The following is a 57,671-nucleotide window of genomic DNA, read 5'->3' as shown; positions in this document are numbered from 1 at the left end:
TCGGCAGCGACCTCTGCGTGAACCCAGACGCCTTGAAAATGTGCCCGATGCGTCCGGATTTTTGGCGGTGATCTTCATCAAATGCGATGAGCTGCAATTTCTGGCGACGGCCACGCTAAGGGCGGGCCTCCAGCACCATGTTGAACGGTGTCTCCGCGGCGCGACGCAATCGCTTGAAGCCGCCGCCGGTCACAACCTTGCGCAGCCTCGCCTCACCGGCCTGGGCTCCAAGCGCGAGCCCGACTTCCTGCGACACGGATGCGGGCGTGCACACGAAAGTGGAAGCGGCATAGTAAACGCGGCCGACGGGATTGAGGTTCGCCGCCAGATGATCATGCGCGAACGGCTCGACGATCATCCACGTGCCGTCCGGCTTGAGCGATCCGTGGACATGGGTGGCGGCGCCCGTCGGGTCGCCCATGTCGTGAAGGCAATCGAAGAATGTGACGAGGTCATAGGTTCCGGGATAGCTCTTGGCGGCCGCCACGTCGAACCGCGTGTTAACGCCGACGCCGGCTACCTCGGCCGCCTTGCGGGCGCGCTCAATCGAAGGGGCATGATAGTCGAAGCCGACGAAGCGCGAATTGGGGAAGGCCTGTGCCATGAGCACGGTCGATGCACCATGACCGCATCCAACATCCGCGACGTCCACGCCGCGTTCGAGCTTCTCGACGACGCCCTCCAAGGCCGGCAGCCAGGAGTCGATCAGATTGGCATTGTAGCCTGGACGGAAGAACCGTTCCGTACCGCGAAACAGACACGCGCTATGATCGTGCCACCCGACGCCCTTGCCGGACTGGAATGCCTGCCTCACCTTTTCTTCATCGAGCCACAGCGCGGACAGGAACTCGAATGCGCCTGCCATGAAGGCCGGGCTGTCTTCATCAGCGAACACCAGCTCTTGCTCGGCGTTGAGATAGAATTTGTCGCTCGCTTCATCGTAGTCGACGTAACCCGCCGCCGCCTGCCCGGAAAGCCATTCCCTTACGAGGCGTTCCTGGGTGCCGGTGCGTGTCGAAAGTTCGGCGGCCGTCATCTTGCCGCCTTCGCGCAATGCCTTGAACAGGCCGAGTCTGTCCCCCAGCAGGACTCCCGCGCCCGTTGCGATCGCACCGAGATCGCCGACCATTTTCCCCAAGAATGCGTCCAACTTTTCCTGATTCGCTTCAGACATCTGAATCTCCCTTTGGGTTCAATCTCTCCAGGCGACGGAGCCGTGCTCGTCATGAGGCGCCTTGAGCATCAGATGCTCGAAGACATGCAGATATCCCCGGCGGCTCATTCCGCGCTGCCGATCCTGCACCAGACCATATGGGTGACGACCGGCGCGGTGGTCGGGAATGACAGCCACCTCCATGCCGTTGAAAAGCAGGAAATCCGTCACTTTGCCCTCGTCGGTAACCGGCGGAGCCGGAGTGGTCGTCACCAGGGCAAGCCCTGTTGCAGCAGGTATCCTTGGGCAGCCTGTCAGAACATCGATGACTCCGGTTGTGGTGCCGGGGTGGGCGATCAGGGGCCAAGTGATTGTTCCGCGGCGGCTGTATGTTGTGGTAAGGTGATCATGCGAACTCTTGTTGGTCGGTCACGTGTTTTGCGGATGACCCGCATGTACTGTGCCAAATGAGAAAACCATTCAAACGCAATCCAGTAGATCTGACTGTATCCGACATTGTCGGAATTTGGACATCGCCGAACGCGAAGCGCTCGGGGCTTGTGACGATACTTGAGCGTGCTGCTTCGGAGGAGGGATGAGCCTCGAACCGGCCGCGAGGCCTTTTTCTGGCAACGGATATTCCGGCCGGGTTAGGCCGCGAGGAAAGCGACGGTGAATAAGAGGTAGAGGACCAACCGTTTTGAGCGGGTAGTTGCCGTGTTGCGCCCCCAGGCAAAGGCCAGCACCACGGAGCAGTATTTCTGGTGGCGATACTACAACGCCTTTTAGTGCCGGTTACCCGTTTTTACCCAGTTGGCCTGGTGCATTCAGAGCGAGCTCGTTGGAAACCGCTTATTGTGGCTATGAGCGAACTCGGGATGGAGGAGTGGACCCAAAAATTGGCAAAATGCCCCAGGGAGGATTACATGGGTCGCTCATTCCCCGTACTCGTTACAGGTGCGCGTCGCTTCGCAAACAGCTTGCTTTTGACTTGGCGTTTTTTGCCGTCTCGGCATCGCTCACTAATTCGGCCGCTGCCGACACCGTGAACTGGCGTCAATTCGAAGGGACCAGCATAACTTGGGCCTACGACATCCACCCCTATGCGGATGCTCTCGCTGCGCAATTTCCGGAGTTCGAGAAGCTGACCCGGCATCAAGGTCACGCCGGAACTCTACCCAGACGATTCTTACTGGAACAAGATGACGATCCAACTGACGACGAAGTCGCCAGCATGGGATGTGTTCGGCACTGGCATTCAGCCCGCGTAGGACCTCGCTCCGAGTGGCGCCCTGGAGCCGCTGGACAAATACCTGAGCGATTGGAAGCTTACCGATGCTGGATACGACTACATTACGTGGACATGATCAAGAAGTGCGCGGCTCCTTCCTTCGCGTCCGGCCGCAGCGCGATGACGATCGACTCAAATATGTTCGGCTTCTGGAACGATGTTGCGGGGAAGCCGGCATCCGGCAAGATCGCCTTCGCTCCGCCGCTGCACGCACCGAGCGCCACGAGCTTGGAGTCTGACATCTGGATCTGGGCTCTCGCCATGAACGCGGCTTCCGAAAAGAAGGGCACGGCCTGGCTGTTCATCCCGTGGGCCACCTCCAAGCAGGTGGCGCTCAAGGGTGCCCTTGCTGGCCAGCTCGTCAATCCGCCGCGCACGTCGACCTGGCAGACGACACCTGGACTAAGTACGCTTCGCAGCCCGAGTTCAACAACTTCGTTGACAGCTTCAAAAAGATACAGGACCAAGCCGCGCTGGCTTTCACACCGCGTGTCGGCTTCGGCGAAGCCATGAACGCATGGGCCGTGGCGATGCAGAAGATGGTAAACGGCGATGACGTCGAGACGACGTTGAGGGCGCTTGCCGAAGAAATCCGCACTGGCCTCTGATCAAAAGGAACAGGGCAGTACTATTGCACTGCCCTGTTCCCGCCAACGGCGGAGATCACGCCGTGTCACCCCAAGCACTTAAACCCAGCGTGCCGATGGCAGCCGAAGGACCTGGCGCGCGCGCCTCGTCCGGTTCGGCTTCGCTGGAGGGGCGTTCCATCGACTGTTTCAGCCTTGCAATCATCCAGGCGCTGGCCAAAAGCCAGATGGAGCGCCGGCTCAGGAACCGGCGCAAAAACTCGAGCCTGCCGGCGCTGATCGAGCTGGTGCTGGCGCGGCCGCTGGTGTCGGCAGGTCTGGTCGCGGCCGAGCTGAAAATTAGCCAGCGCGCTGCGCTCGGGCTGGTGCCGAACTCGGCATCCGTGAGGTGACCGGCAGGGGGCGCTACCGGGCGTGGGACCCCGTTTAGCTGCGGCGGGCTTTGGCGAAAGCGACAGCACTGATGATTTTTGCTGTACGCTCATTCTCCCTCATCTGCGCGTTGACAGAAAACCAGCAGGCGAGGGTCACAGCACGCTGTGCTCCCCGCGATTTCCGGAAAACCAATGAAAAACGACTTTGATCGATCGCGCGGGACGTATCATTCAACCATGTCGAGAACGGGCGTGACGGCACGTACACTATGGACCGAGAGAACTTTGTCTGGCGACTTTGCGCACGCTTGCAAAACTCTTCGGAAAACTTCCTTCTGTTGATCCAATGATCGTAATGAGCTGGAGTGGCATCGCCGCTCTCCTCGGTTCTTGCTCTCTCAGTTGAACTTGATGCTAGCCTGCACGAAAACGCCGTAGCGCTTTGCCTTCCAATCGTCGGCCTGCGGGGAACCACGACCGCCCATTGCCTCTTCGAAATGAGCGGTGCCGTTATTCGCCACGGCCGCAACACCGCCTCGAGCTGGACGCCATGCCCATCGCCGTCTTCGGGAATTAGCTTGATCTTGGGCGCATGTGGTGCTGCTCTTTGCCGTCGAGCCGCGTGAAGAGGAACGCCACGTCACCAGAAAGGCTGAGTCGCTCGGTGAGTTGCGTCTGCCCGGCCAAGCCGAGTCGCAGCGAATGCCAATCGTTGTCCTGGCTGAGAGGTTGACGTAGGTGGGACGGTTGGCACACAGGTTCCCCAGTTGGTCGCCTGCTGCGTGCAACCGAAAGCATCGTAGCTCTCGTGCCAGAAATTGTTGCCAACAAAAGCACCGATGCGGTAGCGCGGTGAGTTCAAGAAATTATATCCAAGATCGGCGGTGAAATAGCTGACGCCGCCCCCGCGCTGATCACTGAATGTGTTTGAGTAGCCCCCCATTTCCGTAAGAAGTCCTCGTCATGAGAAAATCCTCCCTGATGCCGCCCGCACCGAGGAGGCCTTTACGAAAATGCCAGTCGGATTGTGGACTCGAATGCGCGTCTAGATCGTCATAGGTGAGCCGCGAGACCAGTGACGTACCTTTATGATTGTAAAGTTCCTTCGATGCGTTGCCGGTACTGGCCAGTAACGTAGTCCACCCTCGAAGGAAAAGACTGAGGCCGCCGACCCGGCTACCGACGCCGACTCGCAATCACCGGCACTCGACGGCGGTTCGGAACTTCTCGGTGCCGCAGCGCCGGCCAAGCCGGACGGGCCCGGTGAAAAATTCGTCGTCGAGGGCAAGGCGCCCGCTGCTGCGCCCGGCCGCGCCGACGATTTTTCTTGGCCGCCAAGGCGGCAGCCTGCGGCCGGGGCCACAACCGAAACGACCACGGCGATCAGTCCGTAAGCTGCCCGGGGCAGCGGAAGGGCGGAAAGCGCCTTCAGGTGGCCGCACAAGTAGGGTCTCGAGACGGACTCAGCGCGGCAGCACGCTCGATCCCATCAGCGCCTCATCGATGGCGCGCGCCGCCTGGCGGCCCTCGCGGATCGCCCAGACGACCAGCGACTGGCCGCGCCGCACGTCGCCCGCCGCATAGAGCTTTTCGACGCTGGTCCTGTAGTCCCGGTCATTGGCCTCGACATTCTTCGAGCGGCGGCTGTCAATGGCGATCTTCATCTGGCCGGCCAGTTCCGACACCGGCCCGCGAGCGGCTGGCCCGGCAAAGCCGATGGCGATGAACGCGAGATCGGCGCGGATGACGAATTCGGTGCCGGCGATCGGCTTGCGCTTTTCGTCGACTTCGCAGCATTTGACCCCGGTCAGCTGGCCGTTTTCGCCGATGAATTCAAGCGTCGCCACCTGGAATTCGCGCTCGGCGCCTTCGGCCTGCGAGGATGACGTGCGCATCTTGGTCGCCCAGTATGGCCAGACCGACAGCTTGTCTTCCTTTTCCGGCGGCTGCGGCCGGATGTCGAGCTGGGTGACGCGCACCGCGCCCTGGCGGAAGGCGGTGCCGACGCAGTCGGAGGCAGTGTCGCCGCCGCCGACGACGACGACATGCTGGCCGCCGGCGAGGATCGGATGCGACGGCCACGCCACCGACTGGATCGGTTCGCCGCCGACACGCCTGTTCTGCTGCACCAGATAGGGCATCGCGTCATGCACGCCGCCGAGATCGTCGCCGGGAATGCCGGCCGCGCGCGGCGTTTCGGAACCGCCGCAATAAAGCACGGCGTCATGTTCGGCGAGCAGCTCGGCAACCGGCTTGTCGACGCCGACATTGACGCCGCAATGGAAGGTGACGCCCTCGCCCTGCATCTGCTCGATGCGCCGGTCGATATAGTGCTTCTCGATCTTGAAGTCGGGAATGCCGTAACGCATCAACCCGCCGGGCCGGCTCTCGCGCTCATAGACATGGACGTCGTGGCCGGCGCGGCCGAGCTGCTGGGCAGCCGACATGCCGGCCGGGCCGGAGCCGATGACGGCGACGCGCTTGCCGGTCTTCTTCTCCGGCGGATAGGGCCTGATATGGCCGGTCTCGTAAGCCTTGTCGGCGATCGCCTGCTCGACCGTCTTGATGGCGACGGGGATGTCCTCGAGGTTCAGCGTGCAGGCTTCCTCGCAAGGTGCGGGGCAGATGCGGCCGGTGAACTCCGGGAAATTGTTGGTCGAATGCAGGTTGCGGATCGCATTGTCCCAGTCGCCATTGTAGACGAGGTCGTTCCAGTCCGGGATCTGGTTGTGGATCGGGCAGCCCGTCGGCCCATGGCAGAACGGAATGCCGCAATCCATGCAGCGCGCGGCCTGTTTCTCGACCTCTTTGTCGGACATCGGCAGCGTGAATTCGCGGAAATGCCGGATGCGGTCGGAGGCCGGCTGGTACTTGTGCACCTGCCGGTCGATTTCGAGAAAGCCTGTTACCTTGCCCATAGTCCAGTTCCTGCTGTCCAGATGGTGCGCCTGGCGACGCCCTGCAGCTGGATCAGATGGGGCATCCCGTCCACACATGGGCCGCACCAAGTTGCCCAAAATTCGACTATGTACACTTGCCGGGCTCAAAGCTCGTGAGGGGCTCGCCATGCAGCCAGTTCTCGACTCTAATCGAAGGAGCCGGGGACTCCATCTGCAATACCACGTTGCGGTCCAAAGCTATTTCCAAAGGTTTCTGCACGAGCTGGTTTCCTCTCAGAGACGGCACACGGGTTCAGGGAGGAGCGCATCGCTCGTCTTGCCCCATTGAGTGCAGTCACAGTCACTCAGTCTCAAAAGCCATGCCAACGCGCTCAGCGCGCAGTTAGCGCCCATTGCTTCGAAAAACCTCGTCAGTGCCCAGATGTTGGTTGTAATGAACCTGACATTTGTCTGACGCTGTCAGCTTTTGGACACGCGATCACGCGCTTCGTGCCGCCAGATGGCCAGGCCGAGCCCTGTGTTGCCAGCGGTCGCTTCGATGATTGTACCGCCCCGCGCGTGCCACGCTGTTCGGCATTAACGATCATCGACAACGCAATGCGATCCTTGATCGATCCGCCGGGATTCTGGCTTTCGATCTTGACGAAGCGACGACACCTGCCGGTATCGAATCTCTTCAGTTCGACGACCGGCGTCTCCCCAATCAGATCGAGCACTGACAAATGGCGGACGCAGGCGAGAGGACGCCTTTGTCGACGGTCGGCGGAACATCTCGAGGCTCATGCGGCTGCGGTCTCCAGAATGTCGGCATAGTGCCGTTGCGCAATATCGGGATGCGAGCGCAGTCGGCTCTTCAGCAGTTGCGGAACAGGGGATTGTCGGGGTCGCTGGCGGGGCACCCGCTTCGGCAGCCAGTTCAGGCGGCAGGTCAAGAAACCGTATGTCGGCATCAAGCCGCGCGCCGAAGAAGAAGGGAATAGAAACAGTGCCCTTCGAAAGACCCAGGGCGACGGAAATCATTGCATCGGGCGAGTTCATGCGCCTGAAGCAGCGCTGGCTGCAACTGCTTCATAGCGACAGGCGGGCGGAGACTCTAGCGGGGCTTTCGCCGCTTGGTTGATTGAGGCTCTCGACGAAGCCACTAAGATTCGGCGGCCGATAATAGCTTGCTGCTCATTGGGACGCCGACCAACGCCGGGATTGAGAAAGGCAACCCTGCCCCACAAGGCGGGTGTCACACGTGCGGTGCGTCCGCTCGTCGCGCCGGATGGTCTTTGAGACCTGGGTTCACGGCTATTCAGATGCACCCCTGTCGGCTTTTCGGTGCAGGCCGCCAGGCGGCGTGTTGCAGCAGCGGTAATTAGTTTGAGAGCGTGCGAGCACGGGCTGCATAGTGAGATCATTTGCCGGCGTGGGGACCAAGGTGTGGCGCAGCCTTAGAGAACTCAACACCGAGACCGGAGCAACGGAGACGGCTCTTTCGTCGAGACAGTTTAATTGGAAGGCCGAGAAGCACCGGCTGGGTAGCGTCACGCCGCATCATTCTTTGCGGAGCTGGAGCGCGCGGGATCGCTGGAGCGGCTGGTGAAAGCGGTTGCCGGGGCGCACGCCAACAACAACACGTGAGCTGGCGCCTCGTGTGGCAAAAGGAGGGGGCGAGAGCCCATGGCCTGCAATGAAGCGATCAAGCATTGCGATCGTGGAACCAAGCTGCCTAGTCGACCATCCGGACCGCGGCCTTCAAGCCAGCTCGCCTTGGAATCGGCCTTCCAGGAATCACCGTCAAGGCCGACTCACGACCTTTTCGCCATGAGCCGCGAAGAGGGCATTCCGCCGGAAGCCGATGGCTGCCTTCTCTCGTTCATCGACGGCTATGTGGTGAGCGGCCATGTGCCGGTCGGCACGGTCAACAAGCTCTTGACCGAGCGGCCCGACATCAAAGGGCATGACGCTGCCCGGCATGCCGATGGGCTCCCCCGGCATGAGTGGCACGAAGGAAGCGCCCTTCGAGATTCTCGAAATCCGAAAGTCTGACGCGACCGGCGGCATCTACGCCACGGAATAGGAGGCTTCGATGATGGAATGCATGAGCGGCATGATGATGTTCGGCACGGGCCTGGTGTGGCTGCTTGTCGTCGTCGTGCTCGTCCTCGGGACGGCCGCGCTGATCAAATACCTGTTCTCCAGCGGCGGCAAAGGAGAAGGGCGTCGGTCCTCTTATCGATGCGTGGCCGCGGCAGGCCTCGGATTGGTCTGGACATTGCCTTGGCTCGCCAACCGGATGGCCGCGCCCCGGCCGCGGCGATAGCGCTAGGCAAGACGGTTTTAGCCAGGCGAAGGTCAGCGCGATTGGAAAGCCCGCTGCCTTCGGGACGCATGCCGGCGCCGGGACCGGCCGCGGTCGTCGGCGGCGGCTACCAGAGCGACATGCCGGGCTTCGGGAATGTCCTCACCGACGAGGAGATCCGGGCCGTTCTGGCCTTCATCAAAAGCACATGGCCCGAGCGGGAACGCGCCTATCAGGCAGATGAGCCGCCGGGAGCGGGAGCAGACACAGTGAGACCAATCCTAGCCGCGGAGCCCTCGAACGCCCCCAACCGGAATGCATTGTCCATGAAAGCGAAACCGTCGCTTGCGATTCAATTTCTGGCGCTGATCCTCGGGACCTCCGCGCTGGCCCACCATCCGGGCGCCGATCTCGACAAGATGAGGGACAGCGCGGAGAGGTTCTTCCAGGCGATCGACGAGCAGGCCGCGCCGCCTTTCGAACTGGCCGACGCGGACGGAAGGGCCGTCCGCCTTCCGATCTCTCCGACAAGATCGTGGTGCTCTACTTCATGACGAGGTAACCTTGGAAGAAGAAGGCGACGGCCACTGGCGGCAGGATGGCAAGCACGCTGGCCGCAAAAAGCGGCCCATACTCATAGAAGCGGGCCGGTTCTGTCGCAAATCGTGCTTTTGGCCACAACTGGACGCTTTCGCGCGCTTATGGACCAGCTCACATGACAGGGCTCGACGTGCCCCGGGGTGGCGCCCTACTTCCACGCTCGCACTGTCACACTCCCGCCGAAAGGCGGGTTTAGTGAGTTATGGCAGTGACTGTGCCACCAGTCCAAACGTCGAGTTTCGCGGCAACTTCGACGCTTTCCTTAGCTGACTTGCCCAAAACCAGCGCGGCCAAAGCATACTGCTTGCCGCTCCCGATGGCATAATATTCACCTTTCACGGGATCACTTGGCAGCCAATTGCCGTCCAACAATACGGCTTCCCCATTTTTGCGCACTATCAGCGCCTCAAATTCAAAATTGTCGTCGTTGCGCGGCACAGGAATATCAGAAACATCCATGCCCTTCTCAACCCAGTCTCGAACGGCCTTTGGAATACCCAAGGACGAAGAGGAAACGCCGATGAGTGTGCCGTCGCATAAGCGAAACACCTTCGTTTTCTCACCGACGGATACTGAGTCAAAACCCAAGGCTCGGCCGTCGCCAGCCATGGTTCCGTTCCTGTAAGCTATTGTTGTCATTGGCACCCTTCTATCGCTGCATCAAACTTCAGGACCTTGCGCATGTCCCCTGTGTCAAGGTCACTGACCGACGGCCTATTTGCCTGATACACGATACAGGCTGCGCTCCTTGAGTTCGCGCACGGGTGGCCGTCATCTTGCCGCCTTCGCGCAATGCCTTGAACAGGCCGAGTCTGTCCCCCAGCGGGAATGACAACCACCTCCATGTCGTTGAAACGCAGGAAATCCGTCACTTTGCCTCGTCGGTAACGGGCGGAGCCGGAGCGGTCGTCACCGGGCAAGCGCGGTCGCAGTAGGTATCCTGGGCAGCCCGTCAGACATGGATGGCTTCGGTTGTGTCATGCGACTTCTTGTTGGTCGGTCACGTGTTTCCGGATAACCAGCATGCGCTGTGCCAAATGAGAAAACCATTTAAAGTCAATCCAGCAGATCTGACTGTATTCCGACATTGTCGGAAATTGGACATCGCCGAACGCGGGCGCTCGGGGCTTGTGATGATACTTGGGCGTGCTGCTTCGGAGGAGGGATGCGCCTCGTACCGGCCGCGAAGCCTTCCTGCATTTAAGGCGCCAGATCAATTGAACGCGATGCCGGGCAGCGTCGCAGCGGCTAAGCCAGCCACTCGCATTGCTCCCTGACAGGATGGTGCCGATCCTGCTGAGATCGCATGCTGGCGCGACGTTGCTTTGCGGCCACCGTCGCGCCTGCCCGTGAACTGTTCGCGCCTGTGCTCATGCTCGCCTTGACACCCTCGATGGGTCCATCCGGGATGGTCAACCATCCGGAACATAGCGGGCAGGCGGGCATCTTCACCAGCAGTCTCTGTGTCGCTCTCGTGGCGGCAAACAAGATCGAGGCTGGCGGGGTGATGATCAACGGTCCTCGAACCATCGATTTTGATCGCGGTGGCCGTTCAGTGCGTTCAAGCACGAGGCGCCGTTAGACGGCACCGCAGCATCATAGCGAAGTGCCATGCAGGACGACTCCCTGCAGCATCGTCTCGCGCAGCCAAACACTTGCCGGATCACTGTTGTGAACGGCCGGGCGTTTGACGGCCTGTGACGCGAAAAGGCAACGGAAGATCTAGCATTTATGGGGGAAATGTTTTTTCGGAGTGCTTGACCCGCAGGAAGGGCAGGGCATGACTGCCTATCGCCCGACCCGGCAAGGCCGCACTCATGACCGGCTGGGCTCGGTTAATCCTGCATGCCGCGCCCATGAGGTTACTTGTCCGGAGTGCGTCGAGCACAACGAGGAGATGTAGTTCACGATCTTTGAAAAGCGTGGTCAACCATCCAAAGTGTGGATGCCTTTCATCGAAACAAACGATTTCATCAATGTTCTGGAATCCTGCATGGGCAGAAGCACCTGATGGACACCGATGCCCCCACTGCCTCATGGCGTGGCGAGCGTCTTAAGAAACCGCCCGAAAGGAGATTTTTCATGCGCTCTACCGGGCAGTGGAGTGCTGGGAAAGGGAGTTGCAACTGACCGGCCATGTCAAACTGTCCGACTTCTTCCGAGCCTATGGACAGACCGGGAGACGCGCACGTGTAGCGGCTCACATCGTCATACTGCACCTACGCCACACACCGGCCGGACCTGATCCGGCTTTATGAGCATTGGGTTTTGTCAGTTGCCCAAGCGTGATGGCTTTCGCGACGCGGCGCGCCTCAGGAACTGAGCCGCGTCCAGGTCGAAACGCGGGAAAGAAAGACAGGAAACAGAATGGCCGATCAATTCGCAACGGACGTCATTGCCCTGATCAAGAAACGCGCCGAGTCGGAGAGCGGTGAGGGAATGCCTGCGTCATTCGTCGGCGAGATAACAATCGCCACGGAACTGGACGCGCTCGGGTTCGATTCGCTGGGTTTGGCGGACGTCCTCTGGGATGTGGAGCAGGCCTACGGCATCAAGATCGACATGAACACGGCCGATGCCTGGTCCAATCTCAAGAATGTCGGCGACGTCGTGGAAGCCGTCCGCGGCTTGCTTGCGAAGGAGGCTTGAATGGACAGGCGCGTCGTTATCACCGGAGTGGGCGGCCTGTGCGGACTGGGCACCGAGGCCGCCTCTATGTGGAAAGAGATGCGCGAAGGCCGCTCCGCCATCGGCCCGATCGCCAATTCCGAGCTTCATGACCTGGAGGGCATGACCGGCGCTGAGATCAAGGCGCTGCCCCAGCACGACATCAACCGGGGGCATCTCATCTCCATGGACCGCTTCAGCTTGCTCGCCGTGCTTGCAGCGCGCGAAGCCATGCGGCAGGCCGGACTTTCCTGCGACGAGGGGAATGCCCATCGCTTCGGCGCGACAGTGGGCGTCGGATTTACCGGTTCGTACGCAACAGAACAAACTTACCGCTCACTGCTTTTGGGTAGCGCAATCCGTGCTGAACTCTTCACTGGAGTAAAGGTGATGCCCAGCGCCGCTTCCGTCCATCTTAGCTTGAGCCTCGGCTTGCGCGGGCCGGTCTTCGGGGTGACCTCCGCATGTGCCTCGGCCAACCATGCGATCGCCTCGGCGGTGGACCAGATCAAGCTGGGCCGGGCCGACGTAATGGTTTCCGGGGGCAGCGACGCACCCTTCGCATGGGGCGTGCTGAAAGCATGGGAAGCAATGCGCGTGCTTTCACCCGATACCTGCCGGCCCTTCTCCGCCGATAGGAAGGGCCTGGTGCTGGGCGAGGGTGCGGGCATGGCCGTGCTGGAAAGCTACGAGCATGCCACGAGGCGTGGTGCCACAATTCTTGCCGAGATCGCCGGCGTCGGCCTTTCCGCCGATGCCTTCCACATTGCCGCGCCATCTGTCGAGGGGCCAGCGTCGGCGATGCGCGCCTGCCTTGCCGATGCCGGGCTGAATGCCGAGGACGTCGACTACCTCAACGCGCACGGCACCGGTACCAAGAGCAATGATCAGACTGAAACGGCGGCGATCAAGCGTGTGTTTGGAAACCACGCTTATTCGATGTCCATCTCTTCCACCAAGTCCACGCACGCGCATTGCCTCGGCGCAGCGAGCGCGCTTGAAATGATCGCCTGCGTGATGGCAATCCAAGAGGACGTCGTGCCGCCGACCGCCAACTATCGCGAGCCAGATCCCGCTTGCGACCTCGACATCACACCCAATGTGCCGCGGGAGCGCAAGGTGCGCGTCGCCATGAGCAACGCCTTCGCCATGGGCGGTACGAACGCAGTTCTGGCATTCAGGCAGGTGTAGAAGCCATGCAAGACGCCTCATTTGAGGTCACCTGTCGTATCTAGCTGCTTGCCGGACCACTATGTAAAGCGAGCGCTATTGGCTGCCTCTGCGATGCGGGAATTGGCAGCGGACGTCTCTCGATCAAACAGGCATCTTGCTTGTAGAATTCTTTTAATCGTGAAGCGGCGCGAGTGCGCTATCCGTTGAGGTGAGCAAGGCCGGCGCCCTGGGTGAGCGCTGGTGTCGGGTGGTGGAAAGTACAGGGGGAGCTGTGTGGCCCCTCTTTCTCGGCCTCGACGATGTGCGAAGGAGCCTGCGCGGCGAACGGGCCAACGCCCCAGGCTCAGAACCTGGGCGAACCTAACTCCCGCCAAAGGACAGCCCAGAGCTGGATACACGAAAGAGATACTGAACCCGCGAATCAGATTCTGATCAATCGTCGTGTCTGAGCTCCACTCGGCTCTTACGGAGATAATCGCGCGGCCCGGCAACGGCCGCGCGTGCCGCGGGCGTGAGCTTTGCGCTTCGTCAGAAGTGCCTCGAGCGTGACGACGATAATTGACCAGCCATATGGAACGCATTCGCCCAGTTATCCAAAGCGTGGATACCTTTCATCTAAACAAAGGATTTTACCGTTTTTGCTGCAGGTCCCATAGAAGCGCTTCAAGTTGGAAAGATAGGTAGTTCCGATGGTTGCGTTGGATCTGAGGAGCATCATCTGGTGTGCGGGGCGTACAAAGTCAGTCGCATCTGCATTGCGGCTTGGTCTTTCGGCGGTCCCCACAAGTTACGCCCCGTTGGCGCGACGCCAATTATTTAATCAATGCTTGGACATTTATCTCAACCAGACAGCTACAAGGTGAGGTCTTCCATGCGTCCGAATGTCGAGTGGAAGTTGTGCTGGGAAAATGAGCTGCAACTGGCCGACCATGTCGAACTCTCCGACTTTTTTCGAAAGACCTATGGACGGACTGGCGCCTTCAACGCGGAGCCATTCGAAGGCGGCCGCAGTTGGGCCGGCGCGAGGCCGGAATTCCGCGCAATCGGCTACGACGCGCATGGGGTAGCGGCTCACATCGGCATGCTGCGGCGCTTCATCAAAGTTGGCGAGGTCGACTTGATCGTCGCTGAATTGGGCCTGTACGCGGTTCGTCCGGATCTTGAAGGGCTCGGAATCGGTTTTTCGATGCGCGTGGCGTACCCAGTGCTCCATCAGTTGGGTGTTCCATTCGCTTTCGGCACGGTTCGGCACGCGCTGCGAAACCATGTCGAAAGATTCTGCAGAGCCGGCCTCGCGAACATTGTGTCGGGCGTTCGCGTACGGTCGACCCGTCCAGATGTGCATCCCGACCTGCCGCCCACGCGCCTGGAAGACGTACTCGTGTTGGTTTCGCCGATCGGACGCTCGATGGACGAGTGGCCGTCTGGTACCCTGATCGACCGGAACGGTCCGGAACTATGAAGCCTCTGGACTACATATGCGAAGGGCAGAGTGACAATGCCGATCGCATTGCAGAGCGCAGCGTCTATCTGACGTTTGACGACGGTCCCAATTCATTTTTCACACCGCAGATACTCAATGTGCTGGCGCAACATCAGGTGCCGGCGACCTTCTTCGTTGTTGGGGCCTACGCGGCCGACGAGCCGGAACTCGTTCGCCGAATTATTACAGACGGCCACGGTATAGCCAACCACACGATGACTCATCCGGACCTAGCTAAATGCGGGTCCGTCGAAGTCGACTGCCAGATAGTTGAGGCAAACAGAGTCATAGGGATGGCTTGCCCGCAGGCCATGGTTCGGTACTTTCGTGCACCCTATGGCATCTGGACCGAAGAAGTAATCGCTGCATTAGCGGGTGAGGCATTGGCGCCCGTCCATTGGTCCATTGATCCACGCGACTGGTCTCGCCCCGGCGTTGACGCCATCGTCGACAGAGTGCTCGCCGATATCCGGCCGGGCGCAATCGTGCTGTTGCACGACGGGTGCGCTCCCGACGAATTGCAACCAGGCAATCAAGCCAGTCTGCGCGACCAGACGGTGACAGCGTTGTCACGCCTAATTCCAGAATTGCACGGCCGCGGATTTGTAATCCGATCACTTCCTCAACATCCCTGAACAAACAGAGATCCTATGGACCTTCTCACCACAGCCAGTACTGTTGCCGTTTCGTCTTATGCGGTGCTCTCGACTGTTTACAGAGGCATGCAAGCGGTCTACTCCCAACCGGAAAATGTTACGCCGCCGTCGGAAAGCTTGTTCGGATCCGACCGTTGGCCGAGCGTGGATGTCATTATCCCCTGCTACAATGAGGACCCGCGCACACTCGCGGCGTGTTTAGCTTCCATTGCAAATCAAGATTACTCCGGAACATTTCAGGTCTATCTGGTTGACGACGGTTCTGGAAATCGTAATGCCGTCATCCCGGTACATCACGCCTACGAGGGCGACCCGAGATTCAATTTCATTCTGCTCCGCGAAAATGTTGGCAAACGCAAGGCGCAGATCGCCGCCATCCGCCGCTCATCTGGAGATTTCGTGCTCAGCGTCGACTCTGACACGACACTTGCGTCCGACGTCATCACGAAGCTTGCAGTAAAAATGCGGGATTCCATGGTCGGAGCGGCCATGGGCCAGCTGACGGCATACAACCGCAGCGACACTTGGTTGACCCGATTGATCGATATGGAATACTGGCTGGCTTGCAATGAGGAGCGCGCGGCGCAAGGTCGCTTTGGTGCGGTCATGTGCTGCTGCGGCCCATGTGCAATGTACCGCCGGTCTTGTCTCCTTTCTCTGCTGGATCAATACGAGACGCAGCTGTTCAGGGGGAAACCAAGCGACTTCGGTGAAGACCGTCATCTTACGATCCTCATGCTGAAAGCAGGCTTTCGAACCGAGTACGTTCCAGGTGCCGTCGCGGCGACAGTCGTTCCGGACAAGATGGGACCTTATTTGCGCCAACAACTCCGCTGGGCACGAAGCACTTTCCGGGACACGATGCTTGCGCGAGGTCTACTGCGTGGCCTGGATCGCTATCTAACTTTGGATGTGATGGGAGAGAATCTCGGCCCATTGTTGCTCGGCATCGCGGTAGTAACGGCGCTCGGTGAGTTACTATTTTCACATACAGTAAATTGGTGGACGGTGCTGGCTATTGTCACGATGACCATAATCAGATCTACGGTGTTATCTTTCCGCACTCGGCAGCTTCGATTCATCGGCTATTCAATGCACGCGTTAATCAGGATATTCCTGTTGATCCCCTTGAAGGCTTACGCCCTGTGTACATTGAGCAATAGCGATTGGCTGTCGCGTAAAAGTGTTCCCCTGCCCAACAGCAGCACAAAGGAAATCACAAGCGCGATGCCGCTTGGCGGAGCAAATGCTGCGGGCAATTCTGGAATTGCGGAGTCACTTCATACTGCAGATCTTTCGCTCACAGCTAGTGAAGTCTGACGGCCTTGCAGCGCCGAGTGACCGAGTAAGTTGTGTCAGTCGACACGGGGTGAAGCTTGTCGAGTTACCTATGGTCAGAACGGGGACTATGTGGAAGCGACACGTGGCATCTTGACGTTATTCTTTGGCGGAAGCGATACACACGTCGCTCCGGCCGCGACTTTCCAAAGGTGTCATCTCAAGGCGGTGGCCTGCTCTGAACCAGAATTCGCAAGTAAGCTGCCGGTGGCCAATCGGACTCATTCCGCTTGAGATAGACGCATGTCCAATGTAGCAATCGACCTTACCGGCGTAACCAAATTATTCGGAAACAAGCTCGTTGTGGACGGGCTGTCCTTCACCGTTGCATCGGGAGAGTGCTTCGGTCTGCTGGGGCCTAACGGCGCAGGCAAGAGCACGATTGCGCGTATGCTCCTCGGTATGACCCGGCCTGACGCGGGTGATATAACAGTCCTCGGTCTACCAGTGCCGGCACGCAGCCGCTTGGCCCGCAAGGGCATAGGCGTGGTCCCGCAGTTCGACAATCTCGACCTGGAATTTACGGTACGTGAGAACCTGTTGGTGTTCGGGCGCTACTTCGGCATGAGTACAAGAGAGATCAACGCCGTCATCCCACGGCTGCTCGAGTTCGCTCGCCTTGAGAGCAAGGCGGATTCACGTGTCGGCCTGCTATCCGGCGGGATGAAGCGGCGCCTGACGCTGGCACGTGCTCTGATCAACGACCCCCAGTTGCTTGTGATGGATGAGCCCACGACCGGCCTCGACCCGCATGCCCGCCATCTGATCTGGGAGCGACTTCGTTTCCTGCTGGCGAGCGGAAAAACGATCATTTTGACCACCCATTTCATGGAAGAGGCTGAGCGGCTTTGTGATCGGCTGTGTGTTCTCGAGCGGGGACGCAAGATCGCCGAGGGCAGTCCTCATGCGCTGATCGACGAGTACATTGGGTGCAACGTGATCGAGATCTTCGGCGGTAATCCACAGGAGCTGATTTCGCTGATCAGACCGTACGTTCAGCGTGTCGAGGTAAGCGGCGAGACGCTCTTTTGCTATGCGCCTGAGCCGGAGGATGTGCGCATCCAGCTTCGCGGTCGAGCGGGTCTGCGTATTCTAGAGCGTCCACCCAGTCTGGAGGACGTTTTCTTGCGGTTAACCGGACGTGAGATGGAGAAGTGAGCAATGGGTGAACGTTTTGCGGCCGCTCTACCCGCCAACGCCTGGAACTGGATGGCGGTGTGGCGCCGCAATCATCTGGCATGGAAGAAGGTGGCATTTGCTTCAATGCTCGGCACCCTTGCTGATCCGATGATTTACCTTTTCGGGCTCGGCACTGGCCTTGGACTGTTGGTAGGCCGCATCGAAGGTGCATCCTACATCGCCTTTCTGGCAGCCGGCATGGTTGCGACGAGCGCGATGACAGCATCAACCTTCGAAACAATTTACGCGGTTTTCGGTCGAATGCGCGATCAGGGCACTTGGGAAGCAATCCTGCACACACAACTTACCCTCGGCGACATCGTTCTCGGTGAATTGACCTGGGCAGCCACAAAGGCTTTTCTGGCCGGTACGACAATTGCGATTGTTGCGGCCGCGCTAGGTTATGCCGCGTGGACGTCGGTTCTCTACGTGCTACCGGTCGTCGCTCTCACCGGATTCGCCTTTGCGAGCCTGGCCATGCTCGTCATCGCGCTCGCGCCCAGTTATCACTATTTTATTTTCTATCAGACGCTTGTCATCACACCCATGCTGTTCCTTTCGGGCGCGGTTTTTCCAGTCGGCCAATTGCCAGGAGTGTTTCAGCAGATTGCGGCCTTCTCGCCCCTGGCGAATTCTATCGAGCTAATCCGTCCGGTGATGCTCGGCCGCCTGGGCGACAATGTAGGGCTGCATATAGGCGCACTTTGCATGTTCGCTGTATTGCCTTTTTTTCTGTCGGCTGGACTGTTTCATCGACGACTAATGCGTTGACGCTTGCTTACACCCATTAACCAGAAGGAGGTCCGCAATGCCGGATGCAAACTGCCCACAGCGGCCCGGAGGCATGCGTATGCTAGGAATCGCGAGTGGTACAACGCCGAAGCCGGGCGCCACCCAGCCGCTGCAGGCACCCGCCCAGCTTCGCGACCACACCTCGAAGAACAGGCTGGATGGTGAGGCGCGGACCCACCCGGAGCGTTCAATCGATAGCAGCCAAGCTTCTTGTGCGCGTCCACAGACCGTCGCGGCCATTATTTAGTTGGATACACATGCAATGACCCACAACGAAGCAACTCTTGAGCCTTTTGTGATCCTTGCTATGCCAAGGACCGGAACACACTATTTAGAAGAATTGCTAAACGAGCATCCGACCGTTTTGAGTAACGGTGAGTTGCTAAACGAATATGATCCCAATTGGCCCAGCACTGATCGCCTGCTAGGCACGGATCGCGAGCTTCTTGAGCTTGCCTATGTGCGCTGCCCTATGCGCGACTACAAGAATGTGACGCATCTTGGATGCAAGATCAATGAACCTCAGTTTCGCGAGCGTCCCGCATTCTTTGCGGAACTGGCTCGTTGGCCAGCACTCAAGGTCATCCTTGTTGTTCGCCGAAACGTATTGGAATCGCTCCGATCCTTTGTGCAGGCCAGGGAAAGCGGTCACTGGCTGAAGTTCAGCTGGGACAACGATACCGCTCGGCCACCGAGCGTCAGGTTGTCAATCGCCGACTGTGAGGCTTATTTCAAAGCCGCCGACGATTTTCACGCTCGCGTTATGGACTCCTTCACGTCGACCAACCTGCTTGTAATGGAATACGAGAGCCTACTTCACGAACCTGCCCAATGCCTGGGAGCGGTTTGGGATTTCCTGGGCGTTCCAGCGCTTGAGCCATCAGATAACGCCATCCTGCAGCGCCAGGAAACGCGACCGCTGGATCAAACGGTGGAGAACTTTGACGAGTTGCGGATTCACTTCGCACGGGGACCTTATTCAAGATTTTTTGACCTCGGAGATTCAATGCGCTCCTACGCTTAATCGCTTGTACCGCGTGCTCTGATGGGCGTGTAGGATATCCTGCAGTTTGCGCGCATTCCGTCGCAAAACTGACAAACCAAAGTCACCAAGACGACAGAGATATCGGCCGGCAGTCGATCTGCGGCAGACATCAAAGACACGGCCGCAAGGCGACCTGGTCAATTCCCTCTCTGGCGAAGCACTTCTTCAGACGCGATCTTTGGCGAGCCTTGAGTGCAAATTCCGGCAAAGGTGGAGGGTTCCAGTGCGCAACCCGCACCAATCTCGCTGGACGGGACAGGCCTCCAGTTGGCACGGCGCTTGCTCCGAGATGACAGCAGCGCTCGACCGGAGCGCAGCATGGGAGAAGGAGGAGCCCCCACCCCGATCCGGTCAGGGAGAGAGAAACGGTGTTGGTTCCAAGAGTCCCCCGCGCGATCGCAGCGCCCCGCAAGCCCCATTTTGCCCGGACCTACGTGCAGGTGCTTGCCGCCATAGTCCTGGGAGCCGCAATTGGCTACCTCTATCCGGAAACCGGCCAGAGCCTGAAGCCGCTCGGCGATGCCTTCATCAAAGTCGTCAAGATGATTATCGCACCTGTCATCTTCCTGACAATTGCGACCGGCATTGCCGGCATGAGCGATCTGCAGAAGGTCGGCCGAGTTGCCGCCAAGGCGATGGTTTATTTCCTCACCTTCTCGACACTTGCACTCGTTGTCGGACTGATTGTCGCGAATATCGTTCAACCTGGCGCCGGCCTCAACATCGATCCGGCCTCGCTCGATGTCCAAGCCGTTAAGGGCTATGTGGCCACGGCTCACGAGCAGTCCGTGACCAGCTTCCTGATGAACATCATCCCGTCAACGATTGCCAGTGCCTTCGCGGAAGGCGACATCCTGCAAGTCCTGTTCTTCTCGGTCCTGTTCGGCATTGCTTTGGCGATGACCGGAGAGACGAGCAGGCCGGTCGTTACCTTTCTCCAGGCGCTTACCGCCCCCATTTTTAAGCTCGTCGGCATTCTGATGAAGGCTGCACCCATCGGCGCCTTCGGCGCAATGGCCTTTACGATCGGCAAATACGGAATCGGTTCGGTGGCCAACCTCGCGATACTGGTCGCGACGTTCTATCTTACCGCCTTCCTCTTCGTGTTCGGGGTTCTCGGCGCGGTCTGCCGCTACAACGGCTTCTCGATCTTTTCTCTCGTCCGCTACATCAAGGACGAGCTGCTGCTTGTCCTGGCAACGTCCTCCTCGGAGGCCGCGCTGCCCTCGCTAATGGAGAAGATGGAGAAGGCCGGCGCCGCCCGTTCGGTCGTAAGTCTCGTCATCCCTACTGGATACTCATTCAATCTGGACGGTACCAATATCTACATGACGATCGCCGCCCTCTTCATCGCCCAGGCGACGAACACAGATTTGTCAATTGCCGATCAGATCCTCCTGCTGCTAATTGCGATGCTTTCCTCGAAGGGTGCGGCAGGCGTCACCGGCGCCGGCTTCATCACATTGGCCGCTACTCTCTCTGTCGTGCCGAGTGTTCCCGTTGCCGGAATGGCTCTAATTCTTGGCGTGGACCGCTTCATGTCGGAATGCCGCGCGCTGACGAATTTAGTCGGTAATGCGGTGGCATCGCTCGTTGTCGCTCGCTGGGAAGGCGAATTGGACCAGTCACGGATGGAAACCGCTTTCCGCGGTTAGGGTTACATCAAACTGGCTCCCCGCAAGCAAGATCGCAACAGCGCGACGTGTAAGTAGCGGCCTTGACACAACAGTCGAATTGCCAGCCTCCAAAGAGCGCTGGAAATAGAGTACTAACGCAGTGAGTAATACAACACCATGAAGCCCCTAAGCAAACGAACGGTTCACGGAGACTCATCTGGGTGCGCATGGAGCGCTGTTCGTCGAATGCGCTATCCGCGGGGTGGGGGAACTATTTCAGCTTGCCGCCCCAAGCCGTCGCGGGAGCGCACCGGATGATGGAGGACCGGCCGATCAGAATCGCTAGGGGAAAGCGCGTCACAATAGCCGATCTCGCCCGCGAAGCCGGAGTCAGCGTAGCAACAGTCGATCGGGTTCTGAACGTCCGCCTTCCGGTGCGAGAGGAGACCGCCCAGCGGGTCCATGCGGCCGCGCACGCGATCGGCTATCATGCTGCCGGTCTCATCAAACAGCGCTTGCAGCAGCACCTGCCGCACTACAAGCTGGGCTTCATCTTGAGAAAACCTACCCACGATTTCTACCAAGATTTCGCTCGCAAGATCGAAGAGTCGGTCAGTATGGCTAAATCCTTCCACGGCCTTCCGATCATCGAGTTCGCGCAGTCACATTTGCCGCGTGACCTGCTCCCGCTTCTTAAGGACCTTGGGAGCCGCTGCCAGGCGATCGCCATGGTGGCGGCCGATCACCCGAAAATCACAGCATCAGTCGAGGAGCTCAAGGCGAAAGGTATCCCGGTATTTTCGCTGCTATCCGACTTCGCCGATGGCGTGCGCGAGGGCTACATCGGCCTCAACAACAGCAAGGTCGGACGGACTGCCGCTTGGGTGTTTTCCAAGGCCGCAAAACGGCCCGGCAAGGTGGCGGTGTTTGTCGGAAGCCATCGCTTCCAGGCGCATGCGACGCGGGAAACGGCCTTTCGTGCGTATTTTCGTGAGAACGCGCCAAAATTCGAGGTGCTTGATGCGCTCGTGAACCTTGATGAACGGCAGCTCACTTACGAAAAATTGCTGGATCTTATGCAGCGGGAACCAGAGCTCGTCGGCTTCTATATGGCCGGCGGGGGGATAGAGGGGGCAATTTCCGCGCTCCGAGAAGAGGGGAGCGGTCAGGATCTCGTCGCGATCGTGAGTGAAATGACGCCGCAGTCACGTGGGGCGCTTGCGGATGACATCTTGACGATGGCGGTCGGCACGCCAATGCGCCGACTTTGCCAGGAGCTGATAATGGCAATGGAGCGGGCCATCAAAGCCGGCGTCGCGGAGAGCCCGGGGCAGACATTTCTGCCGTTCGACATTTATCTTCCGGAAAATATTTGACCTTGATGGATTTCTATCATGAGCGCCCATTTTCCTTTCACCGATGAAAGGAAAGCTCGATTGACTCGGCCGTCTCTGTCCGATCTGTGAACCGGCGTGGTTCCGTCTTGAAAGAAGCCGGATGCCGAAATGGCAGCCGCGCTTCATGGAAGGAAAGTCAAGCAATGCGCCAGGTATCGCCCCGCTTTGCACTCGATCACATGGCGGCGCCCCGCCTTGACGTCAGTGCGCTTTTCGCGCTTGCCCGTGACCAAGGCCTGACCGACGTCCAAATCCGTTACCCTCATTTCAGCAATCCTGTCGCACGCGGCATTCCGGCTGCGGACGTTCGGTTGGCCGCTACCGAAGCGGGCGTCACGATCATCTCTGTCAACGCCTTGCAGCGGTTCAACGACTGGACTCCAACGCGTCAGGCCGAGGCAAGCAACCTCGCCGATTATGCGACGGCGTGCGGGGCGGAGACGCTCGTGTTGGTGCCGGCCAACCGCAGCTCGTGGCCCACCAATAGCGAGCGCCAGGACAATCTTCGTTTCGCTCTAAACGAGATCAAGCCAATCCTCCAGTCGCGGGGTCTGATCGGTCTCATCGAGCCGCTGGGTTTCCGAACCTGCTCGCTTCGATCAAAGAAGGAAGCGGCCGAGGCCGTTGCCGCGGTTGATGGCCAGTCCGTCTTTCGCCTCGTGCACGACACGTTCCACCACACCCTGGCCGGGGAGACATGCCTGTTCTGCGAGCTTACCGGCCTGGTGCACATTTCAAGCGTAAACGACCCGACCTTCTGGATTTACCCCGATCGCTTTCTTGCAGGTTCCGACAATGGCAGCCAGATTCAGGCGCTGCTGGATGGCGGCTACGCGGGACCTTTCTCATTCGAGCTGGTCGAGGAAGTCCATTCTCTGGACGATCTCGCAGGCGCACTTGCCGCCAGCATCGACTTTATCCGGCGAGGGCTATTGTCGTCAAAGTAGATGGTGACAGGAGTAGTGACTATAGGTGCGCCTGAATTTTCCGTGGGTTCACAGCGGGGCAGCCATCCGAGATGCCTCCTGTATCATTATCTCCCGCATCCAGATGCTTGCCGGATCGCTATTGTGGAGGGCCGGCCATTGGAGGGTCTCGGTGAATGTGGGAAATGGCAGCGGAAGTTCGATAACCCGCAGGGGGAACGTTTTTTCGAAATGCCTGACCAGCCGTAAGGGCATGGTCGCTATACGAGCTGTGCCGGACACCATAGGTGGAATCATGCTGAAGCCCTGCACGGCGACCTCGACACGTCTCTTAAGGCCATGCTCAAGCAAAAACCATTCCTCGATAGACGGCTTCATCGTACGCCCGAACCTGACCGCGACGTGCCTCATCGACATGTATCTCTCGAATGTAAGCTGCTGTGGCAGCTGCTTGTTTGTGGGACAGCCTACGCACACGAGCTTCTCGTCAAACAGCGCAACGCTTGAATGCACACTCGACGTGAACATATCCGGTAGAATTAGAAAATCGACGTCACCGCGCCGGAGAAGCTCATCGGGGCTATCGTCGACAGGCAGCAGTTCGAAGCTGACGGCGGGGGCTTCCCGTGAAATACGCTCCACAAGCTTTTCGAAAAACACGAGCGTGACGAAATCGGAAAGAATGATCCTGAAGAGGCGATCGGCTCGAGCTGGGTCAAACGGATCCGAAGAAATAATCGAGCACTGGATGTGCTGGAGAGCGTCGCGAACTGCGGGGGCAAATGCTGCCGCACGCGGGGTTAGAAATCTTTCGCGACCTCTTATCGTAAACAGTTCATCGCGGAAATAATCGCGCAGTCGGGCGACGGCCGCACTCATGGCGGGCTGACTCAGGTTAATCCTGCGTGCCGCCGCCGAGAGATTACGCTCCGTCAGGAGTGCGTCGAGCACAACGAGGAGATTTAGATCAAGTCCTTTGAAACGCATGTCATCAGCCATCCATGGGATGGATGCCTTTAACCGAAACAAACGACTTTAACAATTTAGCATTCTTGCAATCTTTTGTCGCAAAAAGTTTATGATGGATGACGTTAAGGTCCGACATATGAGCCGCGTGATCTGCCGAAGCGAGCAATCGTTCGTACTGTGCAGGTCAGAGATTGGCAGTTTGAAACGCCGGGCCGATGGCGCCGGTCTATCAACCAGCGTCTTCGGCGGCCCCGACCTAGCTAGGCGTGGAACCTAATAGGGTGCACCTTTCCAGTCCGAGGCGACTGATGGGCGGTTTGATCCTAAGCTGCCGTGAGGCCTGTGCCAATTGTATCGGCGAGCCAATGCAGCAGTCCGGCAGCGTTTTTGAGAGCTGTTGTAGGCTCGGCCTAAGCCCATTGGCGCAAGCCTATCTGAACGAAGCGCTTGGCCTTGCCGCTATCCGGTATGTGATCTGTGGTGCCTTCTCGTCCTGCTGTTCTTGTTTTGGAACGCCCTTATGGTGAGCCCATCCGGGACGTGGGGCACCGGGAGCACAAAGGTGCAGGCAGGCCGTCAATAGACCGTGGGCTGAGAGCCCGAGCTCGTTACATGGCCGCCCCTCGCGACTTTCCCGGATGCGCTGCGAGCGCGGATCAGTAGATGTCGTGTTGCCCGCCAGCTCCCGTCTTTGACCGAGCCAAGAAGGAGGAACGGGCATGCTTATCATCGGACTGGATATTCACCGCGCCTTCGCCGAAGCAGTGGCATGGGAGGAGGGCAGGCTCAGGCGACTCGGCCGCGTCGACATGCGGCGCGATCTGCTGGCGGCGTTCGCCGCGAAGCTGTCGCCGAACGATGTCGGGGTGATCGAGGCCACCGGCAACGCGACGTCCGCTGCAGCTGTGGTTGCGCCGCATGTGAAGAAGGTGGGGATCGCCAAGCCGAAACAGGTGTTTATCGTTGCCTATGCCAAGATCAAAACGACGATCGACGCCGACGTTCTTGCGCAGCTCTATGCCAGCGGCTTCTTGCCAGAAGTCTGGATTGCGGACGAGCCGACGCAGGCTCTGCGTCGACAGGTGACACGGCGCAATCAGATTGTCCGACAGAGATCTCGATTGAAGAGCGTCATCCAGTCGATCCTTCATAGCCACCTGATCCGTCCTGCCCGCATGCTGACCTGTGCGGCGCCAAGGGTCGGACCTGGTTAATCGAGCAGGTCGTACCGCAGGACGAGCGCCTCGCGATCGATGGGCATCTGCGCGAGTTCGACCGATTGGGCGAAGACCTCCAGGTCATCGAACGCGATCTTGTCCGCTCGGCTCTCGAGGATGAAGGCGTGAAGCGGCTGATGACCATTCCCGGCGTCGACATCACCGTCGCGCTGGCGATGAAGGGCGGCGATCGGCGACGTGTCGCGCTTCGACGATCCGCAGAAGCTCGTGACCTATCTCGGGTTGAACCCAAGCGTCCAGCAGTCCGGCCAGGTCCGGCCTACCATGGGCGGATCACCAAGCAGGGCCGTGGTCATGCGCGCGGCATGCTCGTCGAGGCGGCCTGGGCGGCCGCTCGTGCTCCCGGACCGTTGCGAGCCTTCTCCCTGCGGCGTGCGAGCCCGGCGCGGACAGCATGTCGCGGCCGTGGCAACCGCACGCAAACTCTCTGTCGTGATCTGTCATCTGTTGAGAAGGGCGAGAGTTACGCGTGGGCTCGACCCTCCCTGCATGCCAAGAAGCTTGCGCGATGTGGAACTCAAGGCCGGGAGCAAGGCTGTGCGCGGCCAAAAGGGAGCGCACGCCTACAACATAAAGAGCCACCGGGAAGAAGAGCGCCGCTGGGTGGAGCAGGCCGAGGGCGCCTATGCACGCCTCGTCGCCGGTTGGAACCCACGAGGTCCGAAGAGGGTAGGCACGGATGCCGCAAACGAGGCGCGACGATAGAAGCTGCGCGGCAGGGCTCTCATCTCGGACCCTGCTCTTCGCCACGCGGTCGTCCGTGCGCGACAGGAGAATAGCGCAGATTTATCAAAAAGGCTCTTGTCGATCACATCAGTGGTCTTGGGCGCTGTACGGCCGGGTGAAGACTTTGCAGGTGGCCCGGAAAGCGTTTGACCTGCAGCGAAGCAATTGTCGTCATTACGCGCTCGACCCGGGCGCCCAGCTTGGCATAAGGGCTACGTGGCCTCAGGAAGCGTCGTCGCCAATGCAGACCATGGACGAATTCCCAGCCGATGCCGAGATGCCGGTCGACCGTGCCTGTCGCCGTCCGGTGATGCGATGCCCCCGAGCGGATGAGTTCGCCCCGGATGCTCCCGGTCACGACGCACGGGTTCGGGTTCCAAGGCGCTCAGTTTTGTTCGCGCCCAATCGGTGTAGGACGCGGCAGAAATACGAGCGTGACGAAATCGGAAAGAATGATCCTGAAGCGGCGATTCGGTAGAGCCGGGTCAAACTATCCGACGAAATAAACGATCACTGGATGGGCGGGGGAGCGTCGCAAACTGGAGGGCAAGAGCTCCCGGACGCAGCGTTAAGTTTGAATACCTCCGCGGACATGGTCGCGAGCTTATCGCGCAAATAAATCGAGCAGCCGAGCGCCGGCCGCACTCATGACCGGCTGGGCTCGGTTAATCCTGCATGCCGCGCCCATGAGGTTACTTGTCCGGAGTGCGTCGAGCACAACGAGGAGATGTAGTTCACGATCTTTGAAAAGCGTGGTCAACCATCCAAAGTGTGGATGCCTTTCATCGAAACAAACGATTTCATCAATGTTCTGGAATCCTGCATGGGCAGAAGCACCTGATGGACACCGATGCCCCCACTGCCTCATGGCGTGGCGAGCGTCTTAAGAAACCGCCCGAAAGGAGATTTTTCATGCGCTCTACCGGGCAGTGGAGTGCTGGGAAAGGGAGTTGCAACTGACCGGCCATGTCAAACTGTCCGACTTCTTCCGAGCCTATGGACAGACCGGGAGACGCGCACGTGTAGCGGCTCACATCGTCATACTGCACCTACGCCACACACCGGCCGGACCTGATCCGGCTTTATGAGCATTGGGCTTTGTCAGTTGCCCAAGCGTGATGGCTTTCGCGACGCGGCGCGCCTCAGGAACTGAGCCGCGTCCAGGTCGAAACGCGGGAAAGAAAGACAGGAAACAGAATGGCCGATCAATTCGCAACGGACGTCATTGCCCTGATCAAGAAACGCGCCGAGTCGGAGAGCGGTGAGGGAATGCCTGCGTCATTCGTCGGCGAGATAACAATCGCCACGGAACTGGACGCGCTCGGGTTCGATTCGCTGGGTTTGGCGGACGTCCTCTGGGATGTGGAGCAGGCCTACGGCATCAAGATCGACATGAACACGGCCGATGCCTGGTCCAATCTCAAGAATGTCGGCGACGTCGTGGAAGCCGTCCGCGGCTTGCTTGCGAAGGAGGCTTGAATGGACAGGCGCGTCGTTATCACCGGAGTGGGCGGCCTGTGCGGACTGGGCACCGACGCCGCCTCTATGTGGAAAGAGATGCGCGAAGGCCGCTCCGCCATCGGCCCGATCGCCAATTCCGAGCTTCATGACCTGGAGGGCATGACCGGCGCTGAGATCAAGGCGCTGCCCCAGCACGACATCGATCGCAAGCAGCTCGTCTCCATGGCCCGCTTCAGCTTGCTCGCCGTGCTTGCAGCGCGCGAAGCCATGCGGCAGGCCGGACTTTCCTGCGACGAGGGGAATGCCCATCGCTTCGGCGCGACAGTGGGCGTCGGCGGCTTGGGCTGGGATGTGATGGAGGAAACTTACCGGGCCCTCCTTTTGGACGGCGCGAGGCGAGTTGGCATCCTCGCTGTACCCAAAACGATGCCAAGCGCCGCCGCCGGCCAGGTGAGCTTGAGCCTCGGCTTGCGCGGGCCGGTCTTCGGGGTGACCTCCGCATGTGCCTCGGCCAACCATGCGATCGCCTCGGCGGTGGACCAGATCAAGCTGGGCCGGGCCGACGTAATGGTTTCCGGAGGCAGCGACGCACCCTTCGCATGGGGCGTGCTGAAAGCATGGGAAGCAATGCGCGTGCTTTCACCCGATACCTGCCGGCCCTTCTCCGCCGATAGGAAGGGCCTGGTGCTGGGCGAGGGTGCGGGCATGGCCGTGCTGGAAAGCTACGAGCATGCCACGAGGCGTGGTGCCACAATTCTTGCCGAGATCGCCGGCGTCGGCCTTTCCGCCGATGCCTTCCACATTGCCGCGCCATCTGTCGAGGGGCCAGCGTCGGCGATGCGCGCCTGCCTTGCCGATGCCGGGCTGAATGCCGAGGACGTCGACTATCTCAACGCGCACGGCACCGGTACCAAGAGCAATGATCAGACTGAAACGGCGGCGATCAAGCGTGTGTTTGGAAACCACGCTTATTCGATGTCCATCTCTTCCACCAAGTCCACGCACGCGCATTGCCTCGGCGCAGCGAGCGCGCTTGAAATGATCGCCTGCGTGATGGCAATCCAAGAGGACGTCGTGCCGCCGACCGCCAACTATCGCGAGCCAGATCCCGCTTGCGACCTCGACATCACACCCAATGTGCCGCGCGAGCGCAAGGTGCGCGTCGCCATGAGCAACGCCTTCGCCATGGGCGGTACGAACGCAGTTCTGGCATTCAGGCAGGTGTAGAAGCCATGCAAGACGCCTCATTCGAGGTCACCTGTCGTATCTAGCTGCTTGAGGGGCGGGGCATTGTGATACAGGGAGGGCTGTGGGGTCCCTCCTTCTCGGCCTCGACGATGTGGGAGGAGCCTGTGCGGCGAAACGGGCTAGACGCCCCCAGGCCCAGAACTTGGGCGAAACCAACTCCCACCAAAGCACAGCCGCTTTAGTAGCCGAACAATGAAGCCTCGCTCGACGAGCCGCCGCCTCTACTGTCAGCGGCATCACGCGGTTGAAGCGAACAGCGCAGCGGCTACTGTTTCCCGCACAACTCGGACGGCAATTGGGACAAGTCCGCACATGTCGTCACGTAAGCTGAACGCCGCAGGTACAGCCAAATTGGGGGCGGGGCGTTTCTGCCGTTTTGATAGAATTCTATCAAACTGACAATTTTCCTTGCACGAATGCAAGGAGAGCTCGATTGACTCCCCTCCTTTCTTGTCAAGGATGGGTTTGCAGGCTGCGGTGCGGCAGAAGCCGGACAGAACGGCGACCGGTCGAGTAAAGGCCTGCGCAAACAAGCGCGCATATTGCGGGCGCCCGCACGGAGGAGAAGACGCTCGTCCTGGTGAAAGACAACGATGCTCAGGCGCCATTGCCATTTGCCGAGGGGGTCCGCGCGCCGGAAATTTCGAAGCAACAAAGGTGAGATCGAGAATGATGATGGCGAAATACAACACAGCTCACCGTCCAGTGCAGTTCTACCGGCGGGTGGCGGAGTGGGATGGGCTGCCAAATGGAACGTAAAAAGATCAGCAAGGAGATGCTTGGCGATAGTCAGGCGCTGCGCAAGCTGCGTGAGCACCTTGTCAAGGTGGCCAAGGCGAAGACTACGGTCCTGTTGCGAGGTGAATCCGGAACCGGCAAGGAGCTGGTTGCCAAAGCCATTCACGAGCTCTCGCCTCGCGCCAAGCAGCCCTTCATCAAGGTCAATTGCGCGGCGCTCACCGAGACGCTTCTGGAATCTGACTTGTTCGGTCATGAGAAGGGTGCCTTCACCGACGCGAGCAGTTTGCGCAAGGGGCGCTTTGAGGCTGCCGACAAAGGCACATTGTTTCTGGACGAGATTGGCGAAATATCAGGTTCGTTCCAGGCTAAGCTGCTGCGTGTCCTGCAGGAGCAGGAGTTTGAGCGCGTCGGCAGCAACCACACCATTAAAGTTGATGTTCGCGTGATTGCCGCAACGAACAGGGACTTGGAAACGGCAGTTCAACGCAAGGAGTTCCGGCAAGACCTCTATTATCGCATCAACGTCGTCACTTTACGCGTGCCGGCATTGCGCGAAAGGCGAGGTGATATTCCGCTCTTGGCCGCTCAGTTTCTCAAGAATTTCAATACTGAGAATGATCACACGCTGACCTTCGCTCCCGAAGCGATTGAGGTGCTAATGAACTGCGAATTTCCAGGTAACATCCGAGAGCTCGAAAACTGCGTTCAACGGACGGCAGTTCTGGCGACGGGTCCATCAATCCTCAGAACTGACTTTGCCTGTTACGCGGATCAGTGCTTGGCCGCGGCGCTGTGGAAGAACGGACAGCCGACGTCAGAGAAGTCGACTACGATCGAGCCTTCCGCCGCCTGTGCCGCCCCGCCCGTCGGCGACGGGCAAGCGCCGATAGGCCCTGCCACGACTCGTGGTAGGGTGCCCGATGCCGATACGGTCATTGCTGCCATGGAAAAGTGTGGCTGGGTGCAGGCAAAGGCGGCGCGCCTGCTCGGTTTGACCCCGCGCCAGATCGGCTACGTGCTGAGAAAACGCGGTATCGAGATCAAGCGTCTCTGAAACAACCCGCCGAGCAAGAGCTGGAGCAGGTCAAGCATTGGTGCTCTGGCGCCGAGCCCATCGGCCAGGCTTACGAAGTGGGTGTGAACAGCGCTGCCAAGATTCCGGCCGTGTGCTTTCTACCACCAGTCGTACTGGGGCTCTGCGACTGACAAACTAAAAAGGAGTAATCCTCTGGCGGGACCTGGTCGATACATTAGCTGATGGCTTACCGCTCGATATCACGCAATCTGAGATGGGCATGAAAGTGAGTTCGACCGCTGGACAGTTGCCGACTTCGTCAGGTATTGGCCCCTGCGACCGGTTGATCTCCGATATCCAAATTCTTGGAAGTTGGTCGAGACGAAACTGTCGCCCCGGCTCGTGACCGACCGCGCGCCCGGCAAGATCGAGTTACAAAGTTGCCGAGGCAGTTTGATGTGCGTTCCTGCATCACTGTACGGGACACGACCTGACGGGAGACTATGATGCGTAGCCAAAAAGAAAAGATGCTCGCAGGCGAGTTTTACAATGCGGCGGATCCGGAGATCCAAGCTGACCTGTTGGCAACCGGGGCTTGGCTCAAGCGGTACAATGATACGCTGGGGCAGACCACGGGGCATTGGCATGAGCTTTTGTCCGAGCGGCTGGGAGAGGTTGGGCGCGGAACGGTCATCCGTCCGCCCTTTTTTTGCGACTACGGATTCAATATCCGCATTGGAGCCAATGCCTACATCAACTTCAACTGCGTTATTCTTGACGTGGTAGAGGTCAAAATCGGGCAAGGAACGGCAATTGGGCCTGCTGTGCAGATTTATACCGCCGATCATCCACATGATGCCGAGCAGCGGCAGGCCGGCCTGCAGGTCGGGCGTCCTGTTCACATTGGCAGCCGTGTCTGGATCGGCGGTGGAGCAATCATTCTGCCTGGCGTCACGATTGGTGATAATGCAGTGGTAGGCGCTGGCTGCGTGGTCACACGAGATGTTCCCGCCGGGGCAAAGGTAGTGGGAATTCCTGCTCGCGTGGCCGACCCACATAAACAGGCATAATCAACCTCGTTGACCCTGGAGGTGCATGCGAACTGTCGAAACTGTGCCGAATTTTTGTCGAAGCCATTGAGCGCTGCATATGTTGTCGCGACTCGGGCGCTTCAGTTCTTTTGCCACGGGGGTCACAAGATCATGTGCGTAATGCCGCCGCAACGTGCTCACGTCCCGCAGCAGCGGACCCTTTCACATGGCCCAACGAATTCAGAGCCTACGTTGTGCTGCCACTAGCATTACTGCTCACGAATGTATTCCCAACTGAGTTTTCGCCCTTGGAGGCAAGCAGCGACTCACCAGCAATCGCCGGCCATTAATCCTGGCTAGCATCGACCCCGACGAGGCGAGCCGCGGCGTTGCGGATCGGCATGTCGATGACCGTGATTGCGCCTTCGGCAAGGAAACGACGTTCGTTTCTGGTCAGCGTAGCCGAATCGATCACCGCAAAATGTGGGCCAGTGGAGCGCTTCATCAGCTGTCTGGCATATGTGCGCAGCATCTGATCGTTGAAGCGGCAGCCCACGAAGAAAAAACCCCGGTTGACGCGCCGTTGCTTCACCGCGTCCGGGATCGGCGTCTGGATATCAATTTCGGTTAGGACTTCGACGTAATCGGAATCAGCCACGAGGAAGTTTGCCGCCGGCCTGACGCTGCCGTGCGGCGCATAGAGCACCGTCCTAGCCACTTGTTCGGCCTCGAGTTCTGTTCCTGACAAATCGTAAGTTCTCGTCCAGATGTTACCGATTCCGGTCGCGCGCGTCGTTCCTTGTATCTCGACAACGTCTGTTTGGCCGGCCTCTGCAAGGGCTGCTCGCATGGCGCCATCGTACCAGCTGTCGATGATGACAGACAGTTGAAGGGTTGCGAGCCAGGCGTGAAGAACGGTCGGCTCGGCGGGGGCTGCGAATATCTCCGCCATCCACGCTTGGAGAGTCCGACGATGTCGGCGCTGCTCGATAAACTGCGCGACCGACCACATATTGGTGCGAATCCTGGAAGGGGCAGGCGCCCGCTTGTTGAGGGCCGCGGCGACATCTTCAGGGGTGCAAGGTACAGGGGATTCCGGTGGGTTAAGCTGCAGAAGACCAGGACCGAGATAGGGGATCACTCGATCGGCCTTGAGAGCGCCGTTCAGCAGGTCAATCAGTTTTTTGGCAAAACTGCCCCGGACGACGACGAGATGGTCCCAGCTCAGCATCGTGTTCATACGCGTTTCCTCTCCGCCACTGAACCCACCGGCATCAGGCCCCGTCGGAAATCTTCATCGCCTCGACGGTGATCGGCAAACGCGTGTCGCGCGGAAGGTCGGGCAGCATGAGCCGCCAACCGTTCCTGAGCGTCACGGTCCCGCCCCATAAGTCAGCGTTCTCAATCTCGGTGATCGGCTCTTCGAGATCCTTCTTGGGGACATAAGCCGACAAGCCAGTAGCGGTCCTGCGAATCATTACTTTCATCCGGCTGTTCCCCCGTTGGAAATGCCTTCAGCTCCGCAGGGAACCTCGACTTTGTCGAGGCTAATGAGTTCGCGCGCTCGCATGCCGACGACCGTGCCACGATCGATCCATTCGACCGCATAGATGAAGAATTGCTGGAGAAAGGTTCCAATGTCGCGCACGTAGCCTTCGTCGCCCTTCCGCACGAGGTTTTCGCCGATCTCCTTGCCGGGATAGGTGCCGTCGTTTTTTATGTGGCGTATCGCACGGACCCGCTCACCCTGCATGAACCGTGGCGGTCTGCCGATTTCGACCTCCTGTTCGCGTCTGGACCACATGCTGTCCATTCCTTTCTCGAGGCTTTTGTTGTGGTCGCGGGTTGCAGGCGTCGTCGTGCGGCGAACCCGACCGTTTCGGTAGGAATCAAGCGGGAACGCAGGTTTTCGGTACCGGACAGACCGACACGCATTGCTGCGTATCGAAGGCCTCCTTGCATTCGGTGCACTTGTTTGGATCGATCACATAGGCGTCGCCCTTGAACTTGATCGCTTCCGAAGGACATTCGAACTCGCAGGCCCCGCATTGGGTACATTGGGATGCGATGATCTTTAAAGCCATTCTAACTCCTGGTTATCGGACGAGACGGCTCAGGCCGTCGCCGCTAGTGGTCTGATCCCAAACTCTGCCGCGTAAAGTGCGCTGACTGCGGTCTCGATGTAGTCATGGCCATAGGCGTCGGTTACGCGCAGTCCAACTCGCGAGAGTTGTTCCTTCGGGCGATTTCCGATCTTGGCGCATAGCACTATGTGTATGCCTTCGAGCGCTGCGATGACGCCCTCGAGGATGGCGTCTTCGCCCCCGCCTCCGAGGCAATACCGCTCGACCTTCCGATGCCCGACCAAGCTGATCCCTCTAGGCGAGACTTCATAAACCTGGAATTCCTTCGCGTGGCCGAAGTGTTCGTTGACCCGTCCACCTCCCTTAGTGGCCACCGCAACCAGAAGCGACTTTTCGGAGTCTGTTGCCTTGACCATACCGATGGCCTCGCTCCTCGCCGCCTCATGATCACGGCGCTCGTGTGCGACCACCTGCCGATAGGCCTGACGCTTGCCAGCATCGTAGGCGACATCGTCGGGAATACCGTCCAGCGTGAATTCCTGGCCACGATCTTCACCGAGCAGGCCGACAGCATCTGCCCGGCACTGCCGGCAGTGGCGCATCAACTTGGCGCCACCTTCAAGTCGATCCTGAAGAGCCATCATCTCCGTTGCCGTTGGGCCGCGCTGCCCGATGAGTCCGTAGTGGGTACCGTGCGCCGGGTCCGAAATCAGAGGCATCACGTTGTGCAGAAACGCGCCCCGCTCCCTGACCATTTTGTTCACCTCAAACAGGTGCTGGTCGTTCACTCCAGGAATCATCACCGAGTTGATTTTGGTGAGGATGCCGCGCGCGCTCAGCATCTCCAGGCCCAGCATCTGCCGCGCGTGCAAGATTCGAGCGGCTTCGATGCCGAAGTAGCGGCGATTTTCATAAAAGATCCATGGATAGATCTTCGCGCCGACTTCCGGGTCGACCATGTTGATGGTGATCGTCACGTGATCAACATTCATTTCGGCAAGCTCGGCGACATGGTCCGGCAGCACGAGCCCATTAGTGGAGACGCACAGCTTTATGTCGGGGATTTCCCTGATGACGCGGTCGAACGTTGCCTTCGTTTTCTCCCAATCGTAACAGGCATCCCCCGGCCCAGCGATGCCAAGAACCGAAAGCTGCGGAACTTTGTTGGCAACGGCGATGACCTTGCGTAGCGCTTGGTCGGGCGTCAACTTCTCAGACACAACACCAGGCCGGCTCTCGTTGGCGCAATCGTATTTGCGATTGCAATAGTTGCACTGGACATTGCAAGCCGGCGCGACCGCCACATGCATACGCGCGAAATAATGATGCGCTTCCTCCGAAAAGCAGGGGTGATCCTTGATCCTTTCCCAAATAGCCGGATCCTCTTCGCCCGGGCTGGTCGGCGACGAGCCGTAGGAAGACGATGCGCAGCCACCGGATTTCGCGGCTGCCAGAAGACCCTCGGATGTCGTGCTAGTCGGCCCCTCAATCGAAACTGTCGGTGAGGACATCAAACGGCTCCGTTGCTGGTAACGTCGCGGTTCAAGGTGCAAGAGCCATACCAACTGAAAAAAGCGGCTTCAGTTCACTATTCGGGTCGATATCGCATTGTGTCAGGCCGGCGCGACACAATTTTGTCCTGCTTGCGACAGTGCAAGTCCAAATCCGTTCAGAAGCACGAAGCACTCCTTGTCGCGCACAGGGCGCGCAAGACCACTGGCCTGACGATTGGCTCATCAGGCTCTTAGAAGTTCCTTCACCTCGATACTATGCCGGCGTATCGCCTAGCCGACTTGTCGCAGCTTGAGGCCGAGAATTCGAGCCGCATTAGCCTGAACCCAGCCGGCCTTCTCCATTGTGTCGATCAGCCGTCACGCTTCGTCCGCCGCGGTCCCAGCCCCCGTCCGGCCGTATCGTTAGAATCGCAAGTGGCCATCTCGTGTTCAGGCGGGCGCCGATGCGCCGAACCGGCATCGTGCTGGCCCGTGAGAGCTCGTCGATGACATTGCCACGTTCCGAAAGATTGGTTCCTTCCAGAGGAGAACGCCAAGCACGCAGTTCTCCGGCTCGCGGACGTTGCCGGGGAAATAGCATTGCGAGATCAGCTCAACTGCCGACGGCGCAAAGCCATGGTTCTCCATATTTCAAGGGTAAGCGCTGTGTCCTTCCAGGAGGACCCGCGATCTGTGGGCCTGCCGATTCTGAGGTGGATCGGAGATCGGCTTGTGTCTGAACTTGAACTTACGATTGACCCTGAGCGGCAGCCTCGGCGTTTTCGAGGGTGATCAACGGCGCTGTTGGTCGGCGGCATTGGTCGATGGACGACAAGGCACGGAGTCATCTCCGAGACCCTGGAGCCGACGCGGTGATCTCGGAGGTTGCCCGGCGCTACGGGCTGCGGCCGCGGCGGAACGCTCGCAAGCTTGCGACGTCGGCAGGACAGGCCACTCCCGCCTAGTGGTTTCGGTGGCGCCACCGGAACGACCCGTTGGGCCTACATCCTTGCACCAGAGCTCAAGGCCACGGCCTGAGAATCGGCCGCCGCTCCCCCTACTTGGTTCCTCAGCCGACAGCGCTAAGAAGGAGAGCAACTTCCGTCGGCGCGAGGATCATTGCGTCGTGGCCAGTGGCGAGTTCCTGCCACGCCCAGCCATCCTGCTTCGCGACCCATTCTCGCGCTCCCGCCATCGGCGGGTGGAGTGGATTAGTGCAGACGACATAGGTTCGGGGTCTGCCGTTGCCGAGCGGGTGCTCGAGCTTAAGTCCGCTTTCGTAGGTGCCTGCCGGATGCGGTGTTATCCGGCGCCGCACCCAGTCCGTGAGCGAGTGTCCCTCGGGAGTGCCGAATGCTGTTGGCGGCGGAGTCGGCATGAAGATACCCCGTCCTTCCTCCGCAACCAATTTTCGACGGGCGGCGACGATGTCGGGGGGCATGGTGCTGAATACACTTTGACCGCTCTCGACGATGGCGCCGTCGAGATAAACGAGATGGCTGATATGGTCGGGTATCCGGTCGGCGGCGCCGGTGATGCTGATGCCGCCTAGACTGTGACCGACAAGGATCACATCGCTCAGCTCTTCCGTTACAATGTGGTTGACGATGTCGGTCACGAATGTGTCGGGCGTGATGTCCTTGCACAGCAAACGTGCGCGTTCGCCGACACCTGTCTGGGTAGGCGTGGTCACGTGGCATCCCATCTTGCGAAGATTGGCGGCGACGTCCCGCCAACACCATCCGCCATGCCAGGCACCATGCACTAGCACATACGTCTTTATCATGGATTGTGCCGTTCCATTTGCTCACCGGCCGTTGTGGCTGCCATCCGGCACGATGGCCGGACATTGTCCAAAGGGGCTCGACCACGTTACCGGTGGTAAGTCCGGCACAGGCGCCCCGTGGCCTGAGGATACCCCTACCAAGTCGAGGAAACTTGAATTGCGAAACCCAATATTCACTAGCTCTTTGCAAGTGGATGGAGAGGCTCATGGTGTGCCGCAGTTGCTCGCTGCCGGCATGCTCTTGGCACCGGCTGATCATCCGAACTTGAACAGGACACCAAAGCCGCCGCGCGGATAGTTCCACTCGATGTCGCCGCCTTTCTCGCACAATATCCGGCAGGTGCCGCATTCCATGCAGCCGTCGGCGGTGATCTCGACTTGACCCTTGTCATTCAACTCATAGCATTTCGCCGGACAGACGTAGGTCAACGCAAGCAAGTTCGCGCTTGGCTTGTCGTGCGGTCGCACTATGATATGGGGGCGGCCGGAATCGACCAGATAGCGGTTCTGGTAAAGTTTGTCCTCGACACGAACCTTCGTCACTGCGATCGTCATCTTGTACCCTCTTCAGCGCCATGCCAATGCCAGGCGGACCGCGTCGCTGACCAACCCCCAGCGCGAGCGCGCGTTGATGAAGGCGGCCGTGGTGTTCTTTTCCTTCTCGATCTTCGGCGTGCCGTCGACACGCATGAAGGTCTGAGCGGCATGCGACATCAACCGCGGATAGCTGTCAAAAAAGTTGCTGGAATTGGTGTGGAGTAAGGCTGGCATGTCCTTGTATTTCTTAAGATCCTTGATCACAAAGGAGTCATCCAGCATCGTCTTGTAGAGCGCAAGGTTCGCTTTGGTCATAGGACCGTTGCGGCTTTTGACTTTGATGATCGCCTCAGCCGCGACACGACCCGAGGTCATGGCAAGGTTCGAACCCTCACGGTGAATGGCATTGTTCAGTTGCGCTGCGTCGCCGACGATGACCCAACCGTCGCCGAATAGCTGCGGAATGGCCCTGTAACCACCTTCGGGGATAAGATGGGCGGCATATTCTTTCACCTCCGAGCCAGCGATCAGCGGCCGGATCGAAGGATGGTTTTTCATCGCATCCAGGAGGGCGGACGGGCTCTCCATCGTCGCGGCGAAATCCGAGACCAGGCAGCCGATGCCGAGTGAAATCGACTCCTTATTGGTGTAAAGGAAGCCGAGCCCGGCCATGCTGCGAGAGATCGTGCCCACGGCCTCGATTACGCAGCCTTCATCGCCCTTCACCCCGAACCGCTGGCCAATGACCTCTTCGGGCAAGAAATGCATTTCCTTGACGGCAATCGCCACGGTCTCCGGCTTCGGCATCTCGCGCAGGCCTGCGCGAGTGCCAAGCAATCCCGACACCCCTTCTGCGAGAACGACCACATTCGCGAAGACCACTCCGCCAGCCCGGTCTGTGCGGACGCCGATCACCTTGCCATTGCCATCACGGACGAGTTCCGTCGCGGTCGTCTCACACAGGACCGTCGCGCCAGCCTCGCGCACCTTGCGGGAAAACCATTTGTCGAACTGGGCGCGGATGATCGTGTAGCGGTTGGGTTTCGCCTCATTGAAGTCGTCCGACCGGTAATGAATTCCGGTGTGAGACGTGTCGTCCATCACCCAAAGTCGCTGTTCGACCAGGTGCCGCTCGAGGGGCGCATCATCCCGGAAGTCCGGGATGATCTTCTCCAGCATGTTCGCGTACATTATGGCACCCTGGACGTTCTTAGAGCCCGGATATTCCCCGCGCTCCAACTGCAGGACCTTCAGCCCCTGGCTTGCCAAAGTGTAAGCAGCTGCGTTTCCAGACATGCCGGCTCCGACCACAATGGCATCGAATTGTTCAATCATGTCCTCTCCCTCAACTCGCAAGCTTGTCTCGACTGTGCGGCGACAGCCGCCGGGTGAAGGCTTCCGTCAGTGCGGGCAGGAAGCGGATTGCATCCGTGACGATCCCGAGGTGGGCGAACTCGAAAATCGGCGCGTTCGGATCGGTGTTGATCGCGACGATGAGATCGGCCCCCTCGACCCCAACTCGGTGCTGGATGGCGCCGGAAATTCCGGCCGCGATGTAAAGCTTCGGTCGAATGGTCTTGCCAGTTTGTCCAATCTGTCGATCAGCCGGCATCCAGCCCTTCTGGACCAAGGGGCGCGAACAGCCATGCTCGGCGCCGATCGCTCGGGCAAGATTCTTCACAAGCTGAAGGTTCTCCGCCGCTCCGAGACCGAGGCCTCCCGCAACCACGACATCCGCATAGGCAAGATTTGCCATTGCCGACTGGTTATCCGGTAGGAAGCCGAGGACTTTGGTGACGATATCGTCCTCAACGAGCGACAGCTTGTGCCGCATGACACGCCCGACCGGCTTATCCACCCGTTGCGGCATAGGCATGACCCTTGGTCGCACCGTCGCCATTTGCGGCCGGTAATTTAGTGTATAGATCGTACACAACAATGAGCCACCAAAAGTCGGACGGGTCGCGGCGAGTGAACCGTCGGAATCTACATCAAGTTCGGTGCAGTCGGCCGTGAGCCCCGTCTGCAGGGTCGTCGCTACCGAGCCTGCAAGATCCCTGCCCAGTGTGGTCGCGCCGAGAAGGAGGATTTCGGGTTTATGGGTATTGACCAGATCCGTGAGCGCCTTGGCGAACGGCTCGTTCCGGTAGTCGGCGAGCGGCGGCGCATCGACGATGTAGACAAGATCCGCCCCGTAAGCGAAGGCCTCGGCAACAGCGTCCTCGACCATCTCGCCCGGCGGTCCCAGCACGACGCCCGCGAGCTGGACTTCAAGCTTGTCGGCTAATTTGCGGCCTTCGCCCAGCAGTTCGAATGATACAGGATGCACATTGCCGCGTTCGAGCTCGAGGAAGACCCACACGTGCCGGTAGTCTTTGAAACGGTCGGGAAGTTCTTTCTTTACACCGGCACGGCCGGGGGCAATGCGAGGGGTAGTTTGGCTTGCGGTCGACATTTTCTGCTCCTGGCCGTCACGTGCCGCTGTTGAAGGCCAGCTCATGTTCCAGCGCCGGCCGGCGGGTTAAGATATCGGCGATGAGTTCATCGGCTATGTCCTGCAAGCCCCTTTCCGCGGTGTCGATCTGCGCCGCCCTTTCTGCCCGTGCGGTGGGGGCGAAAACACGCTTGACGACTGTAGGCGAGCCACGCAGACCGCACCGGGTGAGATCGTCAATGCCGGCGTCGGCTGCAGTCCACTTCACGACTTGGCTGCGCGCCGCGCACAGAGCCTGCTGGAGCGAGCCCCGGCGGATTTCGTTGGTGTCTTCCAGCATGGTAATGAGGCAAGGGAGTCTGCTCTTCAGCAACTGGGTGCCGCCTTCGGCGCGACGAGCGACTTCGATCTCTCGCGTATCGAGATCGATGGAGGCAATCTTCGCGACATAGGTAAGTTGCGATAAATCTAGGCGCTTGGCTATGCCCGGTCCGACCTGGGCGGTATCGCCGTCAATCGTCTGCTTGCCGGTGAAGACGATGTCCGGCCTGCCGAAAGTCTCCCCAATTTTTGCGATTGCTTGCGAAAGAGCAAAGGAAGTCGCCAGCGTATCGGATCCGGCAAAATAGCGGTCCGTCAAGAGAACTGCTCGGTCAGCACCGTAACCGAGCGCCTTTCGCAGCGAGTCCTCCGCCATGGGCGGACCCATTGTGAGCACAGTAACCTCGCCACCATGAACGTCGCGCAGTTTGAGCGCTTCTTCGAGGGCGAACAGGTCGTAAGGATTGATGATGGTCGGAACACCCTGACGCATGATCGTGTTCGTCACCGGGTGCACGCGGATCTGTGCCGAATCCGGCACCTGCTTGATGCAGACTACGATATGCATTGGCGGTTTCTCTAAGCTCCCAGTCCGGATTCGTGCTTGGCGGTTCACCTCATTGCCTGCATCGTTCATGCCAAGTCGTCTTCCTGCCTCTATTCCAGAAGGTGGCTTCGTTTGCTTCCGAGGAGGCGTCATGAGGACTGGATTTGTCGACTTCTCGACATTGTCGCGTCGCAGCCGTGTCGGGCTCATTACTTTCCGAACCGCTTCAGTGCAGAGTCGAGCGGGACGAAGGCGCGGCCAGGTGCGGGACATATGTTTGGATCGTGGTCCCTTAGCACCTTGAACACACGTTGCGTGAGCGGCGAGGAAGTCGCGAAATCTTCGTAGGCGCGTTCCAGCTTGGCGCGCACCCGCGCGGCGATTACCTGGTTAGGCAGACCGGAGAAATCTTCTTCGGCAAGGTATTGGCCCACGCGCTTCATGATATGGAGCCGCGAGACATTCATCACTTTCGGGTCGTAGGAGACGTCAAGGCAGGCGAAGAAGTCCTCCGCGGCCGACAGGCCCTTCAGTCGCGCTAGGATATCGGTGCGATCGATCGGGCGGCTATCAGCGGAGCAGTTCATTGTATTCTCCCGGCGCGAAATTGTGGTGTCGATGCATTGGTGACATTGCTGACGGCGTGCCGACCTCTGGCACGGCGGCTGGGCAAGAGACTTGGCGATCTCAAGCTTTTCTGAAGTGGTGAAGGCGACCCCGAGTTTAACTGCTCTCCTTGCGCAGGGTCGTCACGTTGAGGAAGACCTCACGGCTCGTCGGCTATTGTGCCGCTCGGACCCGGGCCGGAATGAAGCTGTTCTGCACCTCGCCCGCACAGTCCAGCACTGGGAACGGCCCGTAGCTTCTCGGTGATCGCAGGCAGGACCTCAAGCACGCGGTCTACGTCATCTTCGCCGTTGTCACGCGACAAGGAGAAGCGGACTGCCCCACATGCCGCGTTCATAGCGATCAGAACATGGCTCGGTTCCAGTGAGCCAGAGGCACAGGCGGACCCGGCGGAACAGGCGATTCCCAGCCGGCTCAGGACAATTGGAATTGCATCGCCTTCGATACCTTCGAATCCAATGTTTGCAGTGTTTGGCAATCGCTCTTGCGGATCGCCGTTGATGGATGTGTTTGGGATGCGCTGGATGATCCCGTTCTCAAGGCGGTCGCGCAACCATTTTATTCGTTTTGTCTCGTCCATGAATTTCAAGGCGAGTTCGGCCGCCATGCCCAGTCCGACTATGCCGGGTGTGTTTTCAGTGCCTGCACGCCGGTCGCGCTCTTGGTGCCCACCCTTGATCATGGAGGAGAAGCGCACGCCACGTCTTACATAAAGCGCGCCTATCCCCTTTGGACCATGCAGCTTGTGGGCGGAGAGCGACAGCATGTCGATCGCGGTCGATTTCAGCTCAATCGGAAGCCTTCCGACCGCCTGCACTGCATCAGTGTGGAAAAGCGCGCCGACTTCCCTGGCTAGATCGGCAAGCTTAACCACGGGAAAGATCGTACCGGTCTCATTGTTCGCCCACATTATCGAGACGATTGCCACTTGTGGGGTGAGGGCGGTTCTGTAGGCGTCCAGGTCGAGCCGGCCGTAGTGATCGACTGGGATAATGTGCACCTTGACGCCGCGCGTCTTCTCAAGGTGCGCGCACAACTTCAGAACGGCCGGATGTTCAACCGCGGAAGTCACTATTTCCGTTCGGTCGGGCATCACCTCCAGCGCCGAAAGGATGGCTGTACTGTCGCTTTCAGTCCCGCCCGAGGTGAAGATGATCTCGTCCTCGAATCCCGCGCCGATGAGGGCTTGCAACTGTTGCCTCGCCTTTCTCACGGCTTCAGCAACCGATGCGCCATAGGCGTGCATGGACGAATGATTGCCAAATTGCTCCGTAAAGAAAGGCAACATCGCTCCAACGACTGCAGGATCAACCCGCGTCGTTGCGTTGTTGTCGAGATAGACAGGGTTCATGGGAGTGATCCTTCAACTGCTGAAATGATTCAAGGGTAGTCGGGCCATTGAACCTCTGGCGCATATCGTATCTGGTAAGGTGGGCGGCCGGGGGAGCGATGGCTTGGCTGACCGGTCGCTGTCGACATTGCCCTTTGGTGGCGGCATCCGCCGGGAATTCAGCTGTTTCGGGCAATTTTGTTTGCTTGCCCACGGCAACGATCGATGATCGCGATTTGGTGCATCACCGAACGCAATTGTTCCGGGCCGACAGTGCGTGTCGGCCGGTTCCAGAGCGCCGGCGGTTACCGGTTCGACGCAGTATTCCTTGGCGTCGCTATAGTCGAACATAGCCTGTTCCCTCGCAATCATTTGCAGGACTTGCCGCAGCCGCACGTCTCACGCGCATTGGGGTTATCGAAAACAAAGCCGGATGTTTCGAGCCCAGTGACGAAGTCCACGGTCATGCCGGCGGCATGGGGTTGGGAGCCTCTATCCATGAACACCTTGAGCCCATCTCGCTCGATGATCGCATCGCCCTCACGTGAGACGCTCTCCAGGCCCATTGAGTATTGGAAGCCGGCGCAGCCGCCGGCATGGACCATGATGCGAAATCCTTCCGCCGGCTCGCTGGCGCGGTAAAGAGCGGCCTTGATGGCGGCAACAGCGTTGTCGGTGAGCGTAATCATGGCTCGATTTCTCCTCGGTCCGGCGTTTTCGTGGATCATCTCGCATGGACCGTGCCAAAGGGAAGACGTGTCAAAAACCGTAGGACATCCCGACGTCTCTTATGCTCGATTGCTGGGGAGACGTCCGACAACCGACACTTACTGTCGGGTTTGTCGCGTCCGCGTCACAGGAAGGGCGCCTGAGTTCGCGATGCACTCACGCGTAAAGCAATGAACAGAGCCAAAGATGTTCAGAGCTTGCCGCGGAGCAACTGGCACGATTTTTGTGAAGCCTTCGTTGCGGCGGCAAAATTGCCGGCCGATTCACCTTTGGGTTGCCCTCGCAATCGAAGAACGAAGGAAAGCAATATGATCCATCAGACCCGCCTTGGTGGGAAAGCAGCACCGCCGGTGGTACCCGAATGCTCGATCGGCCGATTGGCGCCGACCACCCAACAATCGCTCGCTACCGGCGATTGGCCGCTGACCGCCCGGAGACAGGATTCGACTGGCATGTGCCTGACGATCGATCGCGTCCGCCGTGCACATCCCTGAGGCCCGTTTTTCGATCGATCGTCAAAAGAAGAACGGGGCAGGGGTAAAAACATGGATCAGCGCAAGAAGCGGTCGCCCAACGAAATCCGGCGTGCGTGGGAAGTCTGTCCGAACATTCCCGCGCGTGATTTCGCCGCCCAATTGGCCATTTCGGAAGCGGAACTGGTCGCGGCCCATTGCGGTTTCGGCGCGGCACGCATCGACCCGCGCGTCAATCACCTTCTGACGGGCCTCGAATTCGTGGGCGAAGTGACGGCGCTGACCCGCAATCAAGGTGCCGTGCACGAAAAGATTGGCGTCTTCAACAGAGTGATAACCGGCAACAATCACGCCATGGTCCTTGGTGACGAATTCGACCTTCGCGTCTTCCCGCAGGCTTGGAGGTATGGTTTCGCTGTTGAAAGGCGCCATCGCGGCGGAATCCAGCGCAGTTTGCAATTCTTCGACGCCGCCGGCGCAGCAGTGCATAAGGTGCATCTCAGGCCGGTCTCCAACCTTCATGCCTATCGAAAGCTGGTGGCCGAGCTCGTATCCGCCAACCAGGAGCCGACCATGTCGCTTAAGGCGAGAGTAGCCGACCTGGGCGCGAGGACTGCGGACTGGGCCGGCACGGTGGACGACCTACGCGAGTACTGGAGCCGGCTGACTGACGTCAACCTTCTAAAGACGCTCAAGCTCAGCCGCTGCCAGGCTTTGCGCATGGTCGGCCAGGATTACGCTTGGCTGCTCGACAATGCCGCAGTTGGCGCCGTGCTCCAGCGTGCGGCCGAAGACGAATTGCCGATCATGTGCTTCGTCGGCAACCGAGGTTCTATCCAGACCCATTCCGGCTTAATCAAGTCGGTCAAGCAGATCGGGCCGTGCATCCATGTGCTGGACGAAACGTTCCGGCTGCATCTCAGGACCCACCAAATCCGTGAGGTTTGGGCCGTGCGCAAGCCGACCAATGACAGTCACGTCACCTCGCTCGAAGCATATGGGTCCGACGGCAAGATCATCATCCAGTTGTTCGGTGCGCGCAAGGAAGGCGAACGCGAGCGCGACGACTGGCGGGTTCTGGCGGAAAACCTGCCTCGTTTCCCCGACAGCTACATGAGAAAAGACCGATCGTCGTCGGTGGGACGCCGGCGCCCATCTGCCTCCGCAGCCAGTAGCCGGGCATTGAAGCCGAGACCGGGGACACGATGACGCAATAAGCGCGCTGTATTATCGCAACGCGATGAGCAGGAAGCAATTTGGCGCTGCCCCATCGACCGCATGGTTACGACGAAGCCGCGGCCTTTGGGCCGAGCTCAGAGGTGACAATAGCGTGAACGCCGCCGACCGTCACTCCCCACCAGGCGGTCAGGTTTTGCGGTTCGGGCCGAGCAAAAATACTGTCAAGACAGCGAGGAACGTGGCAACCGCGCTGTAGACAAAGACACTGGCAATACCCGTGTGATCCACCAATAGGCCACCGCAAGTTGTGCCGGCTGCGATGGCCACTTGGAAGGTTATGACCATCAGTACACCAGCGCTCTCGGCCTGTTTCGGAGCGGCGCGTAGCACCATCCATGTCTGCAATCCGACCGGGACCGCGCCAAAAGCAAAGCCCCATACGGCAACTGCAATTGCCGAGGTCAAGGCCGATGCTCTCATGGTCAGGAGCGAGACAGCGGCTACGGCAATGAGCAGGGGCGGCAGGGCCGCGACCGCCTTGAGACTGTGTTTGGTGAGGAATGCGCCGGCTAAATTGCCGAAGACGCCGGCCGTGCCAAAAGCAAGGAACACGAGCGGGATTGACTTCTTGTCGAGCGCAGGAACGCTCTCGAGAAAGGCGCGGATGTAGGCGAAGCTGGCAAAATGGCCGGAAGCGACCAATAGCACGACTAGCACCGCAACCTTCATCGCCGGATTCTTCGCGACATCCAGCGGACTGCGGAATCTGCGCACTTCGATCGGAGGCAGTGGCGGAATGGTTACGAGTTGCACGAGCAGCGCAACGGCACTCACGATTGCGGCGACCTTGAACGAGGCTCGCCATCCCCAAATGTCACCGACATAAGCGCCGATTGGAGCCGCGCAGACGGAGGCGACAGAAACGCCGGTGAGGATGACCGACATGGCGCGCGGCATGAGGTGACTTGGAACCAGCCGCATCGCCAACGCTGCCGAAATTGACCAAAAACCACCAAGCGATATGCCAAGGACGACGCGTGCCGCCAGCAAAACCGGCAGCGACCCCGCAACCTCCGCCAGAACGTTCGACAGGATCAGCAGGAGCGTCATCGCCCAGATGACGACCCTGCGGTCCAGACGCTTTGTCACGATGGCGATTATCGGTGCCGAGATCGCCGCGACGATTGCGGCCGCTGTTAGCGCCTGTCCAGCCGTGCCCGTGGTGATACGGAGATCATGCGCGAGCGGTGTCAGAACGCTGGCGGGCAGAAACTCTGCCGTCACAAGCCCGAAGGTGCCGAAGGAAAGCGAAATGATGGCACCCCATGCAGGGCCAGAACGTTGATAGGGACTTTCTGGGTCAAGCCGATCTCGGTCGAACAAAGCCGCGTCCACTAAATCTGTCGCCGATTCGGTCATGAATGAGTTCTCCGGCTAGGAGCTGTTGCAGCAGGGGTGGCTACATCGCCGGGGATCAAAGCCGCGAGACCTTCCGGCGGCGGCCAGTCGGCATCAGTCGAGGCCTCGGAGCCCGACGCATCCGAGGCCTCATCGGAGGGCCGACGGACCCAACCGTCGACAATGCGGGAGAGTTCTCGGCGCGGTCGCATCGATCGCATTCGTCGAAGTGCGGTCTGTTCACTGCGAACCAAGCAAGCCGAACGCGGTGTCCTCGATCGAGGCCTTGATGGGGGGATGATCGACGATCTCTATATTGCTTTGAAGCAGGAAGTTCCGTCGCCATATGTGGTTATCCTGGCAGCCAGAATTGAGCGGTTGTCGCAAGCACCAAGGCGGTCGCAATGAGTGCAACGAGGCGGAAGTCTGATCGATGGCTGCGGTTCGATGGCCGCGCGATCGACAAAATTGAGGTGATGAGTTATCCCTTTTGAAGCCGTTGCTCCCAATTCTGGGATAAGGTAATTGCAGGCGGTCCCAGCAACGTCGGGCGGCCTTTTTGGTGATCGAATTCATGGGACGACACTCTCGGTCCGTGACGCATCTGCGAATGACTCCGCAAGTTCCGTGCCATCAACGACAAATCTGGCTCTGCTGAGCGGGTGGTGGAGGCACGAGCGTGGGCTATCCCAAGAGCTTGCCGCAAGGTTGTTCGAAGTTGAGGTGCCGGATAGACCGCAAATATGTCGGGCGGCCTGGGGTTGGCCAACACGAAGATGCGCAAGTTCAAAAGGACGAGCTGAACCCTTGCCGATATCCATCCGAGGCTGATCTGGAGAAGGTCAAGAACTGCGTCTTGAAGGCTTCCGCCGCACCGGCAAATGCTAAGCCAAGGTGCTGGGCAAGATGGACAGGGCCATCCAACCCGTCGACTGGACGCTCATTAATGGCGTCGGTGTGGCTCTGTAGCTGGCGAGAAAAACGCCCTGCTGAAAGACAAAAGCTCGTGTGGCCGGCTCTGAAGGACGGCCAATGAGGCATGCGAGGAGAGGCTATAGTCCATTCGTGTAGACTGATCTTGTCCTACGGAGGCGGCTAACCACCCCGCCAGACATCATCGAGGGGAGCGCCACTAGGCTCACCCCAAGTGTTGGTCGTTTCCACCTGGTGACCTCGGCCAAGTCACCAAGCCGCTTAGCGCAAGCTTTCGAACTGGATGCTCCCCGGGCACATGATCGGCTAGCGATCCCACCAGTTGAGTTGCTCCAAGTCGCTGTCTAGCATTCTACATTCTGTGTCCGACGCTGGACAAGAATGTTGCAATCCCGACCAGCAAGTCAGCGCAGGCGCCACCTGTTGCCCAGCAAACGGCAAGGATTATCGAAAGACGAATTCGGCACGGAGCTTGCACCGACGATTGCATGCAAATGCCGACAGCATCTCATGAACGGTCTCTCGATTCTGGCGCGGTTAAATCGCGGCCGGTTCCAGATCATGTCCCGCCCGAAATGGTGAGGGACTTCAACCTGTTTACGTCGCCCGGCATGTTGCCGACGGCTAACGGGGATCCGCATGCAGCGGTTGCTTGCGTTCATGCCGGGCCTCCGATCTTTTATTCAACCAGCAACACGCGCGACGGTCGGGGTACCTGGGTCATCACTCGCGCGAGCGACCAGCGCCGGGTGCTGCAGGACACCGAAACGTTTTCCAGCCATCGCAGCATCTTCGCCTCTGTGCTCGGCGAGAGCTGGCCGATGATCCCGCTTGAGCTCGATCCGCCATTCCACGGTGTTTTTCGCTCACTGCTCAATCCGCTGCTTTCGCCAAAGCGGGTAATGGCATTGGAGCCGGCTGTCCGGGAACGAGCGATCAAGCTGATCGACAGGATCGCCGCATCAGGCACGAGCTGCGACATCATGAAGGATTTTGCAGTTCCGTTCGCGGTCAATATCTTCCTTCGCTTTATTGGGCTTTCGGACAACGGACTAGAAACATTTGTCGGCTGGGCTAGAGATCTGCTCCACGGCGATAAGGAGCAACGACCACCCGCAGCCCGGACGATCGTGGCCTTCATCGACGAACTTGCCACCGAGCGCCGCAAGGAGCCGGTCGATGATTTCATGACCTTCATCGTGAAGGCAAAGGTCGAGGGTCGTCTGCTCAGTGACGAAGAAGTCCGTGGCATCGGCGTGCTTGTGTTCGTCGCGGGACTCGACACGGTCTCAGCAGCCATATGCTTCGACTTGGCCCATCTCGCGCGCAACCCCAAAGATCAGGAATTGCTACGAAGCGAACCTGACCGGATTGCCGTCGCTGCGGAAGAATTGCTGCGCGCCTATTCGACCATTCAGATGATCCGAGTGGCAACGAAGGATGTCGACTTCAAAGGCGCGCCGATCCGCAAGGGAGATTATGTTTCCTGTGCCACGATGATTGCCAATCGTGACCCGGCGGAATTCGAATGCCCGAATGAGATCGATCTGGCGCGCGAGGACAACCGGCACGCTGCCTTTGGCTATGGTCCCCATCGTTGTCTTGGCTCACACCTTGCCCGGCGGGAGATTGTCATTGGCCTGGAGGAGTGGCTGGCGCGCATCCCAGCCTTTCGGATCAAGACAGGGACTGAACCTATCACCTTCGGCGGCCATGTGTTCGGGATCGAGAATCTGATCCTGGAATGGTCCTGAAGTTTCAGCCAACGACATTGGAGTTCGCTATGCGTGTCGTCGTACATAAAGCCAGATGCCAGGGTCATGCGCGCTGCTGGGCGCGGGCGCCGAGAGTCTTCAAGCTTGATGACGCCGGCTACATCTTGCCCGGTGATATTGATGTTGCCGATGGGGAGCAACTGCTTGCCTCAAAAGGGGTACGAGCCTGCCCCGAACAAGCTCTGGAAGTTGACGAGCCCCCCGCTAACTCAGTTGTAGAGAGAGACACACGCAAAGTGCAGACTGGCATCGGGAAGGACAAAACAATCATACAATTCGCGACAGACCCTGTCGACCACGCGAAAATTACCGAACTGCGTGACCGAGAGGCGATCCGCAACTGCCTGTATCGGTACTGCCGCGGGATAGACCGCGCCGATGAGGCGGCGCTGCGTAGCGCATACTGGCCCGAAGCGTATGACAGGCACGGTCCCTATTGCGGACCGGCAGAGGACTTCATCCAATTTGCTCTCGGTCTGCCGGGGCACCGTAACATCCATCAAATCACGAACAGCCTGATCGACTTCATCAGTTCAGCAGAGGCCGCGGTCGAGAGCTATTTCACCGCGCTGCAACGCGGACCGGATACAGACCAAGAAATACGTCAGACGCTGCTTTGCGGCCGTTACTGCGATCTGTTTCAGAAGAGGCAGGACGAGTGGCGAATTGCGGAACGGACAGTCGTCTACGATTGGGTTGAGGAGCAAATCCCGCCAGCGATTCTTGAGGCAGATAGGTTCGGCCGGCGACAGCCGATTGGAGCACCACATCCAGACGATCCCATCTACCAGTTGCTCAAGGGTCACATCCCCACCGACCAAGATGGCGTCGAGGGTCCCCAACTGGGAGCTGCATAAGTGGGTAGGAATGGAGGATGAGCGCCCTACGGGAACGACATCTGTGTGGGGCCGCGACTGGCGGTCACTGCAACGATTTGGCTCGGCCCTTCATTCCGCCCAAGGTTGATGGGCTGAGATCACAAGCGGTCATCGTGGAGAAGCTCTCGTGAAACTGGCAGCACGCACCGTAATCATCACAGGCGCTGCGGGCGGGATCGGCCGTGCCCTGGTCGATATCCTTGCCGCGGACGGAGACACTGTAGTTGCGGTGGACCTTCCGGGCAGTGGTGTGGTTGAACTGGCTCGGGATCTCGGGTCGCCGCACGTCGGTCTGGAGTGCGATGTGTCGCGAGAGAAGGACATGCTCTCACTTTTCGGCCAGGTCGAAGCACGGTTCGCGCAAATCGATGTCCTCATCAACAATGCGGCGGTTGGACCCACGATGGATAGGATCATCGACACCGCTGTCGATACCTTCCGACGCGGCGTGACAGTGAACCTTATTGGGCCATTCGTTATGGCCCGGGAAGCGGCGCGGCGCATGAAGCCGGGCGGTGCGATCGTCAATGTGGCTTCGATGGCGGGCGTGGTCGGCAATCCCAGGCGCAACGCCTACGCAGCCTCGAAAGCTGGCGTGATCTCGTTGACAAAGTCCCTTGCATGCGAGTGGGCTATGCGAGGAATCCGCGTCACGGCGGTGGCGCCGGGCTCCGTCCGCACCCCAATGGTCACAGAACTGGCACGCGCTGGCAAAATGGACCTCGCGGCGATACGCCGCCGCGTGCCGATGGGGCGCTTGGCTCGCCCCGACGAGATCGCCAGGGTCGTGCGTTTTCTGAGCAGCACGCAGGCGCGCTACATCACCGGCTCGGTGCTGGCAGTCGACGGAGGCTGGATGTCATTCAACCAGCCGGGGGATGCTCACCCGCCGGTGGATGGTGCGCTCCAAGCCGAGCTCTCCTGTCCGGCCGAATGCACAGATGCGCGAATCGTGCTCGTCACCGGTGGCGCAAAAAGCATTGGCGCGGCCGTCGCTCGCCGCTTTGCCGCGAACGGCGACACCGTCGTGATTGCTGATAAAGATGGCACTGCAGCGGCAGAGCTGGCTACATCGCTCCCCGGCAAGCATCTGGCGAAATCGCTGGACGTGGCCGTCGAGAGCGATGTGGTGTCGATGTTCGAAGAACTGAGGGGACGCTTCGGGTATATCGATGTTCTGGTCAATAGTGCTGATACCGCCGACAGGATTGTGCCTGCGATCGAGCAACTGTCGAAACAGCTCGAACACGTCCTGGATGTCAACCTTACCGGCGCCTTCACCTGCGCGCGCGAAGCGATCAAGGCTATGCGCCCGGGCGGCGTGATCCTCAATCTCGGGTCGATCGACAGCTTTCTGCCGTTCGCGCCGCGCCATGCCTACGGCGCCTCCAAGGCGGGGATGGATATGCTGACCCGTTGCATGGCGGCCGAACTCGGGCCGGTCGGAATTCGGACAGCCACCGTCGCTCCTGGCCACATCCGCACGCCCGCACTTGCTCAGTTGGCCAAAGCCGGCCGCATCGACCTGACAGCAATCGGACGACGCATCCCCATGGGCAGGATGGGACGGCCAGAAGACGTCGCAGATGCATCGTTCTTCCTTGCTTCGTCTGACGCCTCATACATCAACGGCTCGATCCTCTACGTGGACGGCGGCTGGACCTCGTTCGGTGATGCGGGAAACGCCAGCGAGCTCTATGACGAATGTTTTGCGGAGGCCGCAGGTTAATTGCCAGGCCTTCGCAGGGCGACCGGCCGAGCATTATGAAGCCTCGGCTCCACGACGCACCTGAGGTGCTTGAGATCCAAGCATGCGCATGCCGAGCACATTCCCGGTCGGCTGACGTGTCTATAACGAGGAGAAATCATGGAATTTGCCACTTTCATTCTGGCCGCCCAGCGTGGCTATCACCAATCCTCAGAAAGCGTCATCCGCAACTCCATCGAACAGGCCGTCGCTTCGGAGCAGGCTGGGTTCAACACCGCGTGGTTTGCTGAGCACCACTTCAACAATTACAGCCTCATACCATCCCCGCTGATGATGGTGGCGCACTGCGGCGGCTTGACAAGCACGATTCGCCTGGGCACTGCCGTCTGCGTGCTGCCGCTTTACCAACCGCAGCGCCTGCTGTCCGAGATCGGCTTCGCCGACATCGTTGCGAACGGCCGTCTCGAGCTCGGCGTAGGCTTGGGATACCAGCAGTTCGAGTTCGAACGGTTCGGCGTGGACATCGATGAGGCGCCGGCCGTCTTTTCGGAATACCTGGACATCATTCTCAAGGGCCTCAACCAAAACGTCTTCGAACACGACGGCCAGTATGAGAAGATCCCCCCAACAGCGATTTCGGTCCGCACAGTCCAGCAGCCGACGCCGCCTATCTGGATCGCTGGCGGAGCCGCACGGATGGCTCGGGCCTACCGCGAGGGGCACAATTTTTTTGTCACAGCCTTCCACGACGGCTTAGAGACTTTGACCACACTGCGTGAATCAGTCGAGAGGGCGGCGGCATCCGAGGAAAAGAACGTCACCGACGTCAAGATATCGCTGCTGCGCTGCTGCTATGCCAGCCACGACGAGTTGGAGATCAACAGCTATCTCGACAATGCCCGCTTCCAGCGCCGGCTTTCTGAAGCCCTGCATCAGCGTCGCCAACAGAGCCACGATGGCTACCTGCTGCAGGAGACACCGACCCAGCAGGATCTGTCCTTCGAGACCATGCGCAAAAATTTGCCGATTGGCAGCGTAAATCGCGTGATTGATCGCCTGCTGGAAGAGATCGATATCTTGAAACCGGACCAGATCGCAGTTCAGACTCAATTGGGCGACTTCGACCAAAAGACGATGCTGCGCCAGATCGAGCTCTGGGGCGACAAGATCATCCCTGCGGTCAACAAGGCGCTTTGTCATGCCGGAAGCTGAAGCCGGCCGTTACGATGATGGCTGCCTATCCAGCGCGCAATGGCGTGGGTCCGAGCTAGGGAGGAGCTTCGATCAGCATGTGCTGCCCTGCGTACATTCACGTTCGCTTGAGGAGGTCCAGGCGGGCGAGGTGTTGGCGACGGAGGGGACAGGCCTTTCGTCTGTCGAATTGCGTGATGTCTTGGCCGCAACTTTCCCGTCTACCTCCAGCAGCGTATTCGCTTTGGAGGAGTTGAGCGAGCCCGAGCCGGAACTGGAAGAGGAACTGCTACGCCGGCTGCTGCTAGCGCATGCTGCGCCGGCCGACCCGGCGAGCGCCCGCTTGGCCAAGATCATCGCCCGGCGTGCGATGCGCATGGACCATCTTTGGCGGGATCTTGGCCTCTCAAATCGCGCTGAGCTCAGCCGCCTGCTTGCCAGACATTTTCCCGCGCTGGCGGCAGGCAACACAGAAAACATGAAATGGAAAAAGTACTTTTACCGCAAGCTGTGTGAGGCCGAAGGCTTTTCGTCATGCACAGCACCCAGTTGCGGGGAATGCCATGACTTCGAAAGCTGCTTCGGCCCGGAGGAAGTTGAGAGTCGCCTCTCGCCGACCACGAATGTCGGTTAGTCACTTCGCTTGATCGCAGCTGCGGACAAACGCTTATCGCGGCGCCGTCGTATGGAGGAAGGGATGTTCATCGCCTCGCGATATTTGGTGACGGTACGGCGAGCGACATCGATGCCGGTCTCCTTGAGTTGAGCAACGATGTCTTCGTCGGAATGTACCTTGTCGAGCGATTCTTCGGCTATGATTGCCTTGATCCGATGGCAGACAGCTTTGGCGGAGTGCGCATCGCCGCCCTCGCAGGATGCGATTGGCGCAGCGAAAAAATACTTCAGCTCGAACACCCCGCGCGGAGTCAACATGTACCTGTTCGAAGTCACCCGGCTTACCGTCGACTCGTGCATGCCGATCTCGTCAGCGACATTTTTGAGACAGAGAGGCCGCAGATGGGCGGCGCCGTGTGTAAAAAAGGCATCCTGCTGGCGCACGATTTCGGTCGCAACCTTAAGGATCGTCTTAGCGCGCTGCTTGAGACTGCTGATCAGCCAGTTCCCTTTTTCCTGGCAATTGTCGAGAAACGCTTTGCCTTCCGGATTTTGCTTGGTCAGCTGCGAGATTTCGGCGACATAGGTGTGGTTGATCAACACTTTGGGCAGCGTGGCCGGATCAAGCTCCACCCGCCATCCACCTTCGGACTTGGGCATTACCCAGACGTCCGGTACGATGGTTTCCGGCGTCCCGGACTGGAACCGGTCTCCAGGCTTGGGATCGAGCGCGCGGATTTCGTTCCTCATGTCGAGGAGATCCTCCTCGTCGACTCCGCAACGCTGCTTCAATCCCTGAAAATCCCCCCGTGCAAGCATCTCGAGATTGGCGACCAAAGCTGCCATAGCCGGGTCGAACCGGTCTTGCTGGCGCAGCTGAATCTCCAGGCATTCGCTGAGAGTTCGCGCAAAAATGCCCGGCGGATCAAATTGCTGCAAGATTCCGATGACCCGTTCCACATCAGCTTGCCGAACGTTTAACGTCCTGGCCAGATCGAAAAGGTTTACCTGAAGATAGCCAGTGTCCTCCAGATGAGCGGCGAGCTGTCCGGCAATCAGCCGCTCCTGGGGGGTGAACGGGTTGAGGGCGACCTGGCGGGCGACATGGTCGTGCAATGTTTCGGTGTGGGCGGTAAACTCCTCGACGGCAGGTCGATCGTTGCCGCTACTGCGTTGCGACTTCCATTGCCCGCGCCCGCCAGACGGCCCGCCAATGGGCGATTCGCCGATTTCGCTTCTGCTTTGACTGCTCCGCTGATCCACCCCTGGCAGCGGCGAATCGTCGTCAAACGGGTCAGGCTTCAAAACGGGGTTCTTCTCGAGTGCCTGCTGCACGAGCTGATGGAGTTCAGTATGCGTCAATCGCAGCAAGCGAATAGCTTCAATGGCTTGAGGCGATAAGACCATACGTTGCTTCTGGCGTTGAAGCAGGCTTGCTGAGAGATGCATGTTGAACCGTGATCTGCCGAGGAGGCTCTAGTGTGTGCTTGGGTTGTGTGAGACTTTCCACTTCTGGGTCATGCCGCCGCCTTCAATTTGTCGAGAACGTTTTGCGGGGATGAAACGCCATAGGGGTCCGTCTCGCAGTTGTCACAGAAGCCTTCCTCCTCGAACCACTGCTCCACCACGCCATCGTCGATCAGAGCGGCGTATCGCCAGGAGCGCATGCCAAAGCCCAGATTGTCCTTCGCGACCAGCATGCCCATTTTGCGCGTGAACTCGCCCGACCCGTCTGGGATCAGCTCGATCTTCTGCAGCCCCAAGGACTTTCCCCACGCATTCATGACGAAAGCATCGTTGACCGAGACGCAGTAGATCGCGTCAATTCGCAGTTCCAGAAATTGATCATAGAGTTTTTCGAAATCGGGCAGTTGGAAGGTCGAGCAGGTCGGGGTGAAGGCGCCAGGCAGCGAGAACAGGATGATGCGCTTGCCCCCGAAATAATCGTCGGAGGTCTTGTTCTCCCACTGATAAGGATTTGGCCCCCCGATCGACTCATCGCGAACACGCGTGCGAAAGGTCACGAGAGGAACGTTCTTTCTATAGGTCATTGATTTGCTTCCAGGCCAAAGTGGTACGGTGCATTTTTCGGTTAAACTGAAGCGGCATCGACTTCGGTCGACAGTTCCGGCAGCCTCGCGCCTTGGCGTGGTTGCCTCGGACCGGTCTTGTGCAAGACCGCCCCCGAGCAGGCACGTTTAACGGCGACGAGCTTCCGCGGAGACGGGGAATTTTGCTCGCGTGCTTTATCGAGCTTTGAGAGGTAGGCATGGTCTGCAACCGTGATTTTGACTGCGTTCTATCGACCGAGTCGCAAGCGCCATGCCAATTGACCCGATGCCTTGGGTTCACTTCGGTTTTTGCAGCAACTTTCGTGTTGTGCAGTAATGCCGGTCGATATTATTGCTCAAGCAGCACTGGAAATTGGGTGCGACTCCGTTCGGCAAACCCGGCCTTTGTCCGAAGCCGGACACGAATGTCGGAAATAGCCAAACGCCAGGATCTGGGGCGGGTTAAGAAACGTTGCCGTGGGCACCGGCTTCAGCACAATTGCGCCACGCGAGCATGGCTCCCAGCGTCAATGCCGTGCAGCAGCGAGACGAAGTCACTGCAGAATATCAACCTCTGCGAAGTCGTTGAAACCCAGCATGTGCGAGCCGTTCGAGGCGCAGATCAAGGCATGCTCGAGGAAGAGCTCGTGCTCTCGGCAGCAAGTGTTGCGACGTCTGACAAGGATCGTCGCGCTTCAAGGAAAAGAACCTGAATGGTGCACGGCTTGTGAAGGCCGGCGCATGGAAATGGCTGGGCTGATCATCCTCCATGAGGGTTGAATGAAGAGCTGGCCCCTATCTCCCTCAGCTGCAACGGGGGGAGATAGGGCATGTCCGTCTATCGCGCTGGGTAACATTCCTCGGTGATGCAATAAGGGGGAGCAATTTCTCATTTCGGCAGACACGACCCAGCTCTCCTTTCATGCGCTGATTCCCCCAGGGGAAATCGCGACTCCAGGCTTCCTATGCAGCGAATCGCGGTGCTGTCCGATGTCCGACAATGTCGGATGCGGATCGTAGCTGGGCTAGATCCGTCACTTTGCCTCGATGGTTTCCCACTGGCCTTATATCTGCTTCGCCCAAATGCGGCGACATAACCTGTGCGGCATCTGTGAATGGATCGACTTCAATCGAGACCTCGGAGGTCCCGATGCGCGAAGGGAGCTTGCCGATATGACGGCCACCATAGCGAACCACGGTCCGGACGACGAGGGGACTTGGATCGGCGGGCCTGCGGCGCTGGGACACCACCGCCTGGCAATCATCGATATCCAGGGCGGCCGCCAGCCGAGGATGCTCCAGGGGGATGGCCGACCTGACTTGGTGCTCGTCTACACGGGTGAGACTTACAACTACCGCGAGCTGCGTCAACAGCTGGCCGGCCTAGTCCATCGCATGAACACGAGCAGTGACACCGAGGTGGTGCTGCACCGCCCCCGCGAGTAGGGCTCTTCGGCGGGTACACTTTTTTCACGAAATCCGTGAATGTTTCTCGCGACATCATCCCGCAATCGGTGGTGCAGCGGGTGAAGAGCCCGTATCCGGCTATCCAGAATGCCGCCTACGACAAAATACTACGTACGCGGTTCACTGTGATGCTGGACGACCTAGTTGTGGAGCTTCAACAGGTTGTCCTCGATCAGGGCGAGGCGACTGATAGGCGTTTTTGACTTTAGGCTGCCATGTGGA

At 59.3% G+C, this 57,671-nt stretch carries 47 protein-coding genes and 10 pseudogenes; 31 read left to right on the top strand and 26 right to left on the bottom strand.

Annotated elements, in window-relative coordinates; all coding sequences use genetic code 11:
• Positions 1-115 precede the first annotated feature (115 nt).
• The 3 genes and pseudogenes from FJV77_RS28550 to FJV77_RS33160 all read right to left on the bottom strand — a co-directional run bounded on the left by FJV77_RS28550 (position 116) and on the right by FJV77_RS33160 (position 2,749).
• Positions 116-1,174, bottom strand: a complete 1,059-nt coding sequence (locus FJV77_RS28550) for a class I SAM-dependent methyltransferase (RefSeq protein WP_024504268.1) — start codon at positions 1,172-1,174, stop codon at positions 116-118.
• Between the two features lie 57 nt (positions 1,175-1,231).
• Positions 1,232-1,453, bottom strand: a pseudogene (locus FJV77_RS28545) (insulinase family protein); the annotation flags it as partial.
• A gap of 1,053 nt (positions 1,454-2,506) precedes the next feature.
• A complete protein-coding gene (locus tag FJV77_RS33160) occupies positions 2,507-2,749 on the bottom strand; it encodes a hypothetical protein (protein WP_224571023.1) in 243 nt (80 codons plus the stop codon).
• A 365-nt stretch (positions 2,750-3,114) separates the two neighbouring features.
• Here FJV77_RS33160 and FJV77_RS33415 point away from each other — a divergent pair, with 365 nt between their 5' ends.
• Both FJV77_RS33415 and FJV77_RS33155 read left to right on the top strand, forming a co-directional pair.
• Complete coding sequence (locus tag FJV77_RS33415) at positions 3,115-3,423, top strand: helix-turn-helix domain-containing protein (protein WP_236473435.1); 309 nt, start codon at positions 3,115-3,117, stop codon at positions 3,421-3,423.
• A gap of 1,181 nt (positions 3,424-4,604) precedes the next feature.
• Positions 4,605-4,799: pseudogene (locus FJV77_RS33155) on the top strand (DUF459 domain-containing protein); the annotation flags it as partial.
• Between the two features lie 69 nt (positions 4,800-4,868).
• Here the strand turns inward: FJV77_RS33155 and FJV77_RS28525 are convergent.
• The 4 genes and pseudogenes from FJV77_RS28525 to FJV77_RS33150 form a co-directional block, all read right to left on the bottom strand.
• Positions 4,869-6,323 carry a glutamate synthase subunit beta gene (locus tag FJV77_RS28525; protein WP_063169408.1) on the bottom strand — a complete coding sequence of 485 codons (1,455 nt, stop codon included), beginning with the start codon at positions 6,321-6,323 and terminating at the stop codon, positions 4,869-4,871.
• A gap of 41 nt (positions 6,324-6,364) precedes the next feature.
• A pseudogene (locus FJV77_RS28520) lies at positions 6,365-6,528 on the bottom strand (thioredoxin domain-containing protein); the annotation flags it as partial.
• Positions 6,529-6,806: 278 nt separating this feature from the next.
• Positions 6,807-7,076: pseudogene (locus tag FJV77_RS28515) on the bottom strand (pyridoxal-phosphate dependent enzyme); the annotation flags it as partial.
• Between the two features lie 8 nt (positions 7,077-7,084).
• Positions 7,085-7,289 (bottom strand): annotated as a pseudogene (locus FJV77_RS33150) (isopenicillin N synthase family oxygenase); the annotation flags it as partial.
• Between the two features lie 801 nt (positions 7,290-8,090).
• Between FJV77_RS33150 and FJV77_RS28505 the strand changes: the two are divergent.
• The 3 genes and pseudogenes from FJV77_RS28505 to FJV77_RS33410 all read left to right on the top strand — a co-directional run.
• Positions 8,091-8,370 (top strand): annotated as a pseudogene (locus tag FJV77_RS28505) (DUF411 domain-containing protein); the annotation flags it as partial.
• A 9-nt stretch (positions 8,371-8,379) separates the two neighbouring features.
• Entirely contained in the window at positions 8,380-8,613 is a 234-nt protein-coding gene (locus FJV77_RS33145; protein ID WP_127312611.1) for a hypothetical protein, read from the top strand.
• 41 nt (positions 8,614-8,654) lie between these two features.
• Entirely contained in the window at positions 8,655-9,146 is a 492-nt protein-coding gene (locus FJV77_RS33410) for a cytochrome c (protein WP_244514239.1), read from the top strand.
• 238 nt (positions 9,147-9,384) lie between these two features.
• Here FJV77_RS33410 and FJV77_RS28490 read toward each other — a convergent pair whose 3' ends face one another.
• On the bottom strand, positions 9,385-9,801 hold the full coding sequence (locus FJV77_RS28490) for a hypothetical protein (protein WP_063169404.1): 417 nt from the start codon (positions 9,799-9,801) through the stop codon (positions 9,385-9,387).
• A 697-nt stretch (positions 9,802-10,498) separates the two neighbouring features.
• On the opposite strand from FJV77_RS28490, the gene FJV77_RS28485 reads away from it, so the two are divergent.
• The 12 genes from FJV77_RS28485 (at position 10,499) to FJV77_RS28430 (ending at position 23,485) form a co-directional block, all read left to right on the top strand.
• A complete protein-coding gene (locus FJV77_RS28485; protein ID WP_063169403.1) occupies positions 10,499-10,774 on the top strand; it encodes a hypothetical protein in 276 nt (91 codons plus the stop codon).
• A 785-nt stretch (positions 10,775-11,559) separates the two neighbouring features.
• The gene (locus FJV77_RS28480) at positions 11,560-11,841 is read left to right on the top strand and encodes an acyl carrier protein (protein WP_029356603.1); all 282 of its coding nucleotides are present in this window, start codon (positions 11,560-11,562) and stop codon (positions 11,839-11,841) included.
• Entirely contained in the window at positions 11,842-13,050 is a 1,209-nt protein-coding gene (locus FJV77_RS28475; protein ID WP_063169402.1) for a beta-ketoacyl-[acyl-carrier-protein] synthase family protein, read from the top strand.
• 853 nt (positions 13,051-13,903) lie between these two features.
• On the top strand, positions 13,904-14,494 hold the full coding sequence (locus tag FJV77_RS28470) for a NodA family N-acyltransferase (RefSeq protein ID WP_063169401.1): 591 nt from the start codon (positions 13,904-13,906) through the stop codon (positions 14,492-14,494).
• Positions 14,491-15,150 carry a chitooligosaccharide deacetylase NodB gene (nodB, locus tag FJV77_RS28465; protein WP_063169400.1) on the top strand — a complete coding sequence of 220 codons (660 nt, stop codon included), beginning with the start codon at positions 14,491-14,493 and terminating at the stop codon, positions 15,148-15,150. Before FJV77_RS28470 ends, nodB begins: the two co-directional genes overlap by 4 nt.
• Before the next feature lie 15 nt (positions 15,151-15,165).
• Positions 15,166-16,491 (top strand): chitooligosaccharide synthase NodC, encoded by a 1,326-nt coding sequence (gene nodC / locus FJV77_RS28460; protein WP_063169399.1) that lies wholly within the window; start codon positions 15,166-15,168, stop codon positions 16,489-16,491.
• Between the two features lie 261 nt (positions 16,492-16,752).
• Entirely contained in the window at positions 16,753-17,667 is a 915-nt protein-coding gene (gene nodI, locus FJV77_RS28455) for a nodulation factor ABC transporter ATP-binding protein NodI (RefSeq protein WP_024505873.1), read from the top strand.
• A gap of 3 nt (positions 17,668-17,670) precedes the next feature.
• Entirely contained in the window at positions 17,671-18,459 is a 789-nt protein-coding gene (locus FJV77_RS28450; RefSeq protein WP_063169398.1) for an ABC transporter permease, read from the top strand.
• Between the two features lie 283 nt (positions 18,460-18,742).
• A complete protein-coding gene (locus tag FJV77_RS28445; RefSeq protein WP_063169397.1) occupies positions 18,743-19,504 on the top strand; it encodes a sulfotransferase domain-containing protein in 762 nt (253 codons plus the stop codon).
• Between the two features lie 392 nt (positions 19,505-19,896).
• Positions 19,897-21,180 (top strand): dicarboxylate/amino acid:cation symporter, encoded by a 1,284-nt coding sequence (locus FJV77_RS28440; RefSeq protein ID WP_210326678.1) that lies wholly within the window; start codon positions 19,897-19,899, stop codon positions 21,178-21,180.
• A 275-nt stretch (positions 21,181-21,455) separates the two neighbouring features.
• On the top strand, positions 21,456-22,517 hold the full coding sequence (locus tag FJV77_RS28435) for a LacI family DNA-binding transcriptional regulator (protein WP_051695606.1): 1,062 nt from the start codon (positions 21,456-21,458) through the stop codon (positions 22,515-22,517).
• Between the two features lie 164 nt (positions 22,518-22,681).
• Positions 22,682-23,485, top strand: coding sequence for a TIM barrel protein (locus tag FJV77_RS28430; protein WP_063169395.1), 804 nt, complete (start codon positions 22,682-22,684; stop codon positions 23,483-23,485).
• A 48-nt stretch (positions 23,486-23,533) separates the two neighbouring features.
• Here FJV77_RS28430 and FJV77_RS28425 read toward each other — a convergent pair whose 3' ends face one another.
• Entirely contained in the window at positions 23,534-24,451 is a 918-nt protein-coding gene (locus FJV77_RS28425; protein WP_063170390.1) for a LysR family transcriptional regulator, read from the bottom strand.
• A 701-nt stretch (positions 24,452-25,152) separates the two neighbouring features.
• Between FJV77_RS28425 and FJV77_RS28420 the strand changes: the two are divergent.
• From FJV77_RS28420 to FJV77_RS28400, 5 genes and pseudogenes are all read left to right on the top strand, one after another.
• A pseudogene (locus tag FJV77_RS28420) lies at positions 25,153-26,376 on the top strand (IS110 family transposase).
• A gap of 1,218 nt (positions 26,377-27,594) precedes the next feature.
• Positions 27,595-27,876, top strand: a complete 282-nt coding sequence (locus FJV77_RS28415) for an acyl carrier protein (protein ID WP_029356603.1) — start codon at positions 27,595-27,597, stop codon at positions 27,874-27,876.
• Positions 27,877-29,085: a beta-ketoacyl-[acyl-carrier-protein] synthase family protein gene (locus FJV77_RS28410; protein ID WP_063169394.1), complete on the top strand. Its 1,209-nt coding sequence runs from the start codon at positions 27,877-27,879 to the stop codon at positions 29,083-29,085.
• A gap of 772 nt (positions 29,086-29,857) precedes the next feature.
• Positions 29,858-30,901 (top strand): annotated as a pseudogene (nifA, locus tag FJV77_RS28405) (nif-specific transcriptional activator NifA); the annotation flags it as partial.
• A gap of 464 nt (positions 30,902-31,365) precedes the next feature.
• Positions 31,366-31,932, top strand: a complete 567-nt coding sequence (locus FJV77_RS28400; RefSeq protein ID WP_024505228.1) for a sugar O-acetyltransferase — start codon at positions 31,366-31,368, stop codon at positions 31,930-31,932.
• 307 nt (positions 31,933-32,239) lie between these two features.
• Here FJV77_RS28400 and FJV77_RS28395 read toward each other — a convergent pair whose 3' ends face one another.
• The 14 genes and pseudogenes from FJV77_RS28395 to FJV77_RS28325 form a co-directional block, all read right to left on the bottom strand.
• Positions 32,240-33,133 (bottom strand): SIR2 family protein, encoded by an 894-nt coding sequence (locus FJV77_RS28395; RefSeq protein WP_024505229.1) that lies wholly within the window; start codon positions 33,131-33,133, stop codon positions 32,240-32,242.
• Positions 33,134-33,167: 34 nt separating this feature from the next.
• Positions 33,168-33,380, bottom strand: a complete 213-nt coding sequence (nifT, locus tag FJV77_RS28390; RefSeq protein WP_024505230.1) for a putative nitrogen fixation protein NifT — start codon at positions 33,378-33,380, stop codon at positions 33,168-33,170.
• A complete protein-coding gene (locus tag FJV77_RS28385; RefSeq protein ID WP_024505231.1) occupies positions 33,377-33,697 on the bottom strand; it encodes a nitrogen fixation protein NifZ in 321 nt (106 codons plus the stop codon). Before FJV77_RS28385 ends, nifT begins: the two co-directional genes overlap by 4 nt.
• Before the next feature lie 85 nt (positions 33,698-33,782).
• On the bottom strand, positions 33,783-33,977 hold the full coding sequence (locus tag FJV77_RS28380; protein WP_024505232.1) for a 4Fe-4S binding protein: 195 nt from the start codon (positions 33,975-33,977) through the stop codon (positions 33,783-33,785).
• A 29-nt stretch (positions 33,978-34,006) separates the two neighbouring features.
• On the bottom strand, positions 34,007-35,488 hold the full coding sequence (gene nifB / locus FJV77_RS28375) for a nitrogenase cofactor biosynthesis protein NifB (protein ID WP_063169393.1): 1,482 nt from the start codon (positions 35,486-35,488) through the stop codon (positions 34,007-34,009).
• A gap of 273 nt (positions 35,489-35,761) precedes the next feature.
• Positions 35,762-35,848, bottom strand: a pseudogene (locus FJV77_RS28370) (helix-turn-helix domain-containing protein); the annotation flags it as partial.
• A 691-nt stretch (positions 35,849-36,539) separates the two neighbouring features.
• The gene (locus FJV77_RS28360) at positions 36,540-37,256 is read right to left on the bottom strand and encodes an alpha/beta fold hydrolase (RefSeq protein ID WP_063169392.1); all 717 of its coding nucleotides are present in this window, start codon (positions 37,254-37,256) and stop codon (positions 36,540-36,542) included.
• Positions 37,257-37,511: 255 nt separating this feature from the next.
• Positions 37,512-37,811 (bottom strand): ferredoxin family protein, encoded by a 300-nt coding sequence (locus FJV77_RS28355; protein WP_024505235.1) that lies wholly within the window; start codon positions 37,809-37,811, stop codon positions 37,512-37,514.
• 12 nt (positions 37,812-37,823) lie between these two features.
• Complete coding sequence (locus FJV77_RS28350) at positions 37,824-39,128, bottom strand: FAD-binding protein (protein WP_063169391.1); 1,305 nt, start codon at positions 39,126-39,128, stop codon at positions 37,824-37,826.
• A gap of 10 nt (positions 39,129-39,138) precedes the next feature.
• Positions 39,139-40,248, bottom strand: a complete 1,110-nt coding sequence (locus tag FJV77_RS28345; RefSeq protein ID WP_024505237.1) for an electron transfer flavoprotein subunit alpha/FixB family protein — start codon at positions 40,246-40,248, stop codon at positions 39,139-39,141.
• 16 nt (positions 40,249-40,264) lie between these two features.
• On the bottom strand, positions 40,265-41,116 hold the full coding sequence (locus FJV77_RS28340; RefSeq protein WP_063169390.1) for an electron transfer flavoprotein subunit beta/FixA family protein: 852 nt from the start codon (positions 41,114-41,116) through the stop codon (positions 40,265-40,267).
• Positions 41,117-41,304: 188 nt separating this feature from the next.
• Entirely contained in the window at positions 41,305-41,682 is a 378-nt protein-coding gene (gene nifW, locus FJV77_RS28335) for a nitrogenase stabilizing/protective protein NifW (RefSeq protein ID WP_063169389.1), read from the bottom strand.
• Positions 41,683-41,861: 179 nt separating this feature from the next.
• Positions 41,862-43,073 carry a cysteine desulfurase NifS gene (nifS, locus tag FJV77_RS28330; protein WP_063169388.1) on the bottom strand — a complete coding sequence of 404 codons (1,212 nt, stop codon included), beginning with the start codon at positions 43,071-43,073 and terminating at the stop codon, positions 41,862-41,864.
• Between the two features lie 347 nt (positions 43,074-43,420).
• A complete protein-coding gene (locus FJV77_RS28325) occupies positions 43,421-43,741 on the bottom strand; it encodes an iron-sulfur cluster assembly accessory protein (RefSeq protein ID WP_029356570.1) in 321 nt (106 codons plus the stop codon).
• Between the two features lie 210 nt (positions 43,742-43,951).
• On the opposite strand from FJV77_RS28325, the gene FJV77_RS28320 reads away from it, so the two are divergent.
• The gene (locus tag FJV77_RS28320) at positions 43,952-44,275 is read left to right on the top strand and encodes a hypothetical protein (RefSeq protein ID WP_126066777.1); all 324 of its coding nucleotides are present in this window, start codon (positions 43,952-43,954) and stop codon (positions 44,273-44,275) included.
• Positions 44,276-44,326: 51 nt separating this feature from the next.
• Entirely contained in the window at positions 44,327-45,463 is a 1,137-nt protein-coding gene (locus tag FJV77_RS28315) for a ChuX/HutX family heme-like substrate-binding protein (RefSeq protein ID WP_082826587.1), read from the top strand.
• A 156-nt stretch (positions 45,464-45,619) separates the two neighbouring features.
• On the opposite strand, the gene FJV77_RS28310 is transcribed toward FJV77_RS28315, so the two are convergent.
• A complete protein-coding gene (locus tag FJV77_RS28310; RefSeq protein ID WP_063169386.1) occupies positions 45,620-46,852 on the bottom strand; it encodes an MFS transporter in 1,233 nt (410 codons plus the stop codon).
• 1,487 nt (positions 46,853-48,339) lie between these two features.
• On the opposite strand from FJV77_RS28310, the gene FJV77_RS28305 reads away from it, so the two are divergent.
• The 6 genes and pseudogenes from FJV77_RS28305 (at position 48,340) to FJV77_RS28285 (ending at position 53,950) form a co-directional block, all read left to right on the top strand.
• Entirely contained in the window at positions 48,340-49,518 is a 1,179-nt protein-coding gene (locus FJV77_RS28305; RefSeq protein WP_063169385.1) for a cytochrome P450, read from the top strand.
• Positions 49,509-49,670, top strand: a pseudogene (locus tag FJV77_RS33130) (ferredoxin); the annotation flags it as partial. The gene FJV77_RS28305 and the pseudogene FJV77_RS33130, both read left to right, overlap by 10 nt.
• 138 nt (positions 49,671-49,808) lie before the next feature.
• Positions 49,809-50,396 carry a nuclear transport factor 2 family protein gene (locus tag FJV77_RS28300; RefSeq protein WP_050580531.1) on the top strand — a complete coding sequence of 196 codons (588 nt, stop codon included), beginning with the start codon at positions 49,809-49,811 and terminating at the stop codon, positions 50,394-50,396.
• Positions 50,397-50,544: 148 nt separating this feature from the next.
• Positions 50,545-52,146: an SDR family oxidoreductase gene (locus FJV77_RS28295; RefSeq protein WP_063169384.1), complete on the top strand. Its 1,602-nt coding sequence runs from the start codon at positions 50,545-50,547 to the stop codon at positions 52,144-52,146.
• Between the two features lie 138 nt (positions 52,147-52,284).
• A complete protein-coding gene (locus FJV77_RS28290; protein ID WP_063169383.1) occupies positions 52,285-53,337 on the top strand; it encodes an LLM class flavin-dependent oxidoreductase in 1,053 nt (350 codons plus the stop codon).
• On the top strand, positions 53,324-53,950 hold the full coding sequence (locus FJV77_RS28285) for a nitrogen fixation protein NifQ (protein WP_063169382.1): 627 nt from the start codon (positions 53,324-53,326) through the stop codon (positions 53,948-53,950). The genes FJV77_RS28290 and FJV77_RS28285 overlap by 14 nt, the downstream gene beginning before the upstream one ends.
• Here FJV77_RS28285 and rpoN read toward each other — a convergent pair.
• Positions 53,947-55,380, bottom strand: a complete 1,434-nt coding sequence (gene rpoN / locus FJV77_RS28280; RefSeq protein ID WP_063169381.1) for an RNA polymerase factor sigma-54 — start codon at positions 55,378-55,380, stop codon at positions 53,947-53,949. The two genes, FJV77_RS28285 and rpoN, sit on opposite strands and share 4 nt — an antisense overlap.
• 68 nt (positions 55,381-55,448) lie before the next feature.
• Positions 55,449-55,982 (bottom strand): peroxiredoxin, encoded by a 534-nt coding sequence (locus tag FJV77_RS28275; protein WP_063169380.1) that lies wholly within the window; start codon positions 55,980-55,982, stop codon positions 55,449-55,451.
• A 1,173-nt stretch (positions 55,983-57,155) separates the two neighbouring features.
• Between FJV77_RS28275 and FJV77_RS28270 the strand changes: the two genes are divergently transcribed.
• Entirely contained in the window at positions 57,156-57,428 is a 273-nt protein-coding gene (locus FJV77_RS28270) for a hypothetical protein (protein ID WP_199489650.1), read from the top strand.
• Positions 57,429-57,671: the final 243 nt, after the last annotated feature.

Origin of the sequence: Mesorhizobium sp. WSM4306 (assembly GCF_007003975.1) — a bacterium.
Lineage (GTDB): Bacteria > Pseudomonadota > Alphaproteobacteria > Rhizobiales > Rhizobiaceae > Mesorhizobium.
This window is presented reverse-complemented; position numbering and strand designations above follow the sequence as displayed.

Excerpts from the sequence above, each read along its gene's own strand:
- FJV77_RS28355 (WP_024505235.1), bottom strand. The coding sequence starts at position 37,811 with ATGACGATCGCAGTGACGAAGGTTCGTGTCGAGGACAAACTTTACCAG.
- rpoN (WP_063169381.1), bottom strand. The coding sequence starts at position 55,380 with ATGCATCTCTCAGCAAGCCTGCTTCAACGCCAGAAGCAACGTATGGTC.
- FJV77_RS28400 (WP_024505228.1), top strand. The coding sequence starts at position 31,366 with ATGATGCGTAGCCAAAAAGAAAAGATGCTCGCAGGCGAGTTTTACAAT.
- FJV77_RS28315 (WP_082826587.1), top strand. The coding sequence starts at position 44,327 with ATGGATCAGCGCAAGAAGCGGTCGCCCAACGAAATCCGGCGTGCGTGG.
- FJV77_RS28450 (WP_063169398.1), top strand. The coding sequence starts at position 17,671 with ATGGGTGAACGTTTTGCGGCCGCTCTACCCGCCAACGCCTGGAACTGG.
- FJV77_RS28490 (WP_063169404.1), bottom strand. The coding sequence starts at position 9,801 with ATGGCTGGCGACGGCCGAGCCTTGGGTTTTGACTCAGTATCCGTCGGT.
- FJV77_RS33145 (WP_127312611.1), top strand. The coding sequence starts at position 8,380 with ATGATGGAATGCATGAGCGGCATGATGATGTTCGGCACGGGCCTGGTG.
- FJV77_RS28305 (WP_063169385.1), top strand. The coding sequence starts at position 48,340 with ATGGTGAGGGACTTCAACCTGTTTACGTCGCCCGGCATGTTGCCGACG.
- FJV77_RS28430 (WP_063169395.1), top strand. The coding sequence starts at position 22,682 with ATGCGCCAGGTATCGCCCCGCTTTGCACTCGATCACATGGCGGCGCCC.
- FJV77_RS28435 (WP_051695606.1), top strand. The coding sequence starts at position 21,456 with ATGATGGAGGACCGGCCGATCAGAATCGCTAGGGGAAAGCGCGTCACA.
- FJV77_RS28485 (WP_063169403.1), top strand. The coding sequence starts at position 10,499 with ATGCTGGCGCGACGTTGCTTTGCGGCCACCGTCGCGCCTGCCCGTGAA.
- FJV77_RS28385 (WP_024505231.1), bottom strand. The coding sequence starts at position 33,697 with ATGTGGTCCAGACGCGAACAGGAGGTCGAAATCGGCAGACCGCCACGG.
- FJV77_RS28270 (WP_199489650.1), top strand. The coding sequence starts at position 57,156 with ATGACGGCCACCATAGCGAACCACGGTCCGGACGACGAGGGGACTTGG.
- FJV77_RS28550 (WP_024504268.1), bottom strand. The coding sequence starts at position 1,174 with ATGTCTGAAGCGAATCAGGAAAAGTTGGACGCATTCTTGGGGAAAATG.
- FJV77_RS28395 (WP_024505229.1), bottom strand. The coding sequence starts at position 33,133 with ATGAACACGATGCTGAGCTGGGACCATCTCGTCGTCGTCCGGGGCAGT.
- FJV77_RS28320 (WP_126066777.1), top strand. The coding sequence starts at position 43,952 with ATGAACAGAGCCAAAGATGTTCAGAGCTTGCCGCGGAGCAACTGGCAC.
- nifB (WP_063169393.1), bottom strand. The coding sequence starts at position 35,488 with ATGTCCTCACCGACAGTTTCGATTGAGGGGCCGACTAGCACGACATCC.
- FJV77_RS28475 (WP_063169402.1), top strand. The coding sequence starts at position 11,842 with ATGGACAGGCGCGTCGTTATCACCGGAGTGGGCGGCCTGTGCGGACTG.
- FJV77_RS28285 (WP_063169382.1), top strand. The coding sequence starts at position 53,324 with ATGCCGGAAGCTGAAGCCGGCCGTTACGATGATGGCTGCCTATCCAGC.
- nodC (WP_063169399.1), top strand. The coding sequence starts at position 15,166 with ATGGACCTTCTCACCACAGCCAGTACTGTTGCCGTTTCGTCTTATGCG.
- FJV77_RS28415 (WP_029356603.1), top strand. The coding sequence starts at position 27,595 with ATGGCCGATCAATTCGCAACGGACGTCATTGCCCTGATCAAGAAACGC.
- FJV77_RS28410 (WP_063169394.1), top strand. The coding sequence starts at position 27,877 with ATGGACAGGCGCGTCGTTATCACCGGAGTGGGCGGCCTGTGCGGACTG.
- FJV77_RS28425 (WP_063170390.1), bottom strand. The coding sequence starts at position 24,451 with ATGCGTTTCAAAGGACTTGATCTAAATCTCCTCGTTGTGCTCGACGCA.
- FJV77_RS33160 (WP_224571023.1), bottom strand. The coding sequence starts at position 2,749 with ATGAACAGCCAGGCCGTGCCCTTCTTTTCGGAAGCCGCGTTCATGGCG.
- FJV77_RS28325 (WP_029356570.1), bottom strand. The coding sequence starts at position 43,741 with ATGATTACGCTCACCGACAACGCTGTTGCCGCCATCAAGGCCGCTCTT.
- FJV77_RS28380 (WP_024505232.1), bottom strand. The coding sequence starts at position 33,977 with ATGGCTTTAAAGATCATCGCATCCCAATGTACCCAATGCGGGGCCTGC.
- FJV77_RS28480 (WP_029356603.1), top strand. The coding sequence starts at position 11,560 with ATGGCCGATCAATTCGCAACGGACGTCATTGCCCTGATCAAGAAACGC.
- nifS (WP_063169388.1), bottom strand. The coding sequence starts at position 43,073 with ATGAACCCTGTCTATCTCGACAACAACGCAACGACGCGGGTTGATCCT.
- FJV77_RS28350 (WP_063169391.1), bottom strand. The coding sequence starts at position 39,128 with ATGATTGAACAATTCGATGCCATTGTGGTCGGAGCCGGCATGTCTGGA.
- FJV77_RS28360 (WP_063169392.1), bottom strand. The coding sequence starts at position 37,256 with ATGATAAAGACGTATGTGCTAGTGCATGGTGCCTGGCATGGCGGATGG.
- FJV77_RS28525 (WP_063169408.1), bottom strand. The coding sequence starts at position 6,323 with ATGGGCAAGGTAACAGGCTTTCTCGAAATCGACCGGCAGGTGCACAAG.
- nifT (WP_024505230.1), bottom strand. The coding sequence starts at position 33,380 with ATGAAAGTAATGATTCGCAGGACCGCTACTGGCTTGTCGGCTTATGTC.
- FJV77_RS28445 (WP_063169397.1), top strand. The coding sequence starts at position 18,743 with ATGACCCACAACGAAGCAACTCTTGAGCCTTTTGTGATCCTTGCTATG.
- FJV77_RS28470 (WP_063169401.1), top strand. The coding sequence starts at position 13,904 with ATGCGTCCGAATGTCGAGTGGAAGTTGTGCTGGGAAAATGAGCTGCAA.
- FJV77_RS28340 (WP_063169390.1), bottom strand. The coding sequence starts at position 41,116 with ATGCATATCGTAGTCTGCATCAAGCAGGTGCCGGATTCGGCACAGATC.
- FJV77_RS28345 (WP_024505237.1), bottom strand. The coding sequence starts at position 40,248 with ATGTCGACCGCAAGCCAAACTACCCCTCGCATTGCCCCCGGCCGTGCC.
- nodI (WP_024505873.1), top strand. The coding sequence starts at position 16,753 with ATGTCCAATGTAGCAATCGACCTTACCGGCGTAACCAAATTATTCGGA.
- FJV77_RS28310 (WP_063169386.1), bottom strand. The coding sequence starts at position 46,852 with ATGACCGAATCGGCGACAGATTTAGTGGACGCGGCTTTGTTCGACCGA.
- FJV77_RS28290 (WP_063169383.1), top strand. The coding sequence starts at position 52,285 with ATGGAATTTGCCACTTTCATTCTGGCCGCCCAGCGTGGCTATCACCAA.
- FJV77_RS28275 (WP_063169380.1), bottom strand. The coding sequence starts at position 55,982 with ATGACCTATAGAAAGAACGTTCCTCTCGTGACCTTTCGCACGCGTGTT.
- nifW (WP_063169389.1), bottom strand. The coding sequence starts at position 41,682 with ATGAACTGCTCCGCTGATAGCCGCCCGATCGATCGCACCGATATCCTA.
- nodB (WP_063169400.1), top strand. The coding sequence starts at position 14,491 with ATGAAGCCTCTGGACTACATATGCGAAGGGCAGAGTGACAATGCCGAT.